Origin of the sequence: Salinicola aestuarinus (assembly GCF_003206645.1) — a bacterium.
Taxonomy (GTDB): domain Bacteria; phylum Pseudomonadota; class Gammaproteobacteria; order Pseudomonadales; family Halomonadaceae; genus Salinicola; species Salinicola aestuarinus.
Map to the genome: position 1 here is coordinate 1 of NZ_PZJP01000015.1, position 55,344 is coordinate 55,344.

57 protein-coding genes and 4 tRNA genes (1 of these 61 only partly in view) are annotated in these 55,344 nt (G+C 62.3%); 53 read left to right on the forward strand and 8 right to left on the reverse strand.

All coding sequences use genetic code 11. From position 1 onward, the window contains the following. Positions 1-266: 266 nt before the first annotated feature. The 45 genes from DOM41_RS14915 (at position 267) to rplQ (ending at position 32,481) form a co-directional block, all read left to right on the forward strand. Entirely contained in the window at positions 267-1,259 is a 993-nt protein-coding gene (locus tag DOM41_RS14915) for a biotin--[acetyl-CoA-carboxylase] ligase (protein WP_110687676.1), read from the forward strand. Positions 1,260-1,416: 157 nt separating this feature from the next. Then, positions 1,417-1,500, forward strand: a tRNA-Tyr gene (locus DOM41_RS14920). A gap of 55 nt (positions 1,501-1,555) precedes the next feature. After that, positions 1,556-1,629, forward strand: a tRNA-Gly gene (locus DOM41_RS14925). A gap of 24 nt (positions 1,630-1,653) precedes the next feature. After that, positions 1,654-1,728: transfer RNA gene (locus DOM41_RS14930), tRNA-Thr, on the forward strand. A 141-nt stretch (positions 1,729-1,869) separates the two neighbouring features. Further along, positions 1,870-1,945, forward strand: a tRNA-Trp gene (locus tag DOM41_RS14935). A 72-nt stretch (positions 1,946-2,017) separates the two neighbouring features. Beyond that, a complete protein-coding gene (secE, locus tag DOM41_RS14940; protein ID WP_110687677.1) occupies positions 2,018-2,386 on the forward strand; it encodes a preprotein translocase subunit SecE in 369 nt (122 codons plus the stop codon). 8 nt (positions 2,387-2,394) lie between these two features. Then, complete coding sequence (nusG, locus tag DOM41_RS14945) at positions 2,395-2,928, forward strand: transcription termination/antitermination protein NusG (protein WP_110687678.1); 534 nt, start codon at positions 2,395-2,397, stop codon at positions 2,926-2,928. 113 nt (positions 2,929-3,041) lie between these two features. Beyond that, positions 3,042-3,473, forward strand: a complete 432-nt coding sequence (gene rplK, locus DOM41_RS14950) for a 50S ribosomal protein L11 (RefSeq protein WP_110669249.1) — start codon at positions 3,042-3,044, stop codon at positions 3,471-3,473. 2 nt (positions 3,474-3,475) lie between these two features. Further along, positions 3,476-4,168 carry a 50S ribosomal protein L1 gene (gene rplA / locus DOM41_RS14955; RefSeq protein ID WP_110687679.1) on the forward strand — a complete coding sequence of 231 codons (693 nt, stop codon included), beginning with the start codon at positions 3,476-3,478 and terminating at the stop codon, positions 4,166-4,168. Positions 4,169-4,439: 271 nt separating this feature from the next. Beyond that, positions 4,440-4,943: a 50S ribosomal protein L10 gene (gene rplJ / locus DOM41_RS14960; RefSeq protein WP_110687680.1), complete on the forward strand. Its 504-nt coding sequence runs from the start codon at positions 4,440-4,442 to the stop codon at positions 4,941-4,943. 94 nt (positions 4,944-5,037) lie between these two features. Next, complete coding sequence (gene rplL, locus DOM41_RS14965; RefSeq protein WP_110687681.1) at positions 5,038-5,409, forward strand: 50S ribosomal protein L7/L12; 372 nt, start codon at positions 5,038-5,040, stop codon at positions 5,407-5,409. A gap of 260 nt (positions 5,410-5,669) precedes the next feature. Continuing rightward, positions 5,670-9,746, forward strand: a complete 4,077-nt coding sequence (gene rpoB, locus DOM41_RS14970) for a DNA-directed RNA polymerase subunit beta (protein ID WP_110687682.1) — start codon at positions 5,670-5,672, stop codon at positions 9,744-9,746. Between the two features lie 90 nt (positions 9,747-9,836). Then, positions 9,837-14,063 carry a DNA-directed RNA polymerase subunit beta' gene (rpoC, locus tag DOM41_RS14975; RefSeq protein WP_110687683.1) on the forward strand — a complete coding sequence of 1,409 codons (4,227 nt, stop codon included), beginning with the start codon at positions 9,837-9,839 and terminating at the stop codon, positions 14,061-14,063. Between the two features lie 161 nt (positions 14,064-14,224). Then, the gene (gene rpsL / locus DOM41_RS14980) at positions 14,225-14,599 is read left to right on the forward strand and encodes a 30S ribosomal protein S12 (RefSeq protein ID WP_110687684.1); all 375 of its coding nucleotides are present in this window, start codon (positions 14,225-14,227) and stop codon (positions 14,597-14,599) included. A gap of 122 nt (positions 14,600-14,721) precedes the next feature. Further along, on the forward strand, positions 14,722-15,192 hold the full coding sequence (gene rpsG / locus DOM41_RS14985; protein ID WP_110687685.1) for a 30S ribosomal protein S7: 471 nt from the start codon (positions 14,722-14,724) through the stop codon (positions 15,190-15,192). 18 nt (positions 15,193-15,210) lie between these two features. Beyond that, positions 15,211-17,334, forward strand: a complete 2,124-nt coding sequence (fusA, locus tag DOM41_RS14990) for an elongation factor G (protein ID WP_110687686.1) — start codon at positions 15,211-15,213, stop codon at positions 17,332-17,334. 29 nt (positions 17,335-17,363) lie between these two features. Continuing rightward, positions 17,364-18,557, forward strand: coding sequence for an elongation factor Tu (tuf, locus tag DOM41_RS14995; protein WP_110687687.1), 1,194 nt, complete (start codon positions 17,364-17,366; stop codon positions 18,555-18,557). A gap of 164 nt (positions 18,558-18,721) precedes the next feature. Then, a complete protein-coding gene (rpsJ, locus tag DOM41_RS15000) occupies positions 18,722-19,033 on the forward strand; it encodes a 30S ribosomal protein S10 (RefSeq protein ID WP_035470365.1) in 312 nt (103 codons plus the stop codon). A gap of 137 nt (positions 19,034-19,170) precedes the next feature. Continuing rightward, positions 19,171-19,809: a 50S ribosomal protein L3 gene (gene rplC, locus DOM41_RS15005; protein ID WP_110687688.1), complete on the forward strand. Its 639-nt coding sequence runs from the start codon at positions 19,171-19,173 to the stop codon at positions 19,807-19,809. A 14-nt stretch (positions 19,810-19,823) separates the two neighbouring features. After that, positions 19,824-20,429 (forward strand): 50S ribosomal protein L4, encoded by a 606-nt coding sequence (rplD, locus tag DOM41_RS15010; RefSeq protein WP_110687689.1) that lies wholly within the window; start codon positions 19,824-19,826, stop codon positions 20,427-20,429. Then, positions 20,426-20,722, forward strand: coding sequence for a 50S ribosomal protein L23 (gene rplW / locus DOM41_RS15015; RefSeq protein WP_110687690.1), 297 nt, complete (start codon positions 20,426-20,428; stop codon positions 20,720-20,722). The genes rplD and rplW overlap by 4 nt, the downstream gene beginning before the upstream one ends. A 16-nt stretch (positions 20,723-20,738) precedes the next feature. Continuing rightward, positions 20,739-21,566 carry a 50S ribosomal protein L2 gene (gene rplB / locus DOM41_RS15020; RefSeq protein WP_110687691.1) on the forward strand — a complete coding sequence of 276 codons (828 nt, stop codon included), beginning with the start codon at positions 20,739-20,741 and terminating at the stop codon, positions 21,564-21,566. A 22-nt stretch (positions 21,567-21,588) separates the two neighbouring features. After that, complete coding sequence (gene rpsS / locus DOM41_RS15025; protein ID WP_035470375.1) at positions 21,589-21,864, forward strand: 30S ribosomal protein S19; 276 nt, start codon at positions 21,589-21,591, stop codon at positions 21,862-21,864. 17 nt (positions 21,865-21,881) lie between these two features. Beyond that, positions 21,882-22,214, forward strand: a complete 333-nt coding sequence (gene rplV, locus DOM41_RS15030) for a 50S ribosomal protein L22 (RefSeq protein WP_035470378.1) — start codon at positions 21,882-21,884, stop codon at positions 22,212-22,214. 11 nt (positions 22,215-22,225) lie between these two features. Continuing rightward, positions 22,226-22,927 (forward strand): 30S ribosomal protein S3, encoded by a 702-nt coding sequence (gene rpsC, locus DOM41_RS15035; protein WP_110669225.1) that lies wholly within the window; start codon positions 22,226-22,228, stop codon positions 22,925-22,927. A 14-nt stretch (positions 22,928-22,941) separates the two neighbouring features. After that, complete coding sequence (gene rplP / locus DOM41_RS15040) at positions 22,942-23,355, forward strand: 50S ribosomal protein L16 (RefSeq protein ID WP_110669223.1); 414 nt, start codon at positions 22,942-22,944, stop codon at positions 23,353-23,355. Next, positions 23,355-23,549 carry a 50S ribosomal protein L29 gene (gene rpmC / locus DOM41_RS15045; protein ID WP_110669221.1) on the forward strand — a complete coding sequence of 65 codons (195 nt, stop codon included), beginning with the start codon at positions 23,355-23,357 and terminating at the stop codon, positions 23,547-23,549. The genes rplP and rpmC overlap by 1 nt, the downstream gene beginning before the upstream one ends. Next, positions 23,549-23,809: a 30S ribosomal protein S17 gene (rpsQ, locus tag DOM41_RS15050; protein ID WP_110687692.1), complete on the forward strand. Its 261-nt coding sequence runs from the start codon at positions 23,549-23,551 to the stop codon at positions 23,807-23,809. Before rpmC ends, rpsQ begins: the two co-directional genes overlap by 1 nt. Positions 23,810-23,861: 52 nt before the next feature. Further along, positions 23,862-24,233: a 50S ribosomal protein L14 gene (rplN, locus tag DOM41_RS15055; protein WP_035470387.1), complete on the forward strand. Its 372-nt coding sequence runs from the start codon at positions 23,862-23,864 to the stop codon at positions 24,231-24,233. Between the two features lie 14 nt (positions 24,234-24,247). Then, positions 24,248-24,565, forward strand: a complete 318-nt coding sequence (rplX, locus tag DOM41_RS15060; protein WP_110669218.1) for a 50S ribosomal protein L24 — start codon at positions 24,248-24,250, stop codon at positions 24,563-24,565. Between the two features lie 18 nt (positions 24,566-24,583). After that, a complete protein-coding gene (rplE, locus tag DOM41_RS15065; protein WP_110687693.1) occupies positions 24,584-25,123 on the forward strand; it encodes a 50S ribosomal protein L5 in 540 nt (179 codons plus the stop codon). A gap of 10 nt (positions 25,124-25,133) precedes the next feature. Continuing rightward, positions 25,134-25,439, forward strand: a complete 306-nt coding sequence (gene rpsN / locus DOM41_RS15070) for a 30S ribosomal protein S14 (RefSeq protein WP_110687694.1) — start codon at positions 25,134-25,136, stop codon at positions 25,437-25,439. Positions 25,440-25,470: 31 nt separating this feature from the next. Continuing rightward, positions 25,471-25,863: a 30S ribosomal protein S8 gene (gene rpsH, locus DOM41_RS15075; RefSeq protein ID WP_110687695.1), complete on the forward strand. Its 393-nt coding sequence runs from the start codon at positions 25,471-25,473 to the stop codon at positions 25,861-25,863. A 9-nt stretch (positions 25,864-25,872) separates the two neighbouring features. Then, complete coding sequence (gene rplF, locus DOM41_RS15080) at positions 25,873-26,403, forward strand: 50S ribosomal protein L6 (RefSeq protein WP_110687696.1); 531 nt, start codon at positions 25,873-25,875, stop codon at positions 26,401-26,403. Between the two features lie 9 nt (positions 26,404-26,412). Next, positions 26,413-26,763: a 50S ribosomal protein L18 gene (rplR, locus tag DOM41_RS15085; protein WP_110669209.1), complete on the forward strand. Its 351-nt coding sequence runs from the start codon at positions 26,413-26,415 to the stop codon at positions 26,761-26,763. Between the two features lie 11 nt (positions 26,764-26,774). Continuing rightward, on the forward strand, positions 26,775-27,275 hold the full coding sequence (gene rpsE, locus DOM41_RS15090) for a 30S ribosomal protein S5 (protein ID WP_110669207.1): 501 nt from the start codon (positions 26,775-26,777) through the stop codon (positions 27,273-27,275). Between the two features lie 6 nt (positions 27,276-27,281). Then, positions 27,282-27,464 (forward strand): 50S ribosomal protein L30, encoded by a 183-nt coding sequence (rpmD, locus tag DOM41_RS15095; protein ID WP_110669205.1) that lies wholly within the window; start codon positions 27,282-27,284, stop codon positions 27,462-27,464. Between the two features lie 3 nt (positions 27,465-27,467). Then, entirely contained in the window at positions 27,468-27,902 is a 435-nt protein-coding gene (gene rplO, locus DOM41_RS15100; RefSeq protein WP_110687697.1) for a 50S ribosomal protein L15, read from the forward strand. Beyond that, positions 27,903-29,237 carry a preprotein translocase subunit SecY gene (gene secY / locus DOM41_RS15105; protein WP_110687698.1) on the forward strand — a complete coding sequence of 445 codons (1,335 nt, stop codon included), beginning with the start codon at positions 27,903-27,905 and terminating at the stop codon, positions 29,235-29,237. It abuts the gene before it with no gap. Between the two features lie 30 nt (positions 29,238-29,267). After that, complete coding sequence (gene rpmJ, locus DOM41_RS15110; RefSeq protein WP_031384759.1) at positions 29,268-29,381, forward strand: 50S ribosomal protein L36; 114 nt, start codon at positions 29,268-29,270, stop codon at positions 29,379-29,381. A gap of 142 nt (positions 29,382-29,523) precedes the next feature. Further along, the gene (gene rpsM, locus DOM41_RS15115) at positions 29,524-29,880 is read left to right on the forward strand and encodes a 30S ribosomal protein S13 (protein ID WP_110687699.1); all 357 of its coding nucleotides are present in this window, start codon (positions 29,524-29,526) and stop codon (positions 29,878-29,880) included. A 36-nt stretch (positions 29,881-29,916) separates the two neighbouring features. Then, on the forward strand, positions 29,917-30,303 hold the full coding sequence (gene rpsK / locus DOM41_RS15120; RefSeq protein ID WP_009723883.1) for a 30S ribosomal protein S11: 387 nt from the start codon (positions 29,917-29,919) through the stop codon (positions 30,301-30,303). Positions 30,304-30,315: 12 nt separating this feature from the next. Further along, positions 30,316-30,936, forward strand: coding sequence for a 30S ribosomal protein S4 (gene rpsD / locus DOM41_RS15125; protein ID WP_110687700.1), 621 nt, complete (start codon positions 30,316-30,318; stop codon positions 30,934-30,936). A 79-nt stretch (positions 30,937-31,015) separates the two neighbouring features. Further along, on the forward strand, positions 31,016-32,014 hold the full coding sequence (locus DOM41_RS15130) for a DNA-directed RNA polymerase subunit alpha (protein ID WP_110687701.1): 999 nt from the start codon (positions 31,016-31,018) through the stop codon (positions 32,012-32,014). 80 nt (positions 32,015-32,094) lie between these two features. Beyond that, positions 32,095-32,481 carry a 50S ribosomal protein L17 gene (rplQ, locus tag DOM41_RS15135; RefSeq protein ID WP_110687702.1) on the forward strand — a complete coding sequence of 129 codons (387 nt, stop codon included), beginning with the start codon at positions 32,095-32,097 and terminating at the stop codon, positions 32,479-32,481. Between the two features lie 212 nt (positions 32,482-32,693). Here the strand turns inward: rplQ and uvrA are convergent, their stop codons facing one another. Beyond that, entirely contained in the window at positions 32,694-35,576 is a 2,883-nt protein-coding gene (uvrA, locus tag DOM41_RS15140; protein WP_110687703.1) for an excinuclease ABC subunit UvrA, read from the reverse strand. Positions 35,577-35,850: 274 nt separating this feature from the next. Between uvrA and DOM41_RS15145 the strand changes: the two genes are divergently transcribed. The 3 genes from DOM41_RS15145 to DOM41_RS15155 all read left to right on the forward strand — a co-directional run bounded on the left by DOM41_RS15145 (position 35,851) and on the right by DOM41_RS15155 (position 40,269). Next, on the forward strand, positions 35,851-37,233 hold the full coding sequence (locus tag DOM41_RS15145) for an MFS transporter (RefSeq protein ID WP_188112417.1): 1,383 nt from the start codon (positions 35,851-35,853) through the stop codon (positions 37,231-37,233). Between the two features lie 34 nt (positions 37,234-37,267). Then, positions 37,268-37,855: a single-stranded DNA-binding protein gene (ssb, locus tag DOM41_RS15150; RefSeq protein ID WP_110687704.1), complete on the forward strand. Its 588-nt coding sequence runs from the start codon at positions 37,268-37,270 to the stop codon at positions 37,853-37,855. A gap of 338 nt (positions 37,856-38,193) precedes the next feature. Next, a complete protein-coding gene (locus DOM41_RS15155; RefSeq protein ID WP_110687705.1) occupies positions 38,194-40,269 on the forward strand; it encodes an OPT family oligopeptide transporter in 2,076 nt (691 codons plus the stop codon). A 26-nt stretch (positions 40,270-40,295) separates the two neighbouring features. Here the strand turns inward: DOM41_RS15155 and DOM41_RS15160 are convergent, their stop codons facing one another. Then, complete coding sequence (locus DOM41_RS15160) at positions 40,296-41,207, reverse strand: SMP-30/gluconolactonase/LRE family protein (RefSeq protein ID WP_110687706.1); 912 nt, start codon at positions 41,205-41,207, stop codon at positions 40,296-40,298. 237 nt (positions 41,208-41,444) lie between these two features. Here DOM41_RS15160 and DOM41_RS15165 point away from each other — a divergent pair, with 237 nt between their 5' ends. Then, positions 41,445-42,356, forward strand: a complete 912-nt coding sequence (locus DOM41_RS15165) for a sugar nucleotide-binding protein (protein WP_110687707.1) — start codon at positions 41,445-41,447, stop codon at positions 42,354-42,356. Beyond that, entirely contained in the window at positions 42,353-43,111 is a 759-nt protein-coding gene (locus DOM41_RS15170) for a lysophospholipid acyltransferase family protein (protein WP_110687708.1), read from the forward strand. Before DOM41_RS15165 ends, DOM41_RS15170 begins: the two co-directional genes overlap by 4 nt. Before the next feature lie 145 nt (positions 43,112-43,256). On the opposite strand, the gene fabB is transcribed toward DOM41_RS15170, so the two are convergent. Both fabB and fabA read right to left on the reverse strand, forming a co-directional pair. Next, positions 43,257-44,474, reverse strand: a complete 1,218-nt coding sequence (gene fabB / locus DOM41_RS15175; RefSeq protein WP_110687709.1) for a beta-ketoacyl-ACP synthase I — start codon at positions 44,472-44,474, stop codon at positions 43,257-43,259. Between the two features lie 13 nt (positions 44,475-44,487). Further along, complete coding sequence (gene fabA, locus DOM41_RS15180; protein ID WP_110687710.1) at positions 44,488-45,003, reverse strand: 3-hydroxyacyl-[acyl-carrier-protein] dehydratase FabA; 516 nt, start codon at positions 45,001-45,003, stop codon at positions 44,488-44,490. A gap of 252 nt (positions 45,004-45,255) precedes the next feature. Here fabA and DOM41_RS15185 point away from each other — a divergent pair, with 252 nt between their 5' ends. Then, a complete protein-coding gene (locus DOM41_RS15185) occupies positions 45,256-47,091 on the forward strand; it encodes a putative bifunctional diguanylate cyclase/phosphodiesterase (protein ID WP_110687711.1) in 1,836 nt (611 codons plus the stop codon). Positions 47,092-47,163: 72 nt separating this feature from the next. Here DOM41_RS15185 and phrB read toward each other — a convergent pair whose 3' ends face one another. Then, the gene (gene phrB, locus DOM41_RS15190; protein WP_110687712.1) at positions 47,164-48,579 is read right to left on the reverse strand and encodes a deoxyribodipyrimidine photo-lyase; all 1,416 of its coding nucleotides are present in this window, start codon (positions 48,577-48,579) and stop codon (positions 47,164-47,166) included. A 74-nt stretch (positions 48,580-48,653) separates the two neighbouring features. Continuing rightward, positions 48,654-49,574: a MerR family transcriptional regulator gene (locus DOM41_RS15195; RefSeq protein WP_110687713.1), complete on the reverse strand. Its 921-nt coding sequence runs from the start codon at positions 49,572-49,574 to the stop codon at positions 48,654-48,656. A gap of 714 nt (positions 49,575-50,288) precedes the next feature. On the opposite strand from DOM41_RS15195, the gene DOM41_RS15200 reads away from it, so the two are divergent. Then, a complete protein-coding gene (locus DOM41_RS15200) occupies positions 50,289-51,194 on the forward strand; it encodes a TIGR01777 family oxidoreductase (RefSeq protein ID WP_110687714.1) in 906 nt (301 codons plus the stop codon). 77 nt (positions 51,195-51,271) lie between these two features. Here the strand turns inward: DOM41_RS15200 and rapA are convergent, their stop codons facing one another. Then, positions 51,272-54,208, reverse strand: coding sequence for an RNA polymerase-associated protein RapA (gene rapA / locus DOM41_RS15205; protein ID WP_110687715.1), 2,937 nt, complete (start codon positions 54,206-54,208; stop codon positions 51,272-51,274). Positions 54,209-54,355: 147 nt separating this feature from the next. On the opposite strand from rapA, the gene DOM41_RS15210 reads away from it, so the two are divergent. Further along, the gene (locus DOM41_RS15210) at positions 54,356-54,577 is read left to right on the forward strand and encodes a hypothetical protein (protein WP_110687716.1); all 222 of its coding nucleotides are present in this window, start codon (positions 54,356-54,358) and stop codon (positions 54,575-54,577) included. A 95-nt stretch (positions 54,578-54,672) separates the two neighbouring features. On the opposite strand, the gene DOM41_RS15215 is transcribed toward DOM41_RS15210, so the two are convergent. Then, on the reverse strand, positions 54,673-55,344 hold the 3' portion of the coding sequence (locus DOM41_RS15215) for a metal ABC transporter permease (protein WP_110687717.1). Its footprint extends 120 nt past the window's final position; only the last 672 of its 792 coding nucleotides appear in the window; its start codon lies beyond the right edge, outside the window; its stop codon occupies positions 54,673-54,675.

The window sequence follows — 55,344 nt, forward strand, 5'->3', positions numbered from 1 at the left end:
GCCCCTGGCGTTGAGATTTTTCCCGTCATACCCCCCCCGAAATGCCCGCCAGGAGGCGCGCCCTGTGTCTCTCGGGCGGCCTTCGCCGTTGTCGATTAACGACGCGCGGGAGGCATCGTTACCGTCACGGCATCCGACAGGCGCTGAGGCGGCGGGCATCGCGGATATGACGACGTTGCTGCAATACGCGAAGGCATCCCTCTTCACCGTTATCGACAACCCGCGAACTTCGCTAGAATGCGCTTTTGACCATTGGATGACGCTGCATGGGTATTGGAGATCTCATTCGCTTACTCGGCGACGGCCACTACCATTCGGGGCAGCAGCTGGGCGATTACTTCGGTGTGTCGCGAACGGCTATCTGGAAGCAGTTGCAGAAACTAGAGGCAATGGATCTACCGCTCGAGGCGGTGAAGGGGAGGGGGTATCGCCTGGTCGATCGTGTCGACTCGCTGAACGGGGCAACTATCGTCTCGCACCTGGCAGCGGAGCCTCGCCAGCACTTGAAGCGCTTATTCATCGAAGACGTGGTGGATTCGACCAATACCTTTCTCCGTGAGCGTTTCCAGCAGGGGGCAGGGCACGCGGAAGTCTGCCTGGCCGAGAGCCAGACGGCGGGTCGGGGGCGTCGTGGAAAGGCCTGGAGTGCCTCCTGGGGCCGAGGTCTTATCCTTTCCATGGGGTGGCGATTCGACGGTGGCGTCGCTGCCCTTGAAGGGTTGAGTCTTGCGGTCGGCGTCAAGCTTGCCGAGGTCATGGAAAACATCGGCGTGAAGGCCGGGCTGAAATGGCCCAACGATCTGCTGATCGACGTGAAGGGGGAGTGGCGCAAATTAGCCGGGATCCTGCTTGAGGTGACAGGGGACGTCGAAGGGCCATGTGAGGTAGTGATCGGTATCGGCCTCAATGTCGGGTTGAGCGAGGCGGGGAGACGAGCTGCCGGGCAGCCCGCAGGGGCATTGACCGACGTGCTGGAGGCGCAGCCCTCGCGCAATCAACTGGCGGCTGTGCTGATCGAAGCCTTGATCGAGCTGCTCCCGGGCTTTGCGCACGATGGCTTTGCGGCCTGGCAGTCGGCCTGGAACCGAAGGCATGCCTACGCGAATCGCGAGGTGCATATTCATCAAGGCGGTGAGGGGTACGACGCGAGGGCACTGGAGGTCGATGCCAAAGGCAACCTGATCGTCCTGGTCGATGACCAGCGCCATGCCTTGACCGGGGGCGAGGTCAGTATCCGCCCCAGCCGCGACGCAAGATAAGCATCGAGAAGATCGACGTGATCGTTGCATCGGCATCTCTCCTTTGGCATAATGCGCCCCGCCTTGAATGCAAGGCGGTCTGTTGGGTCCATTGTTAAAGTAGTAAAAACAATGGCTTGACATGACGAAGCAGCAAGGTAGAATTTGCTGCCGGTACGGAGGGGTTCCCGAGTGGCCAAAGGGAGCAGACTGTAAATCTGCCGCGAAAGCTTCGAAGGTTCGAATCCTTCCCCCTCCACCAGATTTATGATTGACGTTGCCGCGCTGTTTCGGCAAGCCGAAATCAGAGCGGGTAGGCGGGTATAGTTCAATGGTAGAACCTCAGCCTTCCAAGCTGATGGTGTGGGTTCGATTCCCACTACCCGCTCCAGTTGATGCGGTCGGTGAAAGATAAGCTCATGTAGCTCAGGGGTAGAGCACACCCTTGGTAAGGGTGAGGTCGACGGTTCAATTCCGTCCATGAGCTCCACTGTTTCGGATCTTGGAAACGAGAAAGCGAGCAATGGCTCGCTTTTTTAGTGGAAAAAGTGTTTCTGAGTTTGCGTTGCATGTCAGAAACCCGCTATTATAGCGCCCTCCAAATTTCCGGGTGCTTCCCGGTCAAAGTTGCAGGCCAGTAGCTCAATTGGCAGAGCAGCGGTCTCCAAAACCGCAGGTTGGGGGTTCGATTCCCTCCTGGCCTGCCAGTCTTCCCCAGACTGGCTAGTGTTTGATAGCTTGTCATGTTTGCTTGCCGCGCCTTGAGTTGAGGAGTTTTCATGAAGCACAACGCCGAGGTGCAAGAGTCTCGTCACGATATTCCCAAGTGGGTCGTCGTGGTGGCGATGCTTGCGGTCGCGGTTGCCGGCAATGCGTGGTTTGCCGATCAGCCCCTGTTGTATCGCGTGCTGGGTGTCGTAATCATCTGTGTGGCGGCTGCCGCCATCGCGCTGACGACAACCAAAGGGCAGGCTCTGATGGAGCTTGCGAGAGGGTCGAAACGCGAGATTCAGCGTGTGGTCTGGCCGACGCGCCAGGAAACCATTCAAACGACTCTGATCGTTCTTGCAGCCGTGCTGGTCGTGGGCTTGCTGCTGTGGCTCATTGATACCGTCCTCGGTTGGGCGATGTCCGGAATTATTGGCTAGGAGTTTTCATGTCCAAGCGTTGGTACGTTGTTCACGCCTATTCCGGGTTCGAAAAACAGGTCATGCGCTCACTGAATGAGCGCGTCAAGCTCTATGAGCTGCAGGATCAGTTTGGTGAGATCCTGGTTCCGACCGAAGAAGTCGTCGAGATGCGCGACGGCAAGAAGCGCAAGAGCGAGCGTAAGTTCTACCCGGGTTACGTGCTCGTCGAGATGGAGATGAGCGAGCGCACGTGGCACATGGTGAATGAAACGCCACGCGTCATGGGGTTCATCGGTGGCACGCCGGAGAAGCCGGCACCGATCACAGAAAAGGAAGCGGACGCCATCCTGCGTCGTGTGCAGGACGGTACCGACAAGCCGCGGCCGAAGACACTGTTCGAGCCGGGCGAGACGGTGCGTGTGGTGGACGGTCCCTTCGCCGACTTCAATGGGGTCGTCGAAGAAGTGAACTACGAAAAGAGCCGGCTGCAGGTCAGCGTGTTGATCTTCGGTCGATCCACGCCGGTCGAGCTCGAGTTTGCTCAAGTCGTCAAGGACTGAGCATTATCTGAATATCACGAGAGCGCAGCGCCTATGGCGTTGCGCTGTTGTCGTCGGCAGGTGCCGACTGAACCGGGGAGCCGCAAGGCGCTACTACCCAACTGGAGTCCTCAATGGCTAAGAAAGTTCAAGCCTACATCAAGCTGCAGGTCGCAGCCGGTAAGGCAAATCCGAGTCCCCCCGTCGGCCCCGCGCTGGGTCAGCACGGTGTGAACATCATGGAATTCTGTAAGGCGTTCAATGCCGCCACGCAGGAAATGGAAGTGGGTCTGCCGACCCCGGTCGTGATCACTGTCTACAGCGACCGTAGCTTCACGTTCGTGACTAAGACGCCGCCGGCGGCCGTTCTGCTCAAGAAAGCAGCCGGCATCAAATCCGGTTCTGGCGTGCCGAACAAGACCAAGGTCGGCACCGTGACCCGCGACCAGCTCGAAGAGATCGCCAAGACCAAGGAGCCGGATCTGACGGCTGCCGATCTCGACGCCGCCGTTCGCACCATCGCAGGCAGCGCCCGTAGTATGGGCCTCAACGTGGAGGGCCTCTGATCATGGCAAAGCTCTCGAAGCGCACTCAGATGATCCGCGAGAAGGTCGAGCTGGGTAAGGTCTACTCTCTCGAAGACGCGGTCTCCGTGCTGTCCGACGTTTCCACGGTCAAGTTCAAGGAGTCCGTCGAGGTCGCCATCAACTTGGGTGTCGATCCGCGCAAATCCGACCAGGTCGTCCGTGGCGCTACCGTGCTGCCGAACGGCACCGGTCGTGACGTTCGCGTTGCCGTGTTTGCACAGGGCGCCGCAGCCGACGCCGCCAAGGAAGCCGGTGCCGATATCGTCGGCATGGACGACCTGGCCGAAGAAGTCAAGAAGGGCAATCTGGACTTCGACGTCGTCGTCGCCGCGCCGGATGCTATGCGTGTCGTCGGCCAGCTGGGTCAGATCCTGGGCCCGCGCGGCCTGATGCCGAACCCGAAGGTCGGCACCGTGACGCCCGACGTTGCCACCGCGGTCAAGAACGCCAAGGCAGGTCAGGTGCGTTTCCGTACGGACAAGAACGGCATCATCCATGCCTCGATCGGCCAAGTCGACTTCTCCGCGGATGCCATCAAAGGCAACCTGGAAGCGCTGGTCAACGATCTCAAGCGCCTCAAGCCCAGCACCTCGAAAGGCATCTATCTCAAGAAGATGACCCTCTCGAGCACCATGGGTCCTGGCCTGACCGTCGATCACAGCAGCTACGTGTGATCGACCAACGAGCAGTAACTTTGCGGTCCCCGTGCGCCGCCTCGAAAGGGGCGTTGTGGGGCGGGGCACCGTCAAAGACCGCAGGTGATGCGCCCGACGGCCAAGTGGCCGGGCAGGGCGCCTCTTAATCGCCGTAAGGTGCCTGCGCAGATGGTGTGGCTCGCCGTTCACGGTGTGCAGCCATCATCCAAGACTTTCACCGCTGTAGGGTGAAAGAGATGGTAACCACCGGGTCGCGATTTTTCGCCCCCGGCACGAAGGAGTAACCACTGTGCCACTAGCACTCGAAGGCAAGAAAGCAATCGTTGCCGAGGTCAGTGAAGCCGCTAAGGACGCTCTTTCCGTCGTAGTTGCCGATTCTCGTGGTGTGACTGTTAGCGCAATGACCGATCTGCGCAAACAGGCACGCGAGAATGGCGTCCAGATTCGTGTTGTTCGCAACACGCTGGCACGCCGCGCGCTGTCGGGCACTTCTTGGGAGTGCCTGAACGATAGCTTCGCAGGTCCGACGCTTCTGGCCTTTTCCTACGATCACCCGGGCGCTGCCGCGCGGCTGTTCAAGGAATTCGGCAAGACGCAGAAGGAATTCGAAGTCAAAGCGCTGGCCTACGAAGGTGAGATGATCCCGGCCGCTGAGCTCGATCGTCTGGCAACGCTGCCGACTTACGATGAAGCGATCGCCAAGCTGATGTCCGTCATGAAGGAAGCTTCTGCCGGCAAGCTGGTTCGTACGATTGCCGCCGTTCGTGATCAGAAGCAGGAAGAAGCTGCCTGATCGACGGTCTGTCGATACGAATCGAGTCGATGTTTGAATCAATGAGCGCGTGACCGAAACCGGTCAGGGCGCCGCAAAGTTTAGGAAATTGAAAATGGCACTTTCTCAAGAAGACATCATCAACGCCGTTGCTGAAATGACCGTGATGGAAGTTGCGGAACTGGTTTCTGCAATGGAAGAGAAGTTCGGCGTGTCTGCAGCCGCAGCGGTTGTCGCTGGCCCGGGTGGCGGTGACGCCGCTGCTGAAGAAGAGCAGACCGAGTTCTCTCTCGTGCTGACCGCTGCCGGTGACAAGAAAGTCAACGTCATCAAGGTCGTCCGCGAAATCACCGGTCTCGGCCTGAAAGAAGCCAAGGGTGCCGTCGACGGCGCGCCGGCGACGCTGAAGGAAGGTCTGTCCAAGGACGACGCCGAAGAAGCTAAGAAGAAACTGGAAGAAGCTGGCGCAAGCGTGGAGCTCAAGTAACTCCGTGCCAACGGTTCCACGCGCTGCGTAAGCGCCACGGCTGGTGGCGGGCCTCCCCGCTGCCGGCCTTTTTCTGTTTTTGCTAGCCTGGCGTCAGACCACCTGGATTGGGTTCCCCCAATACGGGGTTGCAGCCACTAGACGAATTCCGACGGCGAGCTCTCTTTGGGAGCTTGCCGTCAGCGCCTAACGGGGTCACTCCCGTTGGGGAGCGCCGACCACGCACCGGTCACCCATGGTGAACAAGCTGGGGAATACAGATGGCTTACTCATACACTGAGAAAAAACGCATCCGCAAGGATTTCGGCAAACTGCCTCAAGTAATGGATGTGCCCTACCTGCTGGCCATCCAGCTTGATTCCTATTACGACTTCCTCCAGCAGGACCGGGCGCCGGAAGAGCGTCTCGACACCGGCCTTAACGCGGCGTTCAAATCCGTGTTCCCGATCGAGAGCTTTTCGGGTAATGCGGCGCTCGAGTACGTGAGCTATCGCTTTGGCACGCCGTCGTTCGACGTCAAGGAGTGCCAGCTGCGCGGCGTGACCTACTCGGCACCGCTGCGCGTCAAAGTCCGCCTGATCATCTACGACAAAGAGTCGTCGAACAAGGCCATCAAGGACATCAAGGAGCAGGAAGTCTACATGGGGGAAATCCCCCTGATGACTGAGAATGGTACGTTCGTGGTCAACGGCACCGAGCGCGTCATCGTCTCCCAGCTCCACCGTTCGCCGGGCGTGTTCTTTGATCACGACAAGGGTAAGAGCCACTCCTCCGGGAAGCTGCTTTATTCCGCGCGCATCATTCCTTACCGCGGCTCCTGGCTGGATTTCGAGTTCGACCCGAAAGACAACGTCTACGTGCGTATCGACCGCCGCCGCAAGCTCCCGGCAACGGTGCTGATGCGCGCGCTCGGCATGAGCTCCGAAGAGATTCTCGATACCTTCTTCGAGAGCAGCACCTTCCACATCGAGCCCCAGGGCGTCTATGTGGAGCTGGTGCCTTCGCGTCTTCGTGGCGAGACTGCCACCTTCGACATTCAGGACAATGACGGCAACGTCATCGTCGAAGAGGGCCGTCGCGTCACGCAGAAGCACATCCGTCAGATGGAGAGCGCCGGTCTCGAGCGCCTGCAAGTGCCGCTCGACTACCTCTTCGGCAAGACGCTGGCGAAGGATCAGGTCGATGCCAACACGGGCGAGCTGATCTGCGAGTGCAACACCGAAATCACTGCCGAGCTGATCGAGAAGCTGGGCCAGGGCGGTGTCACCAAGCTCGAAACGCTCTACACCAACGATCTGGACGCCGGTTCGTTCATCTCCGACACGCTGAAGGTGGATACCACGCGTTCGGCGCTGGAAGCGCTGGTCGAGATCTATCGCATGATGCGTCCCGGCGAGCCGCCCACCAAGGAAGCGGCCGAGACGCTGTTCCACAACCTGTTCTTCACCGAAGACCGCTACGACCTGTCGGGCGTCGGCCGGATGAAGTTCAACCGCCGTCTGCGTCGCGAAGGCGACACGGGCTCCGGCGTGCTCGATAACCAGGACATCCTCGACGTCCTCAAAGAGCTGATCAACATCCGTAACGGCTTTGGCGAAGTCGACGACATCGACCACCTGGGCAACCGTCGTATCCGCTGTGTCGGTGAGATGGCAGAGAACCAGTTCCGTGTCGGTCTCGTGCGCGTCGAGCGTGCGGTCAAGGAGCGTCTCTCCATGGCGGAGAGCGAAGGCCTGATGCCGCAGGACCTGATCAACGCCAAGCCCGTCGCGGCGGCGGTGAAAGAGTTCTTCGGTTCCAGCCAGCTCTCGCAGTTCATGGACCAGAACAACCCGCTCTCCGAGGTCACGCACAAGCGTCGCGTATCCGCTCTCGGGCCGGGTGGTCTGACCCGTGAGCGTGCCGGTTTCGAGGTGCGTGACGTTCACGCCACGCACTATGGCCGTCTCTGCCCGATCGAGACGCCGGAAGGCCCGAACATCGGCCTTATCAACTCGCTGGCGACCTACTCCAAGACCAACAGCTACGGCTTCCTCGAGACGCCCTACCGCAAGGTCGTGGACAGCCAGCTCACTGACGACGTCGTTCACCTCTCGGCGATCGAGGAGGGCGACTTCATCATCGCTCAGGCCTCGGCCACGGTGGACGAGGCGGGCAAGCTCGCTGATGACCTGGTCCAGGTTCGTCACAAGGGCGAGACCACCTTCATGGCACCGGACAAGGTGACCCTGATGGACGTCTCCCCGCGTCAGGTGGTCTCGGTGGCCGCAGCCCTGATCCCGTTCCTCGAGCACGATGACGCCAACCGCGCCCTGATGGGGGCGAACATGCAGCGTCAGGCTGTGCCGACACTGCGCGCCGACAAGCCGCTCGTCGGTACCGGCATGGAGCGCTTCGTCGCCCGTGATTCCGGTGTCTGTGCCGTGGCCCGCCGCGGTGGCGTGATCGACTCCGTCGATGCCAAGCGCATTGTGGTCCGGATCAGTGAAGATGAGATCATCGGCGGTGAAGCCGGTGTCGACATCTACAATCTGACCAAGTACGTGCGTTCGAACCAGAACACCTGCCAGAACCAGCGTCCGATCGTCCGCCCGGGCGACCGCGTCGCCCGTGGTGACATCCTCGCCGACGGTCCGTCCGTCGACATGGGTGATCTGGCACTCGGTCAGAACATGCGTCTCGCGTTCATGCCGTGGAACGGCTACAACTTCGAGGATTCCATCCTCGTCTCCGAGCGCGTGGTTGAGGACGACCGTTTCACCACGATCCACATCCAGGAACTGACCTGCGTCTCCCGCGACACCAAGCTGGGTGCTGAAGAGATCACGTCGGATATTCCCAACGTTGGCGAGTCCGCGCTCTCCAAGCTGGATGAAGCGGGCGTGGTCTACATCGGGGCGGAAGTCGGCGCCGGTGACATTCTGGTCGGCAAGGTGACGCCGAAGGGCGAAACCCAGCTCACGCCGGAAGAGAAGCTCCTGAGAGCGATCTTTGGCGAGAAAGCCAGCGATGTGAAAGACACGTCGCTGCGCGCGCCGACCGGCATGCGCGGGACTGTCATCGACGTGCAGGTCTTTACCCGCGATGGCGTCGAGAAGGACTCCCGTGCGCTCTCCATCGAAGAGCAGCAGCTCGACGAGGTTCGCCGCGATCTGCAGGAGACCTTCCGTATTGCGGAAGAGGCGACCTTCGAGCGTATCAAGCGGATGCTCGACGGCCAGCCGGTCAACGGCGGTCCCAAGCTCAAGAAAGGCGACTTGCTGAGCGAGGAATACCTCGACGAACTGCCGCGTCAGCAGTGGTTCAAGCTGCGCATGCAGGACGAGAGCCTCAACGAGCTGCTCGCCCAGGCCGACGAGCAGCTGGAAAATCGCCGCAAGGAGATGGACGAGCGCTTCGAGGACAAAAAGCGCAAGCTCACGCAGGGCGATGACCTTGCGCCGGGCGTGCTCAAGATCGTCAAGGTCTACCTGGCCGTCAAGCGTCGCATCCAGCCGGGCGACAAGATGGCCGGTCGTCACGGTAACAAGGGTGTCATCTCCGCGATCATGCCGATCGAGGACATGCCGTTCGATGAGAAGGGCGAGCCGGTCGACGTGGTTCTCAACCCGCTGGGTGTGCCGTCGCGCATGAACGTGGGGCAGATCCTCGAGACCCACCTGGGCATGGCGGCACGCGGCTTGGGTGTGAAGATCGATGCGATGCTGCGTGACGCTCGTGGCCAGCAGCTCAAGGAGATCCGTGACTTCCTGGGTCAGGTGTACAACACCCCGGGGACTCGCCTTGAGGATATCGACTCGCTGACCGATGACGAAGTCATCGCGCTGGCGAAGAACCTCAAGGGCGGTGTGCCGATGGCGACGCCGGTCTTCGACGGCGCCAAGGAGCACGAGATCAAGCACCTGCTCGAGCTTGCGGACATCCCCGAGTCGGGTCAGATGACGCTGTTCGACGGACGTACAGGCGAGTCGTTCGACCGGCCGGTGACCGTGGGCTACATGTACATGCTCAAGCTCAACCACCTGGTCGACGACAAGATGCACGCACGCTCCACCGGCTCCTACTCGCTGGTCACCCAGCAGCCGCTGGGCGGCAAGGCGCAGTTCGGTGGTCAGCGCTTCGGTGAGATGGAGGTGTGGGCCCTCGAAGCCTACGGTGCCGCCTATACGCTGCAGGAAATGCTGACCGTGAAGTCCGACGACGTTGAAGGACGTACCAAGATGTACAAGAGCATCGTCGACGGCGACCACACTATGCAGGCCGGCATGCCGGAATCCTTCAATGTGCTGGTGAAGGAGGTCCGTTCGCTGGGTATCGACATCGAATTGGAAAGCTAAGACCGGCACAGTCGATAGCAAGCGACGGGTTGCGGGGCCGGCGAGTGAATCGCGGCCCCGCTCATGACAACTCCGCAACGGAGCGATCCCATGAAAGATTTGGTGAAAGTCCTAAAGTCACAGGCGCAATCTGACGAGTTCGACGCGATCAAGATCACTCTCGCGTCGCCGGAAATGATTCGCTCCTGGTCATACGGTGAAGTCAAAAAGCCGGAGACCATCAACTACCGTACGTTCAAGCCTGAGCGTGACGGTCTGTTCTGCGCCAAGATCTTCGGGCCGGTCAAGGATTACGAGTGCCTCTGCGGCAAGTACAAGCGCATGAAGCACCGTGGCATTATCTGTGAAAAGTGCGGCGTCGAAGTCACCAAGGCGGCGGTGCGCCGTGAGCGCATGGGCCACATCGAGCTGGCTTCGCCGGTTGCCCACATCTGGTTTCTGAAATCGTTGCCGTCGCGCATCGGCATGTTCCTCGACATGACCCTGCGTGACATCGAGCGCGTGCTCTACTTTGAATCCTTCGTGGTCGTTGATCCGGGCATGACCACGCTCGAACGCGGTCAGCTGCTCAACGACGAACAGTATTTCGAAGCGCTCGAAGAGTTCGGTGACGACTTCGATGCCCGCATGGGTGCCGAAGCCGTTCAGGCGCTGCTCAAGGACATCGATCTCGAAGAAGAGATCGAGCGGCTGCGCGAAGAGATTCCGCAGACCAACTCCGAGACCAAGATCAAGAAGCTTTCCAAGCGGCTGAAGCTGCTGGAAGCCTTCTACAAGTCCGGCAATGCGCCGGCGTGGATGGTCATGGAAGTGCTGCCGGTGCTGCCGCCTGACCTGCGTCCGCTGGTGCCGCTGGATGGCGGTCGTTTCGCGACGTCGGATCTCAACGATCTGTACCGCCGCGTGATCAACCGCAACAACCGCCTCAAGCGGCTGCTCGACCTCAATGCGCCGGACATCATCGTGCGCAACGAGAAGCGCATGCTGCAGGAATCGGTGGACGCGCTGCTCGACAACGGTCGTCGCGGTCGTGCCATCACCGGCTCCAACAAGCGCCCGCTCAAGTCGCTCGCCGACATGATCAAGGGCAAGCAGGGACGTTTCCGTCAGAACCTGCTGGGTAAGCGCGTCGACTACTCCGGTCGTTCCGTCATTACCGTCGGCCCGACTCTGCGTCTGCATCAGTGTGGTCTGCCGAAGAAGATGGCGCTGGAGCTGTTCAAGCCGTTCATCTATTCCAAGCTGCAAGGCAGCGGGCAGGCGTCCACGATCAAGGCCGCCAAGAAGATGGTCGAGCGCGAGCTGCCGGAAGTGTGGGACATCCTCGCTGACGTCATTCGCGAGCACCCGGTGCTGCTCAACCGCGCGCCGACGCTCCACCGTCTGGGTATCCAGGCGTTCGAGCCGCTGCTGATCGAAGGTAAGGCGATCCAGCTGCACCCGCTGGTCTGCGCCGCGTACAACGCCGACTTCGACGGTGACCAGATGGCCGTCCACGTGCCGCTGACGCTGGAATCCCAGCTCGAAGCGCGCACGCTGATGATGTCCACGAACAACGTGCTGTCACCGGCCAACGGCGAGCCGATCATCGTGCCGTCGCAGGACGTGGTGCTGGGTCTCTACTACATGACCCGCGAACGCATCGGTGCCCAGGGCGAAGGCAAGGCGTTCTCCAACCTGAACGAGCTGGATCGCGCCTTCTCGACCCAGAACGTGTCGCTGCATGCGCGGGTCAAAGTGCGTCTGACCGAGTGGCTCTCCGACGAGAAAGACGGCGAGATCACCGAGCTGACCGAGACGACCTCGATCAAGGAGACGACCGTCGGTCGTGCCCTGCTGTTCCGGATTCTGCCGAAAGGCATGCCGTTCGAGCTGGTCGATCGTCCGATGAAGAAAAAGGCGATCTCCGGGCTGATCAACGAGGTCTACCGGCGTACCGGTCTCAAGGACGCGGTCATCTTTGCCGATCAGCTGATGTACACCGGCTTCCGTCTGGCAACCTGGTCCGGCGCGTCCATCGGCGTCAACGACTTCGTCATCCCGGATGCCAAGGCGGAGATCGTCGACGCCGCCGAGGAAGAGGTCAAAGAGATCGAAGACCAGTTCTCCTCCGGTCTCGTGACCGCGGGCGAGAAGTACAACAAGGTCATCGATATCTGGTCCAAGGCCAACGACAAGGTCGCCAAGGCGATGATGTCGGTGATCTCGAAAGAAGTCGTCACCGATAGCGAAGGCAACCAGGTCGAGCAGGACTCGTTCAACAGCGTCTTCATCATGGCCGACTCCGGTGCCCGTGGTAGCGCGGCCCAGATTCGTCAGCTCGCGGGGATGCGTGGCCTGATGGCCAAGCCGGACGGCTCGATCATCGAGACGCCGATCACCGCGAACTTCCGTGAAGGTCTGAACGTACTCCAGTACTTCATCTCGACCCACGGTGCGCGTAAAGGTCTCGCGGATACGGCACTCAAGACGGCCAACTCCGGTTACCTGACGCGTCGTCTCGTCGACGTGGCGCAGGATCTGGTCATCACCGAGACCGATTGCGGCACCGAACGTGGCCTGACGCTGCACCCGGTGATCGAAGGCGGCGATGTCATCGTCTCGCTGGCACAGCGTGTGCTGGGCCGCGTGGTCGCGCAGGACGTCATCGATCCGCAGACCGAAGAGGTGTTGATCGCCAGGGGCACGCTGCTCGACGAAGCCTGGTGCGAAGAGCTCGACACCATGGGTGTCGACGAGATCATCGTGCGCAGCCCGATTAGCTGCGAGACGTCTCACGGCGTCTGCTCCTCCTGCTACGGTCGCGATCTGGCCCGCGGGCACCAGGTCAACGTCGGTGAAGCGGTCGGTGTCATCGCCGCGCAGTCGATCGGCGAGCCGGGTACCCAGCTGACCATGCGTACGTTCCACATCGGTGGTGCGGCATCGCGTGCCTCGGCCGTGGACAGCGTTCAGGTCAAGCATGGCGGCAGCGTGCGCCTGCACAACATCAAGTCGGTCGAGCGTGCCGATGGCAAGCTCATCGTGGTATCGCGCTCCAGTGCACTGGCCGTCGCTGACGACCATGGCCGCGAGCGTGAGTACTACAAGCTGCCTTACGGCGCCGAACTCTCCGTCAAGGAGGGCGATCTCGTTGAAGGGGGTCAGGTCGTCGCCAAGTGGGATCCGCACACCCACCCGGTCGTGGCCGAGGTGAAGGGTAATGCCCAGTTCACCGACATGACCGACGGCGTCACGATGACCCGCACGGTCGACGAGATGACCGGTCTGTCGAACATCGAAGTGATCGAATCCGCCGCTCGCCCGGCGTCCGGCCGCGACAAGCGTCCGATGATCATGCTGGTCGGCGAGAGCGGCGAGCATGTCACGCTGCCGGGCTCCAACACGCCGGTACAGTACCTGCTGCCGGGTCGCGCCATCGTCTCCGTCGAGAACGGTGCCGAAATCGGTGTGGGTGAGGTGATCGCGCGTATTCCGCTCGAGGCGTCCGGTAACAAGGACATCACCGGTGGTCTGCCGCGTGTCGCCGATCTGTTCGAGGCGCGTAAGCCGAAAGAGCCATCCATCCTCGCCGAGATCAGCGGTACGATCAGCTTCGGCAAGGAGACCAAGGGCAAGCGTCGTCTGACGATCACCCCGGAAGAGGGCGATCCGCTGGAGATGCTGATCCCGAAATGGCGTCAGATCGGCGTGTTCGAAGGCGAGACCGTCGAGAAGGGCGAAGTGATCTCCGACGGCCCGAGCAACCCGCACGACATCCTGCGGCTGCTGGGCGTGGCAGAGCTGGCCAAGTACATCACCGTCGAGATCCAGGACGTCTACCGTCTGCAGGGCGTCAGCATCAACGACAAGCACATCGAAGTGATCGTGCGTCAGATGCTGCGTAAGGTCGAGATCACCGATGCCGGTGACTCCACCTTCATCCCGGGCGACCAGGTCGAACTGGTTCGCGTGCTCGAAGAGAACGTGCGCCTCGAGCAGAACGAGAAGTTCCCGGCCAAGTACGAGCGCCAGCTGCTGGGTATCACCAAGGCCTCGCTCGCCACCGAGTCGTTCATCTCCGCGGCTTCGTTCCAGGAGACGACTCGCGTGCTGACCGAAGCCGCGGTAACCGGCAAGCGCGACTACCTGCGCGGCCTGAAGGAGAACGTCGTGGTTGGGCGTCTGATTCCGGCCGGTACGGGGCTCGCGCACCACGATGAACGTCGCCGCAAGCGTGAAGAGTCCGAGCACACGCTCGCACCCTCCGCGTTCGACGTCGAGCAGGAGCTCGGTGCACAGCTCACCGCGCTGGACGCCGACGACGACGACCTGTAAGCCAAGATCCGAGGCTGTCCGCGCCCCAGGGGGCGGGCAGCCTTGACGGGTCTGGCGACAACTGATTAGAATGCGCAGCCTTTATGTTTGGGGTGCTCCAGCCCGTGTGTATGGGCGGCCCAACATAAGGCAAGGCAACCCATTGGAGTCAGCTAAAGACTATGGCAACGATTAACCAGCTCGTGCGCAAGCCGCGCAAGCGCCCCGTCGAGACTAGCGACGTGCCGGCGCTTCAGGCTTGCCCGCAACGTCGTGGGGTTTGCACCCGCGTCTACACCACTACCCCGAAGAAGCCGAACTCGGCCCTGCGTAAGGTTTGCCGCGTGCGCCTGACCAACGGTTTCGAAGTCGCTTCTTATATCGGCGGTGAAGGCCACAACCTGCAGGAACACTCCGTTGTTCTGATCCGTGGCGGCCGCGTCAAGGATTTGCCGGGTGTGCGCTATCACACCGTTCGCGGCGCGCTCGACACCTCCGGTGTCCAGAACCGTCGTCAGGGCCGTTCCAAGTACGGTACCAAACGTCCGAAGGCGTAATGCCTGGGCGTCGTCCACACCATTCACTATCGGTCCGATAAGAGTAAGGTCGGTCTTCGGCGCGTCTTTTGCGCGCTTGGTGCCGGGTTTACCTGAACGACCCTTATATTCGAGGGCTTATCATGCCAAGAAGAAGAGTTGTCGCTAAGCGCGAGATCCTTCCGGATCCCAAGTTCGGAAGTGAGCGCCTGGCCAAGTTCATGAATCATCTGATGATCAGCGGCAAGAAGTCCGTAGCTGAGCGCATCGTTTACGGTGCGTTGGACAGGGTTGCCGAGCGTAATAGCGAAGCGCCGCTGGACATCTTTGACAAAGCGCTGGAAGCCATCCAGCCGATGGTCGAGGTCAAATCTCGTCGTGTGGGCGGCGCCACCTACCAGGTGCCGGTGGAAGTTCGTCCCTCTCGCCGTCAGGCGCTGGCCATGCGCTGGCTTGCCGACGCGGCTCGTAATCGTGGTGAAAAGACCATGGCGCAACGTCTTGCCGGCGAAATGCTCGATGCTGCCGAAGGCAAGGGTTCTGCCGTGAAGAAGCGTGAAGACGTGCACCGCATGGCAGACGCCAACAAGGCCTTTTCACACTACCGCTTCTAAACAACGGGGACTTCCATCGTGGCACGCAAGACACCACTCAAGCGTTATCGCAATATCGGTATCGTCGCCCACGTCGATGCTGGCAAGACGACGACCACCGAGCGTGTCCTGTTCTATACCGGGCTGTCCCACAAGGTCGGCGAAGTCCATGAAGGCGCAGCCGTCATGGACTGGATGGAGCAGGAGCAGGAGCGTGGCATCACGATCACGTCTGCGGCGACCACCTGCTTCTGGCAGGGTATGAGCAAGCAGTTCGACGAGCACCGTATCAACATCATCGATACGCCGGGACACGTCGACTTCACGATCGAAGTCGAACGTTCCCTGCGTGTTCTCGACGGTGCGGTCGTCGTGCTGTGCGGCTCCTCCGGCGTCCAGCCGCAGACCGAGACCGTTTGGCGTCAGGCCAACAAGTACGAAGTTCCGCGCATGGTGTTCGTCAACAAGATGGACCGTGCCGGCGCCGACTACTTCATGGTTATCGACCAGCTCAAGCAGCGCCTCGGTGCCAACGTCGTTCCTATCCAGATCAACTGGGGTGCGGAAGACGGCTTCAAGGGTGTTATCGACCTGATCCAGATGAAGGCGATTCTCTGGGACGAAGCCAACTTCGGCATGAACTATGATCTCGTCGATATCCCGGAAGATCTGCAGGAAACGGCCCAAAAGTACCGCGAGCAAATGGTCGAGGCAGCCGCCGAAGCCAACGAAGAGCTCATGGACAAGTACCTCGAAGGGGGTGATCTCACCATCGAGGAGATCAAGCAGGGTCTACGTGCCCGCACGCTTGCCAATGAAATCGTGCTCGTGACCTGTGGTTCGGCGTTCAAGAACAAGGGCGTTCAGGCCGTTCTCGACTGCGTCATCGAATACCTGCCGTCGCCGACCGAAGTCAAGGCGATCGAAGGTGAACTCGACGACAAGGACGGAACGATCGCGACCCGTGAGGCCGACGACAGTGCGCCGTTCTCCGCGCTGGCGTTCAAGATTGCCACCGACCCGTTCGTCGGTACGCTGACCTTCATGCGCGTCTACTCCGGCGTCCTGAAGTCCGGCGACAGCATCTTCAACTCCGTGAAGAGCAAGAAGGAGCGCGTCGGACGTATCGTCCAGATGCACTCCAACTCCCGCGAGGAGATCAAAGAGGTCTACGCCGGTGATATCGCCGCCTGTATCGGCCTCAAGGACGTCACCACCGGTGACACGCTCTGCGATCTGAACGACAAGATCGTCCTCGAGCGTATGGAGTTCCCGGAGCCGGTTATCTCGGTTGCCGTCGAGCCCAAGTCCAAGGCCGACCAGGAGAAGATGGGCGTCGCGCTCGGCAAGCTGGCGCAGGAGGATCCGTCCTTCCGCGTGCAGACTGATGAAGAGACCGGCCAGACCATCATCTCCGGGATGGGTGAGCTTCACCTCGATATCCTCGTCGACCGCATGCGTCGCGAGTTCAAGGTCGAGGCGAACATCGGTAAGCCGCAGGTCGCCTACCGCGAGACCATTCGTCAGTCGGTCGAGCAGGAAGGCAAGTTCGTGCGTCAGTCGGGCGGTCGCGGCCAGTACGGTCACGTCTGGCTCCGCATCGAGCCGCTGACCGAAGCGGACAAGGGCGAGGACGAAGAAGACGTTCACTTCAAGTTCGCGTCCGAGATCGTCGGTGGTGTCGTACCGAAAGACTACGTGCCCGCCGTCGAGAAGGGAGCTTTCGAGCAGTTGAAAAACGGTGTCATCGCGGGCTACCCGATGATTGACGTCAAGGTCACGCTGTTCGACGGCTCCTACCACGACGTGGACTCTAACGAGACTGCGTTCAAGGTCGCCTCTTCGATGGCGATCAAAGAGGGTGCTCGCAAAGCCAAGGCCGTGCTGCTCGAGCCGGTGATGAAGGTCGAAGTCGTGACCCCGGAAGACTTCATGGGTGACGTCATGGGCGACCTCAACCGTCGTCGTGGCCTCGTTCAGGGTATGGACGACTCGCCGACCGGTAAGATCATCCGTGCCACGGTGCCGTTGGCTGAGATGTTCGGTTATGCAACCGATCTGCGCTCTCAGACTCAGGGCCGCGCAAGCTACACCATGGAGTTTGCGGACTACGAAGAGGCGCCCAACAGCGTCGTTGATGCCGTCATCAATCAGAACGGTTAACCGTTAGCTAACGTAAAGAGGTTATAGCAGTGGCTAAGGAAAAATTTGAACGCTCCAAAATGCACGTCAACGTCGGCACCATCGGTCACGTCGACCATGGTAAGACGACGCTGACAGCTGCGCTGACTCGCGTCTCCGCCGAAGTTTTCGGCGGTGACTGGCGCGAATTTGCGTCCATCGACAACGCTCCGGAAGAGCGTGAGCGCGGTATCACCATCGCTACCGCTCACGTTGAGTACCAGTCGGACGTGCGTCACTACGCACACGTCGACTGCCCGGGCCACGCTGACTACGTCAAGAACATGATCACCGGTGCTGCGCAGATGGACGGCGCGATCTTGGTCTGTTCCGCCGCTGACGGCCCGATGCCGCAGACTCGCGAGCACATCCTGCTGTCGCGTCAGGTCGGCGTTCCGTACATCGTCGTGTTCCTGAACAAAGCGGACATGGTCGACGACGAAGAGCTCCTCGAGCTGGTCGAAATGGAAGTTCGTGAACTCCTCAACGAGTACGACTTCCCGGGCGACGACACGCCGATCGTCATTGGTTCCGCGCTGATGGCGCTGGAAGGCAAGGACGACAACGGTATGGGTACGACTGCCGTCTCCAGCCTGATCAAGGCGCTTGACGAGTACATCCCGGAGCCGGAGCGCGCGATCGATCAGCCGTTCCTGATGCCGATCGAAGACGTCTTCTCCATCTCCGGTCGCGGTACCGTTGTTACCGGTCGTGTCGAGCGTGGTCTGGTCAAGTCCGGCGAAGAAGTCGAAATCGTCGGTATCCACGACACCACCAAGACAACCGTTACCGGTGTCGAGATGTTCCGCAAGCTGCTCGACGAAGGTCGTGCTGGCGAGAACATCGGTGCACTGCTTCGTGGTACCAAGCGCGATGACGTCGAGCGTGGCCAGGTTCTGGCCAAGCCGGGCTCCATCAAGCCGCACACCAAGTTCGAAGCCGAAGTCTACGTGCTGTCCAAAGAAGAAGGCGGTCGTCACACGCCGTTCTTCAAGGGCTATCGTCCGCAGTTCTACTTCCGTACCACTGACGTAACTGGTACTTGCGAACTGCCGGAAGGCGTCGAGATGGTCATGCCGGGCGACAACGTCCAGATGGTCGTGACGCTGATCGCGCCGATCGCCATGGAAGACGGCCTGCGCTTCGCCATCCGTGAAGGCGGTCGTACCGTCGGCGCCGGCGTCGTCGCCAAGATCGTCGAGTAAGTTACTCGCCGGTCTGCCAAAGAAGGGGCGCTACGGCGCCCCTTTTTCTGTCGGTGTTCTACGGCCCCTATTTGACAGTCAAATAGGGCTACCATATAATGCGCGTCCTTTGAACGCGTGGGTCGACGGCTCGCGCCGTCAGTATCCAGTGGAGCAAAAGGTAAATGCAGAACCAGAAGATTCGCATCCGGCTGAAAGCGTTCGACCACCGCCTGATCGATCAGTCGGCTCAAGAGATCGTGGATACGGCCAAGCGCACTGGCGCTCAGGTGCGTGGACCGATCCCGCTGCCGACGAACCGCGAGCGTTACACCATCCTGATTTCGCCGCACGTCAACAAAGACGCGCGTGATCAGTATGAGATCCGCACGCACAAGCGCGTTCTCGACATCGTCGAGCCGACCGAAAAGACGGTCGACGCATTGATGAAGCTCGACCTCGCCGCTGGCGTCGACGTGCAAATCAAACTCGACTGAAACCAACACTAGACACAAGCGGTCGCTGAGTTCACAGTCACCGCCGCGTCGTGAGACGCCATACAATGTGCTAGTGGAATGCTCTGGAAAGGGCAGCCATAGCGGGTGATAGCCCCGTACACTATAGGAGACTGAACATGACTATCGGTTTAGTCGGTAAAAAAGCGGGCATGACTCGCGTTTTCACCGAAGATGGCGCATCCGTGCCCGTAACCGTAATCGAGGTTGAGCCTAACCGCATTTCTGCCGTCAAGACCGTTGAGTCTGATGGCTATCGCGCGGTTCAGATCACCACCGGTTCCCGCAAGGCCAAACACCTCACCAAGGCGATTGCTGGTCAATACGCCAAGGCAGGTATCGAGGCCGGCCGTTCCCTGATGGAGTTCCGTCTCGCAGACGACGATGAAACTCCGGAAATGGGCGGTTCCTTCACCGTATCCCTCTTTGAAGCCGGTCAGAAAGTTGACGTGACTGGTACCTCCAAGGGCAAGGGCTTCCAGGGCGCAGTCAAGCGCTGGAATTTCCGTACCCAAGACAACAGCCACGGTAACTCGCTGTCGCACCGCGCGCCGGGTTCCATCGGCCAGTGTCAGACCCCGGGTCGCGTTTTCAAAGGCAAGAAAATGGCCGGTCAGCTGGGTAATGAGCGTGTCACCGTCCAGAGCCTGGAAGTGGTGCGTATCGACGCCGAGCGTAATCTGCTGTTGATCAAGGGCGCCGTGCCTGGTGCACCCGGCTGCGATGTCGTTGTGCGCAGTGCCGTGAAAGCTCGCTGAGGGGACTGAGACCGATGAATCTGAATCTCGCAGGTGCCGAAGGCACCGTCGAAGTGTCCGAAGAGACCTTTGGCAAAGATTTCAACGAAGCGCTCGTGCACCAGGTCGTCACTGCCTATCAGGCGGCCGGTCGTCAGGGTACACATGCGCAGAAGAACCGTTCCGACGTTCGCGGCGGTGGCAAGAAGCCGTGGCGCCAGAAGGGCACCGGTCGTGCTCGTGCCGGTACCATCCGTTCTCCGCTGTGGCGTTCCGGTGGTGTGACCTTTGCAGCACGTCCGCAGGACTACTCCCAGAAGGTCAACCGCAAGATGTACCGCGCGGCGATGCGTTCGATCCTGTCGGAGCTCGTGCGCCAGGAGCGCCTGGTTCTGGTCAATGAGTTCGCTGTTGACACGCTCAAGACCAAGCAGCTGGTCGGCAAGCTCAAAGAGCTCGACCTCGAGAAAGCGCTGATCGTGACCGAAGAAGTCGACGAGAAGCTCTTCCTGGCCGCTCGCAACATTCCCAACGTGGATGTCGTCGATGCCGCCGCCGCCGACCCGGTCAGCCTGATCGCCTTCGACAAGGTGCTGATGACCGTCTCCGCTCTGCGCAAATTCGAGGAGAAGCTGGGATGAACCAGGAACGCGTATACAAGGTTCTGCTCGGACCTCACATGACCGAGAAGGCCGCGCGTGCCGCTGAGAACAATCAGTACGTGTTCAAAGTGGCGCAGGACGCGACCAAGCCCGAGATCAAGAAGGCCGTCGAGACGCTGTTTGGCAAGAAAGTTGCCGGCGTTCAGGTCCTCAACGTCAAGGGCAAGACCAAACGCACTCGCTTCGGCACCGGCCTGCGCAAGGGTTACCGCAAGGCGTACGTGACCCTGGCTGCGGGCGAGACGCTCGAAGACTTCTCTGGCGCCGAGTAAGGCAGGAGTACGGATCATGGCAGTAGTCAAGACAAAACCCACTTCCGCCGGTCGTCGTCACGTCGTCAAAGTCGTCAACGATGAGCTGTACAAGGGACGTCCGCACGCCGGGCTGACCGAAAAGCAATCGAAGTCGGGTGGTCGTAACAACTATGGCCGCATCACCACGCGTCACGTGGGCGGTGGCCATCGTCAGCATTATCGTCTGATCGATTTCAAGCGTACCAAGGATGGCGTCAACGCCGCCGTGGAACGTATCGAATACGATCCGAACCGTAGCGCCAACATCGCGCTGCTGAAGTACATGGATGGCGAGCGCCGTTACATCATCGCGCCCAAAGGCCTCAAGGTCGGGGACGTGCTGGAGTCCGGTGTCAACGCCTCCATCAAGCGCGGCAACACGCTGCCGCTGCGCAACATCCCGCTCGGTTCTACGGTGCATTGCATCGAACTGAAGCCGGGTAAAGGTGCGCAGATTGCACGTAGCGCCGGTGCCAGCGCTCAGCTGGTCGCTCGCGAGGGCAACTACGCCACGCTGCGTCTGCGCTCCGGTGAGATGCGTCGCATCCTGGCAGAGTGTCGTGCAACGCTTGGCGAAGTCGGGAACTCTGAGCACAGCCTGCGTCAACTCGGCAAGGCGGGTGCGAAACGTTGGAGAGGGGTGCGCCCGACCGTTCGCGGTGTCGCGATGAACCCGGTGGATCACCCGCACGGTGGCGGTGAAGGCCGTACCAGCGGTGGTCGTCATCCGGTCAGCCCGTGGGGTATCCCCACCAAGGGCCACAAGACCCGCAAGAACAAGCGTACCGACAAGCTCATCGTTCGTCGCCGCAAGTCCAAGTAACAGACATTAAGAGGTAACGGCTGTGCCACGTTCACTGAAGAAAGGTCCCTTTATCGACCTTCATCTGTTGAAGAAGGTCGAAGTCGCCGCGGAAAAGAACGATCGCAAACCGATCAAGACCTGGTCGCGTCGTTCGATGATCCTGCCGAACATGGTCGGGCTCACCATCGCGGTACATAACGGTCGCCAGCATGTCCCGGTGCACGTCTCCGAGGAAATGGTCGGCCATAAGTTGGGCGAGTTCGCTGCTACCCGCACCTATCGCGGCCATGCGGCGGACAAGAAAGCCAAACGCTGAGCCAAGAGGAATAAGAGATGGAAGTCGCTGCTAAGTTGCGTGGCGCGAGCCTATCCGCCCAGAAGGCCCGTTTGGTGGCTGACCAGGTGCGCGGTAAGCCGGTCGCCGAAGCGCTCGACGTGCTGACCTTCTCCCCCAAGAAGGCGGCCAAGCTGGTTAAGAAAGTGCTGCAGTCCGCGATTGCCAATGCGGAAGAAAATAACGGCATGGACATCGACGAACTGCGTGTCTCGACCATCTGTGTCGACGAGGGCATGACGCTCAAACGCATTCAGCCGCGTGCCAAGGGCCGTGCGGATCGCATTCTGAAGCGCACCTGCCACATTACCGTCAAGGTAGCCGAGAAGTAGGAGTCGACCAGATGGGTCAGAAAGTCAATCCAGTCGGGATTCGTCTCGGCATCGTGAAAGATCATTCGTCGGTCTGGTACGCAGAACGCGGTGCCTATGCCGACAAGCTGAATAACGATCTGGCGGTGCGTCGCCATCTCGAGGAGCGTTTGAAGAACGCTTCCGTGAGCCGCATCACCATCGAACGTCCGGCTAACAACGCCCGTATCACCATTCACACCGCTCGTCCGGGCATCGTGATTGGTAAGAAAGGCGAGGACGTCGATCGTTTGCGCCAGGACGTCGCCCGCATGATGGGTGTCCCGGTGCACGTCAACATCGAAGAAGTCCGCAAGCCGGAACTCGATGCCGCACTCGTCGCGCAGAACATCGCCGGCCAGCTCGAGCGTCGTGTGATGTTCCGCCGCGCCATGAAACGCTCCGTTCAGAACGCTATGCGTCTGGGCGCCGGCGGTATCAAGGTGTCGCTTTCCGGTCGTCTGGGTGGTGCCGAGATCGCTCGTACCGAGTGGTATCGCGAAGGTCGCGTTCCGCTTCATACGCTGCGTGCCGATATCGACTACGCCACCTACGAAGCTCACACCACTTACGGCGTCATCGGCGTAAAAGTGTGGGTCTTCAAGGGCGAAATCCTCGGGGGCATCGAAGAGGTGCGTGCCAAGCAAAAGCAGCAAGCTCAGGCGCCCGCTTCTAAGAAGAAAGGTTCCAGGTAAGGGGAGACTGATCGATGTTGCAACCCAAGCGTACAAAGTTCCGCAAGGTGCAGAAAGGCCGTAACCGCGGCCTGGCGCATCGCGGCAGCCAGGTGAGCTTCGGGGACTTCGGTCTCAAGGCCACCGATCGCGGTCGTATCACCGCGCGTCAGATCGAAGCTGGTCGTCGTGCTATCACCCGTCACGTCAAGCGTGGTGGCAAGATCTGGATCCGCGTATTCCCGGACAAGCCGATCACCAACAAACCTCTCGAGGTTCGTATGGGTAAAGGTAAGGGTTCCGTCGAATACTGGGTCGCCCAGATCCAGCCGGGCAAGGTGCTCTACGAAATCGAGGGCGTCTCCGAGGAGCTCGCGCGTGAAGCGTTCTCCCTGGCCGCTCAGAAGATGCCCATCTCCACCACCTTTGTGAAACGGACGGTGATGTGATGCAAGCCAACGAAATGCGTGACAAGTCAGTCGATGCGCTGCAGGAGCAGCTGTTCGAACTGCTCCGTGAGCAGTTCAACCTGCGCATGCAGAAGGCCACCGGCCAGCTGAGCCAGACGCATCTGCTCAAGCAGGTGCGTCGCGACATCGCTCGCGTCAAGACTGTGCTCAACCAGAAGGCAGGTGACCAATAATGGCTGAAGCGAAGACTACTCGTACGCTCACAGGCAGGGTCGTGAGCGACAAGATGGAAAAATCGATTGTCGTATTGATCGAGCGCCGCGAGCGTCATCCGATCTACGGCAAATACATGAAGCGCTCCACCAAGCTGCACGCCCATGACGAGGCGAATCAGGCACGGTCTGGCGATCTGGTCTCCATTCAGGAGTCCCGTCCGCTGTCCAAGAAGAAAGCCTGGACGTTGGTCGAGGTGGTCGAGCAGGCCAAGGGCTGAGCCCGACGTGCCTTCTGAACCAGTGCAGTCAGATTAGGTTTGGAGAAAACCAATGATTCAGACTCAGACAATGCTGGATGTCGCCGACAATAGCGGCGCGCGCCGGGTGCAGTGCATCAAGGTGCTAGGCGGTTCACACCGCCGCTACGCTCGCGTAGGTGACGTCATCAAAGTAACGGTCAAGGAAGCGATTCCGCGGGGCAAGGTCAAAAAAGGCCAGGTCCTCAAGGCCGTTGTCGTGCGTACGCGCAGCGGTGTTCGTCGTAACGACGGTTCGCTGATTCGCTTCGATGGGAATGCGGCGGTTCTGTTGAACAACACCAACGAACAGCCGATCGGTACCCGTATTTTCGGGCCGGTTACTCGTGAGCTTCGCAATGAGAAGTTCATGAAGATCATTTCCTTGGCGCCCGAAGTGCTGTAAGGAGCGAGGCGGATATGCACAAGATCAAACGTGACGACGAAGTCATCGTCATCGCCGGCAAGGACAAGGGCAAGCGTGGCACGATCAAGCGCGTCCTCGAAAACGACCGTTATGTCGTTTCGGGCGTGAACATGATCAAACGCCACACGAAGCCCAATCCCATGGCGGGCAACCCGGGGGGTATCGTCGAGCGTGAGGCTCCGATCCATGCGTCCAACGTGGCCATCTTCAATGCGGAGACCGGCAAAGCGGATCGCGTCGGCTTCCAGCTGAAGGAAGACGGTACCAAGGTACGTATCTACAAGTCGACGCAAAAGCAGATCGACGCCTAACGCGAGTCGGGTAGCAAAATGGCGAACTTGAAAGAACGTTATCAGAACGAGGTCGTGGCTCAGCTGCGAGAGCAGTTCAGCTACGCCAACGTAATGCAGGTGCCCCGGATCACCAAAGTGACCCTGAACATGGGCATCGGCGAAGCGACCAGCGATAAAAAGCTGATCGACAATGCTGTCGGCGACCTGGAGAAACTCTCCGGTCAAAAGCCGGTAGTCACCAAGGCGCGCAAGTCCATCGCAGGCTTTAAAGTCCGCGAAGGCTGGCCGATCGGTGTCAAGGTGACACTGCGTCGCGAGCGCATGTGGGACTTCCTGGACCGCCTGGTCAACATCGCGATTCCTCGCGTGCGTGACTTCCGCGGGCTGAATCCGAAGTCCTTCGACGGCCGCGGCAACTACTCAATGGGCGTACGTGAGCAGATCATCTTTCCGGAGATCGAGTATGATAAGATCGACCGGATTCGTGGTCTGGATGTCACCATCACGACCAGCGCCATCACCGACGATGAAGGTCGTGCGCTACTTCGCGCGCTGAACTTCCCGTTCAAGCAATAAGGGTGGATTCATGGCAAAGAAAAGCATGATTGAGCGTGAGCTCAAGCGCGCGAAGCTGGTCACCAAGTACGCTGCCAAGCGCGCCGCGCTCAAGGACGTCATTTATGACGTCAACGCTTCTGACGAAGAGCGCTTCGACGCTCAGCTGAAGCTGCAGCAGCTGCCGCGTGACGCCAGCCCGGTCCGCGCTCGCAACCGCTGCCGCATTACCGGCCGTCCGCACGGTTACTACAACAAGTTCGGACTGGCCCGTAACAAGCTGCGCGAAGCGGCCATGCGTGGCGATGTCCCTGGACTGAAGAAGTCCAGCTGGTAAGCCACGTCGAGGAATTCAGGAGCGCAATGTAATGAGCATGCAAGATACTCTGGCGGATATGTGTACCCGTATCCGCAATGCGCAGATGGCCACCAAGGAGACGGTTACCATGCCGTCTTCCAAGCTCAAGGTTGAAGTGGCCCGCGTACTTAAGCAGGAAGGCTACATCACCGAACTCGCGGTCTCCGAAGGCGCCAAGCCCGAACTGACCGTGACCCTCAAGTATTTCGAGGGCAAGCCGGTCATCGAGCACCTTCAGCGTGTTTCCAAGCCGTCGCTGCGGATCTACAAGGGCAAGAGCAATCTTCCCAAGGTCTCCGACGGTCTCGGAATCGCGATCGTGACCACCTCACAAGGTGTCATGACCGATCGCGCGGCACGCCAGGCGGGTGTCGGTGGTGAAGTCATCTGCACCGTATTCTAGGAGTGAGTAATGTCTCGCGTAGCCAAGTATCCGGTTAAATTGCCCAGCGGCGTCGACGCGAAATTCGACGACGACCAGCTGTCTGTTACGGGCAGCCAGGGCACGTTAGAACTGACCGTACATCCCGACGTGAAGATCACTCAGGAAGACGGTCAGCTGAGCTTCGCTCCCAGCGAAAAGGCCAAAAACTGGGCCATGGTCGGCACGACTCGTGCCCTGGTCCAGAATATGGTCACTGGTGCATCCGAAGGATTCACCCGTTCGCTGGAAATCAATGGTGTCGGCTATCGTGCCCAGGCAAATGGCCAGACACTGAATCTTACACTCGGTTTCTCACACCCGATCGACTACAAACTGCCTGAAGGTGTCACGGCCGAAACGCCGAAGAACACCATCATCGTGCTGAAAAGCGCGGACAAGCAGAAGCTCGGCCAGGTGGCAGCGGAAATTCGTGCCTTCCGTCCGCCGGAGCCCTACAAGGGCAAAGGGGTTCGGTACGGCGACGAACAGGTCCGCCGCAAAGAAGCCAAGAAGAAGTAAGGCAGGGTTATGAACGCGAAGAAAGAATCCCGTCTCCGTCGTGCCCGCCGCGCACGCGCCAAGATCCGCGATCTGGGTGTGTACCGTCTGTGCGTGAACCGCACCCCGCGTCACATCTATGCGCAGATCATCTCGCCGGACGGCGGCAAAGTCTTGGCCAGCGCATCCACGCTGGACAGCAGCCTGCGTGAAGGCGCGACCGGCAATGCCGACGCGGCCGCCAAAGTGGGCACTCTGATCGCCGAGCGCGCCAAGGGTGCCGGCATCTCTCAGGTCGCTTTCGACCGCGCCGGTTTTCAGTACCACGGGCGTGTGAAGGCGTTGGCGGATGCCGCACGTGAAGGCGGTCTGCAATTCTAAAGGGTTTTACGATGGCGAATAACGAACAGAAGGGCGGTGATCTGCAAGAGAAGTTGGTGCAGGTCAACCGCGTCGCCAAGGTGGTCAAAGGTGGCCGAATCTTCGGTTTCACCGCGCTGACCGTCGTTGGCGATGGCAACGGCCGGGTCGGTTTCGGTCGTGGCAAGGCGCGTGAAGTGCCGGTCGCGATCCAGAAAGCCATGGACCAGGCGCGTCGTAACATGGTCAAGGTCAGCCTCAGCGGCAGCACGCTGCAGTACCCGGTTCGCGCCCGTCACGGTGCGTCCAAGGTGTTCATGCAGCCGGCATCCGAAGGTACCGGCATCATCGCCGGTGGTGCGATGCGCTCGGTGCTCGAACTCGCTGGCGTCCATGACGTTCTGGCCAAGTGCTACGGCTCCACCAACCCGGTGAATGTCGTGCGTGCCACTATCAAGGGGCTCGCATCCATGCAGTCTCCGGAAGACGTGGCCGCCAAGCGCGGTCTGTCTGTCGAAGAACTGGCGGGGTAAGCGACCATGGCAGAGACGATCAAGATCACCCAGACCCGCAGCACCATCGGTGTCCTGCAGAAGCACAAGGCGACGATGAAAGGCCTTGGTCTGCGTCGTATCGGGCATTCGATCGAGCTGGAAGACACCCCCGCCGTCCGCGGCATGATCAACAAGGTACGTTACCTTGTTCGAATCGAGGGAGAGTAATCCATGAAACTCAATAGCCTAAGCCCGGCTCCGGGTTCCAAGCACGCCGAGAAGCGCGTCGGCCGTGGTATTGGCTCCGGTCTGGGTAAGACCGGCGGCCGAGGCCACAAAGGTCTGAAGTCGCGTTCCGGTGGCTCGGTCAAGCCTGGCTTCGAAGGCGGTCAGATGCCGTTGCAGCGTCGGTTGCCGAAGTTCGGCTTCACCTCGCGCAAGGCAATGGTCTCCGAAGAAGTTCGGCTGGCAGAGCTTGCCAGGGTCGACGGCGATGTCGCCGATCTCGAAAGCCTCAAAAAGGCCAACGTGCTCAAGAACGCTACCGAGCATGCCAAGGTCATTCTCTCCGGCGAGCTGAGCAAAGCGGTAACCGTACGTGGCCTCAAGGTCACCAAAGGTGCCCGCGCTGCGATCGAAGCAGCCGGCGGCAAAGTAGAGGAATAAATGGCTAAGTCAGGAAACATGCCGGCGAACGCGGGAGGGGGGCTCGGTGAACTCTGGGCCCGCCTGCGCTTCGTCTTCATCGCGATCGTGGTGTACCGGATCGGCGCGCACATCCCCGTACCCGGCATCAATCCTGATCAGCTGGCTGCCCTGTTTCGGGAGAACCAGGGCACCATCCTGAGCATGTTCAACATGTTTTCGGGTGGTGCGCTGGAGCGCATGAGTATCTTTGCGCTGGGGATCATGCCGTACATCTCCGCATCGATCATCATGCAGCTTCTGACCGCGGTGTCACCTCAGCTCGAAGCGTTGAAAAAAGAGGGCGAGGCCGGACGCCGCAAGATCAACCAGTACACCCGCTACGGCACGGTGCTACTGGCGCTGATTCAGGCAAGCGGTATGTCAGTTGGTCTGGCCAGTCAAGGTATCGCCTACACCAGTGGCCTCACCTTCTATTTCACGGCGGTGGTGACCTTCGTTGCCGGTGCCGTGTTCCTGATGTGGCTGGGCGAGCAGATTACCGAGAAGGGGATCGGCAACGGCATTTCGCTGTTGATCTTCGCCGGTATTGTCGCTGGTCTTCCGAGCGCGATCGGGCAGTCCTTCGAGTTGGCACGTAACGACGGTGCTTGGAATGTGCTGCCGCTTCTGGCACTCGCCATCCTGGGTATCGCGACCATCGCATTTGTCGTGTTCATTGAACGCGGACAGCGACGTATTACTGTCAATTATCCGCGTCGACAGGTCGGCAACAAGATGTATGCGGGGCAGAGCAGTTATCTGCCGCTGAAGGTGAACATGGCCGGTGTGATTCCGCCCATCTTCGCTTCCAGCATCCTGCTGTTCCCCGGCTCTATCGGGCAGTGGGTCGGCCAAGGCGAAGGCTTCGAGTGGCTGCAGGTTGCCTCGCAGCAGCTCGCCCCCGGGGCGCCGCTCTACATCATTCTGTTTGCCGCTGCGGTCCTGTTTTTCTGCTTCTTCTACACGGCGTTGGTTTTCAACCCGAGAGACGTTGCGGACAACCTGAAGAAATCCGGCGCATTCCTGCCGGGGATTCGTCCGGGTGAACAGACATCGCGCTACATCGACAAGGTGATGACGCGTCTGACGCTGTTCGGTGCGCTCTACATCACACTGGTGTCGTTGATGCCGCAGTTTTTGATGGTGGCCTGGCAGGTACCGTTCTACTTCGGCGGCACGTCGCTGTTGATCGTGGTCGTGGTAATCATGGACTTCATGGCCCAGGTGCAGTCGCATCTCATGTCTCACCAGTATGACTCGGTGATGAAGAAGGCGAACCTGAAAGGCTACGGTAGCGGCGGCATGACTCGCTGAGCCTCCGCGATAGAGCATTTGGAGAGAACGATGAAAGTTCGAGCTTCTGTTAAGAAAATGTGCCGTAACTGCAAGATCATTCGGCGCAACGGCGCGGTCCGTGTCATCTGCACGGAACCGCGTCACAAACAGCGCCAGGGCTGATCCCCGTATTCGGGGTGAGTCCTACGCTGGATTGAAAGCGGGCCGTGGCATTCCCCTTGCCTCGAGAGAGGTCAAGGGGTATGCTATTGCGCCCTTTGTGGACGACTAAACGAGCAAGCCGCTCAACATTCGGAGTAAGCTGATGGCCCGTATTGCAGGCGTCAATATCCCGGACAATAAGCATGCGGCGATCTCGCTGACCTACATCTACGGGATTGGCCACACACGCGCACAGGATATCTGTGTCGCTGCTGGCATCGCACTGACCACCAAGGTGCAAGACCTGTCTGGCGAAGAGCTCGACACGCTGCGTACCGAAGTGGGTAAGTACACCGTAGAAGGCGACCTTCGCCGTGACACGACGCTGAACATCAAGCGTCTCATGGATCTGGGTTGCTATCGTGGTCTGCGCCATCGTCGTGGTCTACCGCTGCGTGGTCAGCGTACCAAGACCAATGCGCGTACCCGTAAGGGACCGCGTAAACCGATTCGTAAGTAATTAACGTTCCGGCGTTAAATATTAGGAAACATCAACATGGCTAACCCGCGCAGTAACCGAAAAAAGGTTAAAAAGCAGGTTGTGGATGCGGTTGCGCATATCCATGCCTCTTTTAACAACACGATCGTGACGATCACAGACCGCCAGGGCAACGCTCTCTCTTGGGCGACTGCCGGTGGTTCGGGTTTTCGTGGTTCTCGCAAGAGTACCCCGTTCGCAGCTCAAGTAGCGAGTGAACGTGCAGCGACCGCTGCAGCCGAGTATGGTGTGAAAAACGTCGACGTGCTGGTCAAGGGCCCCGGTCCTGGCCGTGAGTCTGCCGTGCGCGCACTGAATGCCGCCGGCTTCCGTGTACAGAGCATTACTGACGCGACGCCGATTCCGCACAACGGATGCCGTCCGCCGAAGAAACGCCGCGTTTAAGGAGACAGACTCATGGCTCGTTATCTTGGACCCAAATGTAAGCTGTCTCGTCGCGAGGGTACCGACCTCTTTCTGAAGAGCGGTGTCACTCCCTTCGAGAAGAAGTGCAAATCCGAGCAGATCCCGGGTGTGCACGGCCAGCGCCGTCAGCGTCTTTCCGACTACGGCTTGCAGCTTCGTGAGAAGCAGAAAGTACGTCGTATCTATGGCGTACTCGAAAACCAGTTCCGCAACTATTACAAGACAGCCGCCCGCCTGAAAGGCGCGACGGGTGAAGTACTGTTGCAGCTGCTGGAATCCCGGCTGGACAACGTCGTTTATCGCATGGGCTTCGGCTCGACGCGTAACGAGTCTCGTCAGCTGGTCAGCCACAAGGCGATCGCGGTCAATGGCCGTACCGTCAACGTGGCGTCCTATCAGGTGCGTCCCGGCGACGTCGTTACCGTTCGCGAGAAGGCGAAGAACCAGGCCCGCATCCAGCTGGCGCTGTCCATCGCTGCGAACCGTGGTGACGTGACCTGGATCGACGTCGATTCGAAAAAGATGGAAGGCACTTTCAAGGCTGTCCCGGAACGCGGTGACCTGTCTGCCGACATCAACGAAAACCTGATCGTCGAGCTGTACTCCAAGTAAGCCTCGAGCCGGGTCGCACATGCGGCCCGACTCGGCCAGGAGTACCGATATTCGTTTGGCAGCCTGAGAAGGTGTTCATATGCAGCGTTCAGTGACAGAATTTCTTCGTCCCCGCGACATCAAGGTCGAAGAGGTCAACGCACATCACGCCAAGATCGTGCTGGAGCCCTTCGAGCGTGGCTTCGGCCATACCCTGGGGAATGCGCTGCGTCGCATCCTGCTCTCTTCGATGCCCGGCTGTGCCGTCGTCGAAGCCGAAATCGACGGCGTGCTGCATGAATACAGCGCCATCGAAGGTGTTCAGGAAGACGTCATCGAGATTCTGCTGAATCTCAAGGACGTGGCCATCAAGATGCACGGCCGCGACGAGGCGACCCTCACCCTGAACAAGCAGGGCCCCGGTGTCATGACCGCAGGCGATATCGCCGTCGATCACGACATCGAGATCGTCAACCCGGATCACGTCATCGCGCACCTCAACGGCGGCACCGAGCTCAAGATGCAGCTCAAGGTCGCTCGCGGTCGTGGCTACGAGCCTGCCGATGCCCGTCTTTCCGACGAAGACGAGTCTCGCGCCATCGGTCGTCTGCAGCTGGATGCGACGTTCAGCCCGGTTCGCCGCGTGTCCTATGCGGTGGAAGCGGCTCGTGTCGAGCAGCGCACCGACCTGGACAAGCTGGTCATCGATCTCGAAACCGATGGCACCCTGGACCCGGAAGAAGCGATTCGCCGCAGCGCGACCATTCTTCAGGAACAGCTGGCCGCCTTCGTCGATCTCGAGGCCGACCGAGAGCAGGAAGTCGAAGAGGAAGAGGATCACATCGATCCGACCCTTCTGCGCCCCGTGGATGATCTCGAACTCACGGTTCGTAGCGCCAACTGCTTGAAGGCCGAGAATATTTACTACATTGGCGATTTGATTCAGCGCACTGAAGTCGAGCTGCTCAAGACGCCGAACCTTGGCAAGAAGTCCTTGAACGAGATCAAGGACGTGTTGGCTTCGCGCGGTCTTTCACTCGGCATGCGTCTCGAGAACTGGCCGCCGGCGAGTCTCAAAGACGATAAGGCTTCCGCCTGAGGGCGAGAGCCCCGAGTCGCTTCCCGTGTGCTCACTCGGCGCGCCGACTCGAATCACCAGTTTGGTAAGGAATAGCAATCATGCGTCATCGTAAGAGTGGTCGTCATCTGAATCGGACCAGCTCGCACCGGCACGCCATGTTCAAGAACATGTGCACGTCGCTGGTCGAGCATGAAGTGATCAAGACTACCCTGCCCAAGGCCAAAGAGCTGCGTCGTCATATCGAGCCGCTGATCACTCTGGCCAAGCAGGATAGCGTGGCGAATCGCCGTCTGGCGTTCAGCCGCACCCGCTCCAAGGAAGCCGTCGGCAAGCTCTTCAATGAGCTTGGTCCGCGTTACGTCAATCGCCCGGGCGGCTACGTCCGCGTACTCAAGTGCGGCTACCGCACTGGCGATAACGCACCGATGGCCTACGTAGAGCTGGTCGATCGTCCTGCCGTTGAAGAAGCTGTCGGCGACGAATAAGTCCCGACCGCTTCCCAGCGCCAAAGCCGGCTGCCCGNNCGGGCAGCCGGCTTTCTTATGTTGGGTACCTCGATGTTTGGCACGGCAGCAGGCGAGTCACAGTGCCTTTTCAGGGTGACGCCGCCGTGGCAGAGCCTCCCCGGGTAGGCGAAAGGTCTTGTGTGCAGTGAGACCGACGGCCCGCTGAATCGGCTCAGGCGGGCCGTGGCGGATCAGGCCCGCTCGGCCTGGTCCGAGTCCTTTACGCGCTTGCGAGAAGGCGCCTTCGCCGTCTTGGGCAGCATGGAGGAGAGGAAACGGCCCGTGTGGGATTGTTCGATCCCCGCGACCTGCTCCGGCGTGCCCTCTGCGATGATGCGACCGCCACCGGAGCCTCCCTCGGGGCCGAGATCGACCAGCCAGTCCGCCGTCTTGATGACGTCCAGGTTATGCTCGATGACCACCACCGTATTGCCGTGATCGCGCAGCCGGTGCAGTACCCCGAGTAGCTGTCGGATATCCTCGAAATGCAGTCCAGTGGTCGGCTCGTCTAGGATGTAGAGCGTCTGCCCGGTATCCCGCTTGGCCAGCTCGCGGGCGAGTTTGACGCGCTGCGCCTCGCCACCGGAGAGGGTCGTTGCACTCTGGCCCAGCCGCACGTAGGACAGCCCCACGTCCATCAGTGTCTGTAGACGTCGAGCGATCGCCGGTACCGGGCTGAAGAACGCCAGCGCCTCCTCGATGGTCATCTCCAGCACCTCGTGGATGCTCTTGCCCTTGTAGTGGATCTCCAGGGTCTCGCGGTTGTAGCGCTTGCCCTTGCAGACATCACACGGGACGTAGATGTCCGGCAGGAAGTGCATCTCCACCTTGATCATTCCCTCGCCCTGACACGCCTCGCAGCGCCCGCCCTTGACGTTGAAGCTGAACCGGCCCGGTTTGTAGCCGCGCGCACGCGCCTCCTGGGTGCCGGAGAAGAGTTCACGAATCGGGGTGAAGATGCCGGTATAGGTCGCCGGATTCGAGCGCGGCGTGCGCCCGATCGGGCTTTGATCGATGTCGATGACCTTGTCGAGCTGATCCAGACCCTCGATCGAGCGGTAGGGTGCTGCCGTCAGCGTGGTCGCCCGGTTGAGCTCGCGCGCGGCGATCGGCATCAGCGTCGAGTTGATCAGGGTCGACTTGCCCGACCCGGACACGCCGGTGACGCAGACGAAAAGCCCCAGCGGCAGCGTGAGGTCCACGCCGTGCAGGTTGTTGCCGCTGGCGCCCTTCAGCTGCAGCTGCTTTTCCGGGTTTCCCGGAATGCGGTGCGGCGGCACTTCGATGCGCCGGGTGCCGGCAAGATACTGCCCCGTGAGCGATTTCGGTTCCGCCTCGATCTCGGCGGGGGTGCCTTGGGCGATGATCTGACCGCCGTGCACGCCGGCGCCGGGCCCGATGTCGAGAACGTGGTCCGCCGCGCGAATGGCATCCTCATCATGCTCGACCACGATGACCGTGTTGCCGAGATCGCGAAGCCGAGTGAGTGTCGCCAGCAGACGGTCGTTGTCGCGCTGGTGGAGTCCGATCGACGGCTCGTCGAGGATGTACATGACCCCGACCAGACCGGCGCCGATCTGGCTCGCGAGGCGAATCCGCTGCGCCTCGCCACCGGAGAGCGTGTCGGCGCTGCGCTCGAGGGTCAGATAGTCGAGCCCGACGTTGACCAGAAACTCCAGGCGGGCGTGGATCTCGTGCACGATCTTGGTCGCGATCTCGCCCTTGCGTCCGGGCAGCGTCAGCTCGGCGAAGTAGTTCCACGCCTCGCCCACCGGCATTCGGGTCAGCGCCGGCATGTTGTTGCCGTCGACGAAGACGTGGCGTGCCTCGCGTTTGAGGCGGCTGCCGTCACACGTCGGGCAGGGCCGAACCGCCAGATACTTGGCCAGATCGTCACGCACCATCGTGGACTCGGTCTCGCGGTAGCGGCGCTCCAGATTGGGCAGCACCCCTTCGAAGGGGTGCTCGCGGGTGACCTTGCGACCGCGATCGTTGACGTAGCTGAACGCCACGTCGTCGTTGCCGCTGCCGTTGAGCACGATGTCGCGCTCGTGGCGCGCCAGCTCGTGCCACGGCGTGTCCAGCGTGAAGCGGTAGTGTTCGGCCACGGCCTGGAGCTGGCTGAAGTAGTAGATGCTGCGCCGGTCCCAGCCCTTAATCGCCCCTTCGGCGAGGGAGAGCTCGGGATGACTGATCAACTTGTCTGGATCGAAATACTGCCGGACGCCAAGACCGTCGCAGGTCGGGCAGGCGCCCGCCGGGTTATTGAATGAAAATAGCCGCGGCTCGAGTTCGGAAAGCGAATAGCCGCAGATGGGGCAGGCAAAGCGTGACGAGAATGCCAGGTTCTCCTGCTCGCCATCCATGAAGTGGATGATCGCCGTGCCGTCGGCCAGATTGAGCGCGGTCTCGAAGGATTCGGCGAGCCGTTGCTGGAGATCGTCGCGTACCTTGATGCGGTCCACCACGACGCTGATGTCGTGCTTGCGCTTCTTGTCCAGGGTCGGCACGTCGTCGAGCTCAACCGTCTCGCCGTCAATGACCGCGCGCACGAAGCCCTGCGCCCGCAGCTCGCTGAGTAGCTGCAGGTGCTCGCCCTTGCGCCCCTTGACCACCGGTGCCAGCAGCATCAGGCGGCTACCCTCCGGCAGTTCGAGCACCTGATCGACCATCTGCGAGACGGTCTGCGCCTCGAGCTCTTCGTCGTGATCCGGACAGCGCGGCGTACCGGCGCGCGCGAACAGCAGGCGCAGGTAGTCGTAGATCTCGGTGATCGTGCCGACCGTGGAGCGCGGGTTGTGCGACGTCGACTTCTGCTCGATGGAGATCGCCGGCGACAGCCCCTCGATGTGATCGACATCGGGCTTCTCCATCATCGACAGGAATTGTCGCGCGTAGGTGGAGAGTGACTCGACGTAGCGGCGCTGCCCCTCGGCATAGAGGGTATCGAACGCCAGCGAGGATTTGCCGGAGCCGGAAAGGCCGGTGACCACGATCAGCTTGTCACGTGGCAGTTCGACATCGATGTTCTTCAGGTTGTGGGTACGTGCGCCCCGTACCAGAATGCTGTCCATAACTACCTCGTGATGCGACGGGGAATCGATCAGTATAGTTGGCTCGCCGATCCTGCCGCAAAAGCTGGCACTTTTCGTTGCTCGTCCGGCGCCGCCCTCACGAACCCGTCCAGCGACGCCGGCCGCGATCAGCACACGGGGAGTTACGCGTCCGTGTCCCGGGCGCCGCCTTTCGACTCGCTTTCACTCCATCCGGCCGGGGGGTAAAATGGCGGGTTCCCCATTCATCCTCGGCGCTCGCCGAGTTCTCTCCCCAACAGCCGTGATTTTCACCATGACGTCTCGCTTTCTCGTTACCGAACGGCGCGCCATCGTGGGCCTGGCCAGTCTGTATGCCTCGCGCATGCTCGGGCTGTTCATGGTCCTCCCCGTGCTGGCGCTCTACGCCGACCAGCTCGATGGCGCTACTCCTTTTCTCGTGGGTCTGGCACTCGGCGGTTACGGCCTGACCCAGGCCATTCTGCAAATTCCATTCGGCCTGCTCTCCGATCGTATCGGCCGCAAGACGGTGATCGCCGGCGGGCTTGTGCTGTTCATCATCGGCAGCGTCATCGCCGCCAACGCCACCACGATTACCGGCATTATCATCGGCCGCTGCCTGCAGGGCAGCGGTGCCGTCGCCGGCGCCATCATGGCGCTACTGGCGGATCAGACCCGCGAAGAGATTCGCACCGCGGCCATGGCCACCATCGGCCTGTCGATCGGGGTCGCCTTTGCCATCGCCATGGTCGTTGGCCCGCTGGTCGCGGATATCGCCGGCCTCGCCGGGGTGTTCTGGTTCACTGCCGCGCTTACTACCGCCGCGCTGCTGGTGCTGTGGAAGCTGGTGCCCAGCGCCCCTCGGCGGCTGCGTCATCGCGACGTGGGTCTCGACCGGGCGCAGCTTCGCGCCACGCTGACCCAGGGCAACTTGCTGCGGCTGGATTTCTCCATCTTCGCGCTGCACCTGATTCTCACGGCCTGCTTCACCGCCTTGCCGTTCAAGCTCGAGGCGCTGGGCTTCTCGGCGGCCCACCATGGCTGGGTCTATCTGCCAGTGATGGCGCTGGCCTTCATCGGCATGATTCCGCTGGTGATCGTGGCCGAGAAGTACCGCAAGATGAAGCCGGTCTTCTTCGGCGCCGTCGCCGCGATGACGCTGATCCTGCTCGGCTTCGGCGAACTGGGGGATGACCGTGTCTCGCTGCTGGCGCTACTGTGGGGCTTCTTTGTCGTCTTCAATCTGCTCGAAGCGACGCTGCCCTCGATGATCAGCAAGCTCGCCCCGGCCGGCGCCAAGGGCACGGCGATGGGCATCTATTCGACCAGTCAGTTCTTTGGGGCGTTTCTCGGCGGCACGCTCGGCGGCGCGCTGTCACAGGGCTACGGGATCGAGAGCGTCTTCCTCGGGTCGGCGTTGGTCGGTGCTCTCTGGCTGGCGGTGATCTGGCGCATGCCGGCACCCCGTCACCTCTCGAGCGAGATCATCGCCCTCGACGAGCAATCGATGGATAGGCTCGATACACTACTCGAACGTTTCGCCGAAGTGGCGGGGGTCGAGGATGTCATGGTGGTCCCCGACGAGCGCGTCGCCTATCTCAAGGTCGACCGTCAGCGCCTGGATGCCGAGGCGTTGACGCGAATCGCAGGCAATCAATGGCAACGAACCGACGCGTGAGCGCGTCGCAATGCAGGAAGGCGAGGAGAATACGATGGCCCGAGGTGTGAACAAAGTCATCCTGATCGGCAATCTGGGACAGGATCCGGAAGTCCGCTTCCTGCCGTCGGGCAATCCGGTGTGCAACCTGCGCATCGCGACCACCGATACCTGGACCGATCGTCAGAGCGGGCAGCGCCAGGAGCGCACCGAATGGCACAGCGTCGTGCTGTTCAACAAGCTCGCGGAGATCGCCCAGCAGTACGTGAAGAAAGGGTCGCGCATCTACATTGAAGGCCGTCTGCAGACCCGCAAGTGGCAGGGGCAGGACGGTCAGGATCGCTACTCCACGGAAATCGTGGGTAACGACATGCAGATGCTCGATTCCCGCAGCGGTCAGGGCGGAGGCGACTACCCGCAGTCGCAGCCGCAGAACCAGTATGGCGGTGCGCCGCAGGGCAACTACGGCGGTCAGCCGCAGCAACCCCAGCCTCAGCCCCAGCAGGGCGGTGGCAATCCCGGCCATGCGCAGCGTCCGCCGCAGAACCAGCCGCCGCAGCAGCAGCCCAACCAGCAGAACCCGAACTACGGCGCGCCCAATCCGGGCAGCTTCGACGACTTCGACGACGAAATTCCGTTCTGAGTCGAGCGTCTGACGCCTCTGCTGATTCAGCCCCGCCTCGGCGGGGCTTTTTCATGGCCGGACTTTTCGCACCGGGGCTTTTCGCGGCGTGGCGGTTGCAGGGTGAGCCTTTACGCCGTCGAGGGCTTGGCGCGGCCCCTCGTCAGCCGACTCGTGACACTCGACGCTCTTCGCCCCAGTGCCTAGAATGGCGCGCCAATAGCCATCTAACGATTTTGCCGCTCATCGACGTTGCGTCGTCGAGCCGCGCGAACCGTTCGTCCACTGTCCGCGCTTCCCGCTGCGCGGATTCCGCCGTACTGCCGCAGTCCGCCTGCGGTGCGTAAGAGAAATTCTGCATGTCGACACCGATTCCCGATGACGCCCGCCTGCCGGAGCTGACGCTGCGTGGCGTCGTTCTTGGCGCGCTCATCACGCTGCTGTTTACCGCCTCCAACGTCTATCTCGGGCTCAAGGTCGGACTGACCTTTGCGTCGGCGATACCTGCGGCCGTGATCTCGATGGCAGTACTTCGCCGGCTCAAGGGCGCCAACAAGCTCGAAAACAATATGGTGCAGACCCAGGCCTCCGCCGCGGGCACCCTCTCGGCGATCATCTTCGTGCTGCCGGGGCTGCTGATGATCGGCTACTGGCAGGGTTTTCCGTTCTGGCAGACGACGGCGATCTGCGCCATCGGCGGCATTTTGGGTGTGCTCTATACCATACCGCTGCGCCGGGTGATGGTGGTGCAGAGCGATCTGCCCTACCCGGAAGGGATCGCCGCCGCCGAGATCCTCGACGTCGGCAGCCGTAAGGCGGGTGGTGACTCGGCCTATCCCGAGTCATCGACGCCGCGACCGGACGAGGGGGCCGAGCCGGGGGCGAAGGAGATCGCCATCGGTGCGGGCGTGGCAGCGCTCTTTTCGTTCGCCGCCGGTGGCCTGCGGTTGCTCGCCGAAAGCGTCAGCGTCTGGTTCAGCGCCGGACGCGCCGCCTTTCAGCTCTCCACTGGCTTTTCGTTGGCGCTGGTTGGCGCCGGCTACCTCGTGGGCATCGTCGGCGGCGTCGCGATGCTGATCGGCACGCTGATCGCGTGGGGCGTGGCGGTGCCGTGGCTGACCAGCGTCACCCCAGCAGCCGCGGGGCAGACGCTGAGCGAGGCGGCGATGATGCTGTGGGCCGACAAGGTCCGTTTCATCGGTGCCGGGACCATCGGTATCGCCGCGGTGTGGACACTCGCGACGCTGTTCAAGCCGATGGTGGTCGGTATTCGCACCTCTTTCGGCGCGATACGTGGCGAGCAGGGCCGGTTTCACACCCAGGTACGCACCGAGCGTGACCTGCCCGCCAGTGTCATTCTCTCGCTGACGCTGGTGCTGCTGGCCCTGCTGGCGGTGGTCTTCGGTCTCTTCCTTCACGGGGCGGCGCCGTCACTCGCCGCGGGTGCCTTCTGGACGCTGACGCTGGGCAGCGTGCTCTTCGCCGGCGTGTTCGGCTTTCTGATCGCGGCGGCCTGCGGCTACATGGCCGGGTTGGTGGGATCCTCGAGCAGTCCGATCTCCGGCATCGGGATCGTCGGTATCATCCTGGTCTCGCTGATGCTGCTGGGGTTTACCGCGCTCAGCGACTCGCTGGATGCGCTCGACCCGGCCGTGGCACGGCAGCTGCCGACGGCACTGGCGCTATTCATCACCTCCGTGATTCTCGCCGTCGCCGCGATCTCCAATGACAACCTGCAGGATCTCAAGACCGGCTATCTGGTGGGCGCGACACCCTGGCGCCAGCAGGTGGCACTGATTATCGGCTGTCTGGTGGGCGCGCTGGTGATCCCCCCGGTGCTCTCGCTGCTGTACAACGCCTATGGCTTCGCCGGCGCCATGCCTCGAGAGGGCATGGATCCCAGCCAGGCGCTCGGCGCCCCGCAGGCATCCTTGATGACGGCGATCGTGCGCGGCGTCTTCGCCCACGATCTCGAGTGGAGCATGATCGGCATCGGCCTGGCGCTGGGGGGCGTGCTGATTCTGATCGACCAGTGGCTGGCCAAGCGGGGCGGTGCCGCACGCCTGCCGACGCTGGCCGTCGGCATCGGCATCTATCTACCGCCCAGCATCATCATGCCGTTGGTGATCGGCGCGATTCTGGGCTGGGTCATCGACCGGCGTCTGCGCCAACGCGCCAGTCGACGTGGGCTCGACGTCGAAGCCGCGGCAGAGCGCCCGCGCCGCCGCGGCGTGCTGCTCGCCTCCGGCCTGATCGTCGGCGAGAGTCTGGTAGGGGTGCTGCTGGCGGGCGTCATCGGACTCAGTGGTACGACGGCCCCGCTGGCACTGGTGGGAGACGACTTCGCCGCCACCGCGCAGTGGCTGGGGCTGGCGGCGTTCGTTGCCGTGTGCGTCGGCTTCTACCGACGCGTGGTCGCCGAGCCGCGCGGCTAGCGACCCGAGACGCGTCCTCGGACGCCTCAGTCGGCGTTGGCCACCGGCAGCTCCACCTCGGTGGCGGCGAAACCGCCGATCGGGGTGGCGATCTCGAACAGCGCCCCGGCGAGCGGCTCGTTGTCGCAGCCGGTCGCTGCCGAGGTCACGAACAGCCGGTCGAGCGCCTCACCCCCGAAGGCACAGGAGGTCGGCCGAGACACCGGCAGTGCGATGTCACGGTCGAGCTGGCCATCGGGGCGGAAGCGCGCCACCCTGCCGCCGTCCCAGAGCGCGACCCAGAGACCGCCATCCCGGTCGCAGGTCATGCCGTCGGGGTAGCCCTCGCCGTCGCCGAAGCGGATGTGTTCACGCCGGTTCGACAGGTTGCCGTCGGCGTCGACGTCGAAGGCGAGAACGACCTGGCGCGCACTATCGTTATGATAGAGTGTGCCCCCGCCGGGGGAGAATGCGGGGCCGTTGGTGACGTGGTATTCGCTATCCATCTCGACCACGCCCCGGCCGTCGAGACGATACAGATAGCCCCGGGAGTGAACTTCGTCGTTGTCCATCGAGCCGAACCAGAGCCGGCCGCAGGTGTCACTCTTGGCATCGTTGAGACGGTCGCCGTCGGCTAGCCACTCGATCGGCGTGAGACGCTTGCCGACGTGAGGGCCCTGGTCGTCGAGTGACATTTCGACGATGCCCGACTGGAGCCCGGCAACGAAGCCACCGCCCGCGCGGGGCAGGATCCAGCAACAGGCCTCCTCCAGCGTCCAGCTCTGGCGCGCGTCGTCAGCGGGGCGCCAGGCGTGAAGCTGGGCCTTGCGGATATCGACGAACAGCAGCGAGGCGAGAGCCGGTGACCAGACCGGCCCCTCGCCGAGCGTCGCGTCCACTTCCCAGACGACGCTCGCCGCCTCCGAGACGGAATTCGTGGACAGAGCATTCTTAGACATGAAGCGTTCCCCTTCGACACGCGGTGCATGAGATCGAGGCCTTCATCATAGCGCCGTCGTTCGCATGGGTAACCCTCCACAGCGGGGGGCGCCAGAAGGGGCGCCGCCCGACCGTCGCCGAGAAGGGGAAGCCGGACGTGAGAGACGATCGCGCTGACCGCGAACTCGCGAGGCAAACGACGCGGAGATGACCGCGCAAGGAGAGCGAATGACGATGAAGCGCAGCGGAGAGTCGATGTGAACTGTGTGCTGACCCATTCCGATCACTGCTTGAGTCTGGCGCTGACCAGACTCGCCGCGACACGGAGTGACATCCGTTTCGACAGCGTGACCCCCTCGGGCTCGACCACGCTTGACATCGAGGCGGTGTTTGCACGGGCACCCAGGGCGGTGGTCGTGCCGCCGCTGGCGCACCCGGAGCAGCGCGAGCCGGCCGAGGTGTATGCCCACTGCGACCAGGTCGAAGCCCTGGCCGAAGCGTGCCGGATGCGGGATGTGCCGCTGGTCTGGTGCGTTTCGGATGCCACGTTCGAGGATGGTGCCGAGGGGGTGATCGACGAGACCGCCATGCCATCGCCGCGTGACGAGGCGCTGCGACGGCTGGTGCAGGCCGGCGAACAGTGCCGGCGTCAGCCGAGACATGTCGTGCTGCGTCTGGGGCCGCTGTTCGCGCTGAAAGGGAGCGACGCCTGGCTCGGCCCATTGATCGAGACGCTGATGCAGGGCGAGCGCGTGGCGGTGCCCCAGGACGTCATTCTCTGCCCGACCTCGGTCGCCGCCGCGGCGCGGGCGCTGCTCGGCATGCTGCTGCAGCTCGACAGCGGCGCCAGCGGCTGGGGCACCTACCATCTCGCGGGAGGAGAGCCCGTGAGCGTCTACACCTTCACCTCCGTGGTGCGCACCCAGCTGGCAACGCGTATCGAAGGGGCGGGCAGGACCAGCCAACTGGGTGAGCTGCGTGCGCTCAACCAGCATCACGACAGTCCCCTGCGCCGGGTGCTCGACTGCCGTCGCCTGCTCGACGTGTTCGGCGTACATCAGAAATCCTGGCGGACCGAGCTCGACCTGATGCTCGACGCGTGGTCGCGCGACGATCTCGTCGCCGGCGGTCATCCATCCGGCAGCCACGAGGAAGCAGCCGACGCATGAAAGCTATCCGTACTCTTTTGTTTTACGCCGGCTATTTTCTGGCCATTTTCGTTTCCGGCCTGCTGATGCTGCCCATCGGGCTGATGCTGCCGTTACGTGCCCGGTTCAAGCTTTTCAACTGCCACAACCGGTTCATCATGAAATGGCTCTCGCTCACCTGTGCCATTCGCTACCGGATTCAGGGGCGCGAGAACGTGCCCGAGGGGCCCTGTGTCGTCCTGGCCAATCATCAGAGCGAGTGGGAAACGGTCTTTCTGCAGCTGCTCAAGACGCCGATCTGTACGGTGCTCAAGAAGGAGCTTCTCAGTATCCCGCTGTTCGGCTGGGGAGTGCGCCTGCTCAAGCCGATTCCGCTGGATCGTTCGCGGCCGTCCAATGCCATGCGCCAGGTGCTCTCTCACGGCAAGCAGCGTCTCGAGGAGGGGCTGTCGGTGCTGATCTTTCCGGAAGGCACACGCGTCGCCCCGGGAGAGCGCCGACGCTTCAACAAAAGCGGCATCGTGATTGCCTGCCGGGCAGGTGTGCCGGTGCTGCCGGTGGCGCATAACGCCGGCGAGCACTGGGGAAGGCACTGGATCAAGCAGCCGGGCACGCTCAACGTGGTCGTCGGCGAGCCGATCGAGACAACGGGGCGCAAACCGGAGGCGATTCTCGAAGAGGTGGAGCGCTGGATCGAGCAGACGCTCGGCGAGATCTCCGACGTGCCGCGGCCGCCACTGCCGGAGAAAGCGCCTGCGGCAAGGGCGCCCTCTTAGTCCGCGGTGCCCTCTGGTCCGGCGGGGGGCCCTTTGGGAGAGCGGGCCTCGTCACCCGCAGGTGGCCTCGTGACAGATGACGACCAACGCAAAAAAGGCGCCCCTCGGGGCGCCTTTTGCGTGCAGCGACGACTCGGCGAGCGTGTCAGCCGTCGTAGCGGTCGAGGACCAGGCAGGCGTTGGTGCCGCCAAAGCCGAAGCTATTGGAGAGCACCCGCTTGACGTCAACGTCGTCACGCCGCGTGCGAACGATATCGAATCCGTTCGCCTGCTCGTCGAGGTTGTCGACGTTGGCGGAAGCGCAGATGAAGCGATGCTTCATCATCAGCAAGGAGTAGATGGCCTCCTGCACCCCGGTCGCGCCCAGCGAGTGGCCGGTCAGCGACTTGGTCGAGCTCATCGCCGGGGTGGTATCGCCGAAGACCTCGCGAATCGCCTTGAGCTCGGCGACATCGCCCACCGGCGTCGAGGTGCCATGGGTGTTGACGTAGTCGACCGGCCCCTCGAGCCCGGCGAGAGCCTGGCGCATGCAGCGCGCTGCGCCTTCACCGGACGGTGCCACCATGTCGTGGCCGTCAGAGGTCGCGCCGTAGCCGGTGATCTCGGCATAGATCGTGGCCCCGCGCGCCTTGGCGTGCTCGAGCTCCTCGACCACCAGCATGCCGCCACCGCCGGCAATGATGAAACCGTCGCGATCGACGTCATAGGGACGCGAGGCTTTCTCCGGCGTGTCGTTGTAGTGCGTGCTGAGGGCACCCATGGCGTCGAACAGACACGACAGTGTCCAGTGCTCCTCCTCGCCGCCGCCGGCGAAGACGACGTCCTGCTTGCCGAGCTGAATCTGCTCGACGGCACTGCCGATACAGTGGGCAGAGGTGGCGCAGGCCGAGGAGATCGAGTAGTTGATACCCTGGATCTTGAACGGCGTCGCCAGGCACGCCGACACCGTGCTGCCCATGGTCCGGGTGACCCGGTAGGGGCCGACACGCCGCAGGCCCTTGTCACGCATGACGTCAGCCGCTTCGACCTGGTTGGCACTGGAGGCGCCGCCGGAGCCGGCAATCAAGCCGGTCCGGGGATTGGACACCTCTTCGGCCGTGAGGCCGGCGTCGTCGATCGCCTGCTGCATGGCGATGTAGGCGTAGGCCGCCGCATCGCCCATGAAACGCAGCTGCTTGCGATCCACCAGCGCCTCGATGTCGATATCGACACTGCCTGCCAAGTGGCTGCGAAAGCCGAGCTCGGCGTACTCCGGCTTGTAACGGATGCCGGAGCGCCCCTGGCGCAGTGAGTCGAGCACCTGCTGGGCGTCGTTGCCTAGGCAGGAGACGACGCCCAGGCCGGTGACTACCACTCGTTTCATGGAAGCCTCCCGCTCAGAAATTCTCTGTATTGGTGAACAGGCCGACCCGCAAGTCCTTGGCCTGATAGATGTCCTGGCCATCCACCGAGAGCGTACCGTCGGCGATACCCAGAACCAGTCGGCGCGTAATCACGCGCTTGATCTCGATATGGTAGGAGACCTGGCCTGCGTTGGGCAGGATCTGCCCCGAGAATTTGACCTCGCCGCATCCCAGTGCCCGGCCGCGGCCGGGATTGCCGAGCCAGCCGAGATGGAAGCCTACCAGCTGCCACATGGCATCGAGGCCGAGGCAGCCCGGCATCACCGGATCGCCAGGGAAATGGCACTGGAAGAACCAGAGGTCGGGGTGAATATCCAGTTCGGCGATGATTTCGCCCTTCTGGTACTTGCCCCCGTCCTCGTTGATCTGCGTGATGCGATCAAGCATCAGCATGTTGGGTGCCGGCAGTTGGGCGTTACCGGGGCCGAACAGTTCGCCCCGGCTGCATTTCAGCAGATCGTCGTGGCTGAAAGAGTGCTGTCTGGTCACTAGATCGTTCCGAGAATCGAAGAGAGTGTGCCCGCGGTCTTCAAGGCGCGGCCAGTCTACTGGCTGAGCGAACTGAATGCACGCCGCCCGGCGGCGAGATGCCGGCCCCTCATCAGGGTCGAACTTGCCCGCTCGATGGCCCCGGGGCATGATGCGCGGTGCAAGGGAACTCAGAGCAATGGGGTCGAGCCCGTATGCGGCTCGAATCGCCAAAAGACGATAAACGATACAAAAGACGGTAACCAACCCCTTATGTGGCCTTCGTTTTCGCTGAACCGACCGCTGGCGTGGCTCGGTCTTGCCGGGCTCTCCGCGGCGGTACTCCTGCCGTTGATGGCACTGAGAGCGGCGGCGCTCACGATCGTGGCGATCGCCATGATCGACCTGTGGCGTCAGATCCGAGCCGAGCACGGTCGACGCGTGCTGGCAGAGCAGGCGCTCGAGCTCTCGCAGGACGGGCTGATGATCACCAATGCCGATAATCGCATCGTGACGATCAACCCTGCCTTCACGCAGATTACCGGCTATCAGTTAGAGGACGTCGCCGGTCTCAATCCGGCCGCGCTCTCCTCGGGCCGCCACGATCGCAGCTTCTACGATCGCTACTGGCAGACCCTCAAGTCGACCGGCCGCTGGGAAGGCGAGATCTGGAATCAGCGCAAGCATGGCGACCAGTTCCCCGAGTGGCTAAGGGTGCGGGCGTGCTACGACGGCCGCGGCCGGGCGACGCACTATATCGGGCTCTTCACCGATATCAGCCGGCACAAGGCGCGTGAGCACGATCTCCGACGCATTGGCTTCGAGGACCCGCTGACAGGGCTTCCCAACCGCCGCCGACTGCATGATCTGCTCGCTTCACGACTGCGTCATCTGCGGGCGGGCGAGGGCCTCGATCTGGCGCTGATCGACATCGACGGCTTCAAGTCGATCAACGACGGGCTCGGCGTCGACTGCGGCGACCGGCTGCTGGCTCGATTCGGGCAGCGGCTTGCCGCTCAGGTCGCCGGGGGGATTGTCGGTCGCCTCGGCGGCGACGAGTTCATGGTCATTCGCACCACGACCTTCGAAGACCACGAAGCGTGGGTAGCGGGACTTCGCCAGCACCTGAGCGAGCCGTTCGAGATCGAAGGCAACTCGCTGCGACTGGGGCTGACCATCGGCAGCTGCCGCGCCCCCGAGGATGGTAATGACGCGGGCGTGCTCTTCCAGCGGCTGGAGTCCGCGCTCTACAGTGCCAAGCGCCACGGCCGCAATCACGATCGACGCTTTCGGCCCTCCCTCGAAGCCGATGACGACCGCCAGTTGACGATGGTCAACGAACTGCACCAGGCGATCGTCAACAATACGCAGCTCGAGGTTCACTATCAGACCCAGCACCGCCTCGACGACGGTGAGATGGTCGGCATGGAGGCGCTGCTGCGCTGGCGTCATCCCGATTACGGACAGGTCTCTCCGGCCGATTTCATCGCGCTGGCGGAGCGCCACGGCCTGATGCCGGCGCTCGGCAACTGGGTGCTCGATCAGGTGATCGCCCAGATCGCCAACTGGCGCGCACTCGGTATCGCGATGGTGCCGGTATGGGTCAATATCTCGGCGCTGCAGCTGATTCAGGGCGACCTGGAGTCGCGACTGCTGGCGACGCTCAATCAGTACCGGGTGCCGGCTGTGCTGCTCGGCCTGGAGCTGACCGAGTCGGTGCTGCTCGACGAGCGCGCCGGCGATGTGTCGCCGCGACTGGAAGCGCTGCGGCGTGAGGGGCTGCAGATCGCCATCGACGACTTCGGGACCGGCTACTCGTCGATGGCCTATCTGAAACGTCTGCCGGTGGACAAGTTGAAACTCGACCGCGAATTCATCCGTGCGCTGCCGTTCGATCATGCCGATGCGGCCATCACCTCGGCGGTACTGGCCATGGCGCAGGGGCTGCATCTCGACGTGATTGCGGAGGGAGTCGAAACGGTCGAACAGCGTGATTTTCTGTTGGCTCGCGGCTGTCGCCACGTGCAGGGTTTCCTCTACGCGCGGCCCGAACCCGCGAATCTCGTCGAGGAGAGGCTCAGCAAGCGCGGCAGCTCCGTGCACGCCTGAGCGTGGGGCGTGTCGCACGCCTCTCGGCTGCCGCCCCGGCCGGCCTGTGACCTCAAGGCCGCCGGGGCGGTCTCAGCTCAGGTTCTTGAACGCTTCGAGCGCGCGCTCGCGGGCGCGCTTGTGATCGACGATCGCTTGCGGATAGCCGGTGCTTCGTCGCTCGTTGTCGCTTGGCTGGTGGCGGGACTTGCTCGGCAGCTCGGCCAGTTCGGGCACCCACTCGGCGATGAAGGCGCCGTCCGGGTCAAAGCGCTGTGACTGCGTGGTGGGGTTGAAGATGCGGAAATAGGGCGAGGCGTCGGTGCCGGTGGACGCGGCCCACTGCCAGCCCCCGTTATTGGACGCAAAGTCGCCATCGACGAGATGATCGAGGAAGAACTGCTCCCCACGACGCCAGTCGATCAGCAGATGCTTGGAGAGGAACATCGCCGTCACCATCCTCAGACGATTGTGCATCCAGCCGGTAGCGATTAGTTGGCGCATCGCGGCATCCACCAACGGGTAGCCCGTCTTGCCCTTGCACCAGGCGTCGAAGGCCTCATCGTTCTGGTGCCACTTCAGGTTTTCGGTCTCGAGCTGGAAGGGCCGCCCAATCACCACGCGTGGGAACCCGAACGCGATGTGCTGGTAGAACTCGCGCCATACCAGCTCATTGACCCAGCTTGTCAGGCCCGCGTCGCCGTCCGCCAGATGCCCGCCGTTGTTCGCCATCACTGCCTGACAGCACTGACGATAGGAGATCATGCCGGTCGATAGATAGGCGGAGAGCTCGCTGGTACCGGCGATCGCCGGGAAGTTGCGGTCCTCCTCGTAGCGTTTGCCCCGCGCCTGAAGGAAGCGCTCGAGCCGGTCGGCAGCGGCTTCCTCGCCCACCGGCCAGCGCTCGTCACCGACGATCGACGATTGATCCTTCTTCGGCAGTGCCGGAATCCTGTCGCCCTGTACCCCGGGCTTTTGCTGCTTGTCCGGGACTTCTCGCAGCAGCAGTTGTTCGGCGGTCACTTTCTGGTGCCACGCCTTGGAGAATGGCGTGAAGACCTTGTAGTACTCATCCTTGCCGGTCAGTAGCGTCCCGGGATCGAAGGCGATCAGGTCGGTGTAATCATGCACGGTGATCCCCGCCTGCTGACAATGATCCGTCACCGCCTCGTCACGCCGCCGTTCGTTGAGCACGTATTCACGATTGAAGTGCAGCGTCTGGACCTCGTGCTCCCGGGCGATCTCGAGAAGTGCCTCGGGGGCAGCGTCGAAATCCTCGATATCTCGATAGAGCAGAGGGATATTCAGCGCGTCGAGCGCCCTTGAGAGCTCGGCAACACCGCGGTGAATGAAGGATATCTTGCCGGCGCCGTGGCCGTGATCGCGCCATTGACGGCGCGTCGCGAGAAAGACCCCGATAACGGGGCCTTTCTGCGCAGCGGCGGTCAGTGCGGTGTTGTCGATCGTACGCAGGTCGTTGCGAAACCAGACCAGTTGAAGCGGGGGCATGGGCACATCCTTGTGGCCGCTGACCCGGGGCGCTGGCGATCCGTCAGGGATGCCGGGAAGCGACCCCGTGCGCGTCAGCGGGGAGATCTATCAATGAGCGAGCGCAGGCGACTGAGCGCCTGATTCATGTCTTCGCCGAGAATATCGACGTCGGTGTTCTCGAAATCACTGGCGCGGATTCGCGCCACCGGCCCGGCCAGACACACCGGTACACCGGACTGCTCCGCCAGACGCGGTAGCTGGCGGCGGATGACATCACTGCGCTCCGCCTGACCACTGGCCAGCAGTAGCGCTTTGACGCCGAGACGATCCACCGCCATGGGGAACTCACTGAACGGCAGCTCGCCATCGATGAGCTGAACGCGATAACCCGCCCCCGAGGCGGCGAGTCCGGTGAGCAGTGTCCAAAACCCGCTGGGGTCCTCGGGCAGCTTGGCGACCAGGATCTCTTCGGCGTTGCTGAGCTGGTTGGCGTGGTAGATCCGCGTCCCGATCCGCGTGCGCAGGAAGGTTTCCAGCAGGCGACGCTGCAGAGAAGCGCCGAACTGGTCGCCCCAGCGCTCTTCCAGCTGCTCGATCGTCGGCTGCCAGAGTTCGGTGACGCACAGACCGACCGGATAAAGTGCCAGACTCTGATTGAACAACGTTTCGATCCGTCCGAGATCGAGGCTATCGACGGCATGGATCAGATGTTGACGCTGGCTGACCCAGTCGCCCATCTGGGGCGCCGGGGTTTCGGCATTCTCGGGCTGGTCCAGGAGTTCCCGCACCTGACTCACCGGCACGCCGCGATTCAGCCACTGCAGTATGCGCTCGACGCGTTCGATATCGTCGCGAGCGTAGAGACGGTGACCTTTTGGTGTGCGCTGTGGACGGATGAGACCGTAACGCCGCTCCCACGCGCGCAACGTCACCGAGTTGACCCCGGTCAGGCGGGACACTTCACGGATGGGGTAGAGCGGAGCTGCCGTGGAATCCATAGCGTTATGAGTCATGCAAGTCCTCCTGCGAGGTCTATGCGTGCGCCGAATCGTCGAATCGGTGGCCAAGAAGATGTAATGAAGTCATCACCGAGACGGCGGCTATCGGGGAATGGGCGCCGCGCGCCAAACGTATTGAACGGCCCTGTCACTGGGTAACCGTCGCCTTCGCCACGCAAAGTCTCGCTGCTGGCAACCTGGGTAATGCGGGGCTGAAATGCGGGAATGGCGCGTGGTGCAACGAATTCAGTGGGCCAAGGATGGCCGATGAGGTTGTACATTTCAAGATGCTTGTACAACTCGTATGTAATGCAGGATCGGAGGTTTGACGCCACTCGACGCTCGCCGGAGTGTCTCTGATCACGGCGCCGCAATCGACAAGCGGTGGGGCTGCCGTCTCGATCCGCGCGGCGGCCCTGGCTGGTTGAAAGCCGTGATCGTCCGATGTCGACGTCCCTGAAGTCCTGCGCGGTCAATGCCTTAGCCAAGTGCCTGGATCAGGGGCGGCGAGTTTCCGCGCAAGCTAAAAGGGTATCGCTGTCACGCTTGGCGCCAGCGGTCACCGCTGGCGGCCAAGCGCTACGTGAATCGCGGCAGCCGCCTAGGCCGCCTCGCCTCACGTGTCGCAGGGGGAGGGCAACGCCGGCTGCCGCGACAAAACGACGCTGTCAGTCACGCCTGCTATGGTGTGGCGTATTGTACAACCTGGGTATAACGGAGGGCACGAGCATGCGCTTACTCATCACAGGCGGAACCGGCTTCGTCGGCAGGCGGCTGGTCGAACGCGCTATCGCCGACGGCCACCAGGTGATGGTGGTGTCGCGAGATCCCGTTGCCGCACGGGAAACCCTTGGCAGCGAGGTCACGGTGCGCGATAGCGCTGGCGCCTTCGTCGACGACAAGCCTGAAGCGATCGTCAACCTTGCCGGTGAGCCGATCGCGGATCGACGCTGGAGCGACTCGCAGAAGACGCGTCTGCTCGAATCGCGGCGCCATGCCACGCGAGAAGTGGTCGCACTCTGCGAACAGCTTGCCGCGCAGAACGCGGCGCCGGGCGTGCTCGTTTCCGGTTCGGCGATGGGCTACTACGGCGATCAGGGCGACCGCGAAGTCACCGAGCAGACACCCCCCCACGACGAGTTCGCGCATCGATTGTGCGAAATGTGGGAGCACGAGGCGCACCAGGCCGAAGCCTTCGGCACGCGCGTCGCCTGCATCCGCATCGGCCTGGTGCTCGACGCGGGCGGCGGCACGCTGGCCAAGATGGCGCCGCCTTTCAAGCTGGGGCTGGGCGGCAAGATCGGCGATGGTCGTCAGTACATGCCGTGGATCCATCGCGAGGATCTGGTGCGGATCATCGAGTTCCTGCTCGTCCGTGACGATCTCGCCGGGGCGATCAACGCGAGTGCGCCCAACCCGGTCACCAATGCCGGTTTCACCCGCGCCATGGGGCGTCATCTGCACCGGCCCACGCTATTTTTCATCCCTGGCCCGTTGCTCAAGGCGGCGCTTGGCGAGATGTCACGGCTGCTGCTGACCGGCGCCTGCATGCGCCCCAGGCGCCTGGAGAACGCCGGTTTCGAGTTTCGCTATCCCACCCTGGACGACGCCCTGGCGGCCATCTTCGGCGACTAGCCACGATGCGACGCGCACGCGGGTCAGGGGCGGTCGCTTCCTGGCCCGGACGAGCGTCGACCCGCGGCGCGACGCCCTCAGCGCTGGTCGTTGTCGACCGTCACGATCACTCTGACCGCATCGAGGCGTAGCGATGCGCTCTCGATCGCAGCGTCGAGGGCGTGACGCTCTTCGCGGAGCGCGGCGAGTTCGTCGTCGCGGACCACGTCGTTGTGCCGAGCCAGTGCCTCGAGGCGTGAGAGCTCGGTATCGAGGGTGTCACGCATGCGCTGCTGCGCCTGTTCCACCAGCGTAGGCAGCTCTCGCAGCGCCTCCTGCTCGCCGCTGCGCAGAAGCCCCCTGAGCTGATCGTGACGCGACTTCAGCAGCTCCCGAGCCACGCCCTTCTTGACCCGTTGCAGATTGCGCGACAGCCCGCTGAACTTCACCTTGTCGGAAAGGTTGGCGCCGCTTTCGTCGAGCAGCACGCGAACGCCGGTATCCGGCAGAAAGCGTGAAAGTTGCAGCGCCTTCGGTGCCGGACAGTGGGTGCGATAGATCAGCTCGACCATCAGCCGACCGCCGGGAATGCTGGGGTGCCGGAGCAGCGCCAGTGCCGTGTTGCCAAGACTCGACTGCAGCACGCGCTCGAGTATCGCCGACACCATCGGATGTTCCCAGGAGAGCCGCTGCACATCGTCGCGTGCCAGCGCTCGGGCTCGCGAGTAGGTCGCGGTGAACCCTTCGTCGCCCTGATTGAGTCCAGGCAGGCTATCGAGCATGTGCGAGCCCGGGGCGAGATGGGTCAAGCCGTTGCCGAGCTCGCGGCTTTCGACGCCGAAGATATCCAGCGCCTGGTCAACGTAACGGGGCAGGGCCGTGTCGTTATCCTGCTCGATCACTTCGCGCACGACGGCGTCGGCGCGCTCGTGGCGGCAGGCGTTCCACTCCAGCAGGCGATTGCGACCGGCATCGCGCTCCGCGAGCCGGGCGTCGTTGAAGGTGCGGGTCTCATCGATCAGGTCGTCGAGACCGCCGATGTCATCGAGACTCTCCAGCAGCGAATCGCCGAAGGCTGCCAGTACGTCACCGCCGGCGGCGTGCGGGGCATCGAAGGCGTCCAGACCGTCGCGGTACCAGCGCAGCAGCGCCGCCGTTGGGCTCTCTTCGATCACCGGGACATGAATGTCGATAGGATGCAGTTGGCCGATCCGATCCAGGCGTCCGATGCGCTGCTCGAGCAGGTCCGGGTGCCACGGCAGATCGAACATCACCAGATGATGGCAGAACTGGAAGTTGCGGCCCTCGGAGCCGATCTCCGAGCAGATCAGTAGTTGGGTGCCGCCCTCGTCGTCGGCAAAGGCAGCGGCGGCGCGATCGCGCTCGACCAGGCTCATCCCCTCATGGAACACCGGCGCGTGAATACCGGCACGGACCCGGAGTGCCTCGGCGAGATCCAGCGCTGTCTGGCGAAAGTGAGCGATCACCAACATCTTGTCGCCACTCCGCGCCTCGAGCTGTTCGATCAGCCAGGTCACGCGGGGGTCGATCCGCCACCACGGCGTCTCCCGCTGGAGGTCGTCGTCGACGCCGGCGCGATAGGTCGCTTCCGGATAGAGACGCGCCTCGCGGCTGCCCAGTCCCTGGGTGCCGAGGATCCCCAGCAGCGCTTCGTCTTCCAGCGCCAGCGACGCGAACTGCTCGGCGTAGGCCTCGGGCTGGGGCAGCGTCGAGACGTGCAGGTGGCGCTCGGGAAAGCCGCCGACATGACGGCGGCTATTACGAAACATCACGCGCCCGGTACCGTGGCGGTCCAGCAGTTGATCGCGCAATTGGCGTCGGGCACTGGCCCGCTGAGCCTCGTCGCTCTCGGCGTCTATCAGTGTCTCGAGCAGGGCGCGGGAATCGCCGTCGTCGATCACCGCGCGCACCGTCGCCGCGGCGTCTTCGGAACCTGGCACTCTCTCCAGTGCGTCCACCGCGTCGGCGACGGCGGTGTAGCCCGTCTCCTCCTCGCGGAAGCGCTCGAGATCGTGATAGCGGTCGGGGTCGAGCAGGCGCAGGCGAGCGAAATGGCTCTCCAGGCCCATCTGTTCCGGCGTCGCGGTGAGCAGCAGCAACCCCTTGCTCAGGCGGGACAGGCGCTCGACGCAGGCGTAGCCGGGGCCTTCGGCCTCGGCAGACCAGTCGAGGTGGTGTGCCTCATCGACGATCATCAGGTCCCACTCACACGCCTCGGCCTGATGCTGGCGGCGCGGGTTGGCGAACAGCCACTCCTGGCTCGCCAGAATGCACTGACCGCTCTCGAACGGGTTCTCGTCGCCCCACGCCTCGCTCTGGGATTCGTCGAGCAGCGTTACCGACAGCGAGAAACGCCGCAACAGTTCGATCAGCCACTGGTGGGTGAGGCTCGCCGGCACCAGGATCAGCGCTCGGCTGGCACGGCCGGTGAGCAGCAGCCGGTGCAGAATCAGGCCCGCCTCGATGGTCTTGCCCAGGCCGACCTCGTCGGCCAGCAACACCCGCGGAGCATGACGGCGGGAGACCTCGTCCGCGATGTAGAGCTGGTGTGGCAGCAGATCGATGCGCGGGCCGGCAAGGCCAAGGGCCGGACTCTTGGCGGTGCGCTGATGGTGGTGCAGCGAACGATAGCGCAGCTCGAACCAGTCGTTGCGATCCACCTGGCCCGTGAGCAGTCGATCCTGCGCCTGATGAAAGCGCATGCTGTCGGAGAGCTTGGCTTCACTCAGCGAGGTCGCCTCGCCATCGTCTCGCCGCCCGCGATAGATGACGCAGCCCGCCTGGGTGTCGGTTGACTCCACCGTCAGTTCGACGCCGTCTGCGGAGAGGATGCGATCGCCCTCGGCGAAGACCACACGGGTCAGCGGTGCATCGCGCACGCTGTAGGTGCGGGTCTCCTGGCTGGCGGTAAAGAGCACGGTCACGCTGCGGGCGTCGGCGCTCAGAATGGTGCCTAGTCCCAGCTCGGTCTCGCCGTCACTGATCCAGCGCTGGCCGGGAAAGAAATCGCTCATGGTGCCTCGGTGGTGTTGTCGCTGCGGGGACGCTTGGGCGAGGCATTCTAGCGTAAAGCGCAGGTCGCCTTAAGCGCCGTTGCGCGGTTCGAAGATGCCGGCGTTGAAGGCTACACTGCCCGCTCGATGAACAGAGGGGCCAGAGGCATGGCAAGAGGACAGAGCGATCCGCTGCGGCGGGTGGCAATCGCGAGTCAGGCGGCGGGGTTCATCACGATCATCGCGCTGGAGACCTGGCTCGGCGACGCGGCGCGTCCGTGGCAGGGCGTGACGCTGGGGTTGATGCTGGCGGCTGCGGCGCTGCTCGCCCTGGCGCGGCGCTATCGCCGCAACCGGCGGCTGCGTGAGGCGCCACTCGACGACGAATGACGCCGCCATGAAGCCCTCGGCGGCGTCTAGGGGCGCAGAGTAGCGTTGGGGGCAATCGATCCGGGAGCGTATCGGCTGCCAGGCCAGCGCCGGGATCACATCGGCGGAATGGTGCCATCGAGTCCGACGATCACCACCTTGGCGGGTATCGGGTCCTGCGCCATGTCGCCTGCGACGAAGACGGCGGCTCCCGATTCGAGATCATCGCTCGTCGCCTGGCTCACCTTGACCGTGGGCACGTCGCTCGGCACCTGGATCTCCTTGCTGCCGTCACCGTAGTCCACCGTCAGCGTCATCATGTCGCCTTCGCTCTGGGCGCTGTCGACGGTGCCGTTGGTCATGCTCGATCCGCTGCTGCTGCCACCGAGCTTCTCGCTGCCGGTACCGCTATCGCCGCCGGTCGCAGTGACGGTGCCGTTGGTCATGGCAGCGCCCGAACCGCTGCCGCCGAGTTTCTCGCCGCCCACGTCTTGAGTGCCGCCGTCCGCGTTCATCGTCGCGCCGCGGGGCGTATCCCAGGGGTAGTCGCCTTCGCCGGTACCTCTCATCGAATCGGGAAAGATCACCATCTCCAGCGCCGTCGAGGCTCCACCGTTCTCGCCGGGGCGATTGGCGGTGCCGATGAAAGTGCCTTCCTCGATCTCGTCGAGGCTGCTCTCCGAGACACCGGCAAGCCGGGTGTCGTCGTCGTAGGTAACGCGGTAGGTGCTGGCGTCGCTGGCGGACTCGACCTGAAAGCCGCCGTCGCTGACGTCGGTGATCGTGCC

Excerpts from the sequence above, each read along its gene's own strand:
- ssb (WP_110687704.1), top strand. The coding sequence starts at position 37,268 with ATGGCCCGAGGTGTGAACAAAGTCATCCTGATCGGCAATCTGGGACAG.
- rplR (WP_110669209.1), top strand. The coding sequence starts at position 26,413 with ATGAACGCGAAGAAAGAATCCCGTCTCCGTCGTGCCCGCCGCGCACGC.
- rplW (WP_110687690.1), top strand. The coding sequence starts at position 20,426 with ATGAACCAGGAACGCGTATACAAGGTTCTGCTCGGACCTCACATGACC.
- rplV (WP_035470378.1), top strand. The coding sequence starts at position 21,882 with ATGGAAGTCGCTGCTAAGTTGCGTGGCGCGAGCCTATCCGCCCAGAAG.
- nusG (WP_110687678.1), top strand. The coding sequence starts at position 2,395 with ATGTCCAAGCGTTGGTACGTTGTTCACGCCTATTCCGGGTTCGAAAAA.
- DOM41_RS15200 (WP_110687714.1), top strand. The coding sequence starts at position 50,289 with ATGCGCTTACTCATCACAGGCGGAACCGGCTTCGTCGGCAGGCGGCTG.
- rpsC (WP_110669225.1), top strand. The coding sequence starts at position 22,226 with ATGGGTCAGAAAGTCAATCCAGTCGGGATTCGTCTCGGCATCGTGAAA.
- rpsD (WP_110687700.1), top strand. The coding sequence starts at position 30,316 with ATGGCTCGTTATCTTGGACCCAAATGTAAGCTGTCTCGTCGCGAGGGT.
- rplL (WP_110687681.1), top strand. The coding sequence starts at position 5,038 with ATGGCACTTTCTCAAGAAGACATCATCAACGCCGTTGCTGAAATGACC.
- rplX (WP_110669218.1), top strand. The coding sequence starts at position 24,248 with ATGCACAAGATCAAACGTGACGACGAAGTCATCGTCATCGCCGGCAAG.
- DOM41_RS15210 (WP_110687716.1), top strand. The coding sequence starts at position 54,356 with ATGGCAAGAGGACAGAGCGATCCGCTGCGGCGGGTGGCAATCGCGAGT.
- rpmJ (WP_031384759.1), top strand. The coding sequence starts at position 29,268 with ATGAAAGTTCGAGCTTCTGTTAAGAAAATGTGCCGTAACTGCAAGATC.
- rpsE (WP_110669207.1), top strand. The coding sequence starts at position 26,775 with ATGGCGAATAACGAACAGAAGGGCGGTGATCTGCAAGAGAAGTTGGTG.
- DOM41_RS15130 (WP_110687701.1), top strand. The coding sequence starts at position 31,016 with ATGCAGCGTTCAGTGACAGAATTTCTTCGTCCCCGCGACATCAAGGTC.
- rapA (WP_110687715.1), bottom strand. The coding sequence starts at position 54,208 with ATGAGCGATTTCTTTCCCGGCCAGCGCTGGATCAGTGACGGCGAGACC.
- rpsL (WP_110687684.1), top strand. The coding sequence starts at position 14,225 with ATGGCAACGATTAACCAGCTCGTGCGCAAGCCGCGCAAGCGCCCCGTC.
- rpsQ (WP_110687692.1), top strand. The coding sequence starts at position 23,549 with ATGGCTGAAGCGAAGACTACTCGTACGCTCACAGGCAGGGTCGTGAGC.
- DOM41_RS15170 (WP_110687708.1), top strand. The coding sequence starts at position 42,353 with ATGAAAGCTATCCGTACTCTTTTGTTTTACGCCGGCTATTTTCTGGCC.
- rpoB (WP_110687682.1), top strand. The coding sequence starts at position 5,670 with ATGGCTTACTCATACACTGAGAAAAAACGCATCCGCAAGGATTTCGGC.
- rplK (WP_110669249.1), top strand. The coding sequence starts at position 3,042 with ATGGCTAAGAAAGTTCAAGCCTACATCAAGCTGCAGGTCGCAGCCGGT.
- phrB (WP_110687712.1), bottom strand. The coding sequence starts at position 48,579 with ATGCCCCCGCTTCAACTGGTCTGGTTTCGCAACGACCTGCGTACGATC.
- rpsN (WP_110687694.1), top strand. The coding sequence starts at position 25,134 with ATGGCAAAGAAAAGCATGATTGAGCGTGAGCTCAAGCGCGCGAAGCTG.
- secE (WP_110687677.1), top strand. The coding sequence starts at position 2,018 with ATGAAGCACAACGCCGAGGTGCAAGAGTCTCGTCACGATATTCCCAAG.
- rplD (WP_110687689.1), top strand. The coding sequence starts at position 19,824 with ATGAATCTGAATCTCGCAGGTGCCGAAGGCACCGTCGAAGTGTCCGAA.
- DOM41_RS14915 (WP_110687676.1), top strand. The coding sequence starts at position 267 with ATGGGTATTGGAGATCTCATTCGCTTACTCGGCGACGGCCACTACCAT.
- rpmD (WP_110669205.1), top strand. The coding sequence starts at position 27,282 with ATGGCAGAGACGATCAAGATCACCCAGACCCGCAGCACCATCGGTGTC.
- rplQ (WP_110687702.1), top strand. The coding sequence starts at position 32,095 with ATGCGTCATCGTAAGAGTGGTCGTCATCTGAATCGGACCAGCTCGCAC.
- DOM41_RS15185 (WP_110687711.1), top strand. The coding sequence starts at position 45,256 with ATGTGGCCTTCGTTTTCGCTGAACCGACCGCTGGCGTGGCTCGGTCTT.
- rplE (WP_110687693.1), top strand. The coding sequence starts at position 24,584 with ATGGCGAACTTGAAAGAACGTTATCAGAACGAGGTCGTGGCTCAGCTG.
- rpsM (WP_110687699.1), top strand. The coding sequence starts at position 29,524 with ATGGCCCGTATTGCAGGCGTCAATATCCCGGACAATAAGCATGCGGCG.
- rplB (WP_110687691.1), top strand. The coding sequence starts at position 20,739 with ATGGCAGTAGTCAAGACAAAACCCACTTCCGCCGGTCGTCGTCACGTC.
- rplN (WP_035470387.1), top strand. The coding sequence starts at position 23,862 with ATGATTCAGACTCAGACAATGCTGGATGTCGCCGACAATAGCGGCGCG.
- rpoC (WP_110687683.1), top strand. The coding sequence starts at position 9,837 with ATGAAAGATTTGGTGAAAGTCCTAAAGTCACAGGCGCAATCTGACGAG.
- rplO (WP_110687697.1), top strand. The coding sequence starts at position 27,468 with ATGAAACTCAATAGCCTAAGCCCGGCTCCGGGTTCCAAGCACGCCGAG.
- uvrA (WP_110687703.1), bottom strand. The coding sequence starts at position 35,576 with ATGGACAGCATTCTGGTACGGGGCGCACGTACCCACAACCTGAAGAAC.
- rplP (WP_110669223.1), top strand. The coding sequence starts at position 22,942 with ATGTTGCAACCCAAGCGTACAAAGTTCCGCAAGGTGCAGAAAGGCCGT.
- fabB (WP_110687709.1), bottom strand. The coding sequence starts at position 44,474 with ATGAAACGAGTGGTAGTCACCGGCCTGGGCGTCGTCTCCTGCCTAGGC.
- rpsJ (WP_035470365.1), top strand. The coding sequence starts at position 18,722 with ATGCAGAACCAGAAGATTCGCATCCGGCTGAAAGCGTTCGACCACCGC.
- rplF (WP_110687696.1), top strand. The coding sequence starts at position 25,873 with ATGTCTCGCGTAGCCAAGTATCCGGTTAAATTGCCCAGCGGCGTCGAC.
- DOM41_RS15195 (WP_110687713.1), bottom strand. The coding sequence starts at position 49,574 with ATGACTCATAACGCTATGGATTCCACGGCAGCTCCGCTCTACCCCATC.
- rpmC (WP_110669221.1), top strand. The coding sequence starts at position 23,355 with ATGCAAGCCAACGAAATGCGTGACAAGTCAGTCGATGCGCTGCAGGAG.
- DOM41_RS15155 (WP_110687705.1), top strand. The coding sequence starts at position 38,194 with ATGTCGACACCGATTCCCGATGACGCCCGCCTGCCGGAGCTGACGCTG.
- DOM41_RS15145 (WP_188112417.1), top strand. The coding sequence starts at position 35,851 with ATGACGTCTCGCTTTCTCGTTACCGAACGGCGCGCCATCGTGGGCCTG.
- secY (WP_110687698.1), top strand. The coding sequence starts at position 27,903 with ATGGCTAAGTCAGGAAACATGCCGGCGAACGCGGGAGGGGGGCTCGGT.
- rpsK (WP_009723883.1), top strand. The coding sequence starts at position 29,917 with ATGGCTAACCCGCGCAGTAACCGAAAAAAGGTTAAAAAGCAGGTTGTG.
- rplC (WP_110687688.1), top strand. The coding sequence starts at position 19,171 with ATGACTATCGGTTTAGTCGGTAAAAAAGCGGGCATGACTCGCGTTTTC.
- rpsG (WP_110687685.1), top strand. The coding sequence starts at position 14,722 with ATGCCAAGAAGAAGAGTTGTCGCTAAGCGCGAGATCCTTCCGGATCCC.
- DOM41_RS15160 (WP_110687706.1), bottom strand. The coding sequence starts at position 41,207 with ATGTCTAAGAATGCTCTGTCCACGAATTCCGTCTCGGAGGCGGCGAGC.
- rpsH (WP_110687695.1), top strand. The coding sequence starts at position 25,471 with ATGAGCATGCAAGATACTCTGGCGGATATGTGTACCCGTATCCGCAAT.
- rplA (WP_110687679.1), top strand. The coding sequence starts at position 3,476 with ATGGCAAAGCTCTCGAAGCGCACTCAGATGATCCGCGAGAAGGTCGAG.